At 34.6% G+C, this 57,671-nt stretch carries 44 protein-coding genes and 1 riboswitch (2 of these 45 only partly in view); of the genes, 34 read left to right on the forward strand and 10 right to left on the reverse strand.

The features are described from left to right. The 3 genes in view from DFQ09_RS02000 to DFQ09_RS02010 are tightly spaced (at most 26 nt apart) and all read left to right on the forward strand, a layout consistent with a single transcriptional unit that may run on beyond the window. On the forward strand, positions 1 to 9 hold the end of the coding sequence (locus DFQ09_RS02000) for an outer membrane beta-barrel protein (protein WP_115807914.1). 1,029 nt of this gene lie to the left of the window's left edge; only the last 9 of its 1,038 coding nucleotides appear in the window; its start codon lies beyond the left edge, outside the window; the stop codon is at positions 7 to 9. Positions 10 to 35: 26 nt separating this feature from the next. Further along, positions 36 to 374, forward strand: a complete 339-nt coding sequence (locus DFQ09_RS02005; RefSeq protein ID WP_115807915.1) for a P-II family nitrogen regulator — start codon at positions 36 to 38, stop codon at positions 372 to 374. A 6-nt stretch (positions 375 to 380) separates the two neighbouring features. Further along, positions 381 to 1,613 carry an ammonium transporter gene (locus DFQ09_RS02010; protein WP_115807916.1) on the forward strand — a complete coding sequence of 411 codons (1,233 nt, stop codon included), beginning with the start codon at positions 381 to 383 and terminating at the stop codon, positions 1,611 to 1,613. Between the two features lie 161 nt (positions 1,614 to 1,774). Here the strand turns inward: DFQ09_RS02010 and DFQ09_RS02015 are convergent, their stop codons facing one another. The 5 genes from DFQ09_RS02015 to DFQ09_RS02035 form a co-directional block, all read right to left on the reverse strand. Continuing rightward, positions 1,775 to 4,354: a phosphoenolpyruvate carboxylase gene (locus DFQ09_RS02015; protein WP_115807917.1), complete on the reverse strand. Its 2,580-nt coding sequence runs from the start codon at positions 4,352 to 4,354 to the stop codon at positions 1,775 to 1,777. A gap of 9 nt (positions 4,355 to 4,363) precedes the next feature. Further along, positions 4,364 to 5,482: a 3-isopropylmalate dehydrogenase gene (gene leuB, locus DFQ09_RS02020; protein ID WP_115807918.1), complete on the reverse strand. Its 1,119-nt coding sequence runs from the start codon at positions 5,480 to 5,482 to the stop codon at positions 4,364 to 4,366. Between the two features lie 47 nt (positions 5,483 to 5,529). Continuing rightward, a complete protein-coding gene (leuD, locus tag DFQ09_RS02025; protein ID WP_115807919.1) occupies positions 5,530 to 6,120 on the reverse strand; it encodes a 3-isopropylmalate dehydratase small subunit in 591 nt (196 codons plus the stop codon). Positions 6,121 to 6,201: 81 nt separating this feature from the next. After that, complete coding sequence (leuC, locus tag DFQ09_RS02030; RefSeq protein ID WP_115807920.1) at positions 6,202 to 7,584, reverse strand: 3-isopropylmalate dehydratase large subunit; 1,383 nt, start codon at positions 7,582 to 7,584, stop codon at positions 6,202 to 6,204. 5 nt (positions 7,585 to 7,589) lie between these two features. Further along, positions 7,590 to 8,765: a 2-isopropylmalate synthase gene (locus DFQ09_RS02035; RefSeq protein WP_115807921.1), complete on the reverse strand. Its 1,176-nt coding sequence runs from the start codon at positions 8,763 to 8,765 to the stop codon at positions 7,590 to 7,592. A gap of 148 nt (positions 8,766 to 8,913) precedes the next feature. Between DFQ09_RS02035 and DFQ09_RS02040 the strand changes: the two genes are divergently transcribed. The 12 genes from DFQ09_RS02040 (at position 8,914) to DFQ09_RS02095 (ending at position 30,030) form a co-directional block, all read left to right on the forward strand. Next, complete coding sequence (locus tag DFQ09_RS02040; RefSeq protein ID WP_115808399.1) at positions 8,914 to 10,461, forward strand: hypothetical protein; 1,548 nt, start codon at positions 8,914 to 8,916, stop codon at positions 10,459 to 10,461. 102 nt (positions 10,462 to 10,563) lie between these two features. Then, positions 10,564 to 10,687: riboswitch (SAM riboswitch) on the forward strand. Between the two features lie 144 nt (positions 10,688 to 10,831). Further along, the gene (locus DFQ09_RS02045; RefSeq protein WP_115807922.1) at positions 10,832 to 12,130 is read left to right on the forward strand and encodes an O-acetylhomoserine aminocarboxypropyltransferase/cysteine synthase family protein; all 1,299 of its coding nucleotides are present in this window, start codon (positions 10,832 to 10,834) and stop codon (positions 12,128 to 12,130) included. A gap of 81 nt (positions 12,131 to 12,211) precedes the next feature. Beyond that, positions 12,212 to 12,664, forward strand: a complete 453-nt coding sequence (locus DFQ09_RS02050; protein ID WP_115807923.1) for an OsmC family protein — start codon at positions 12,212 to 12,214, stop codon at positions 12,662 to 12,664. Positions 12,665 to 12,673: 9 nt separating this feature from the next. Beyond that, complete coding sequence (locus DFQ09_RS02055) at positions 12,674 to 13,681, forward strand: alpha/beta fold hydrolase (protein ID WP_115807924.1); 1,008 nt, start codon at positions 12,674 to 12,676, stop codon at positions 13,679 to 13,681. Between the two features lie 380 nt (positions 13,682 to 14,061). Continuing rightward, positions 14,062 to 15,780 carry a DUF885 domain-containing protein gene (locus DFQ09_RS02060; protein ID WP_115807925.1) on the forward strand — a complete coding sequence of 573 codons (1,719 nt, stop codon included), beginning with the start codon at positions 14,062 to 14,064 and terminating at the stop codon, positions 15,778 to 15,780. Between the two features lie 90 nt (positions 15,781 to 15,870). Beyond that, positions 15,871 to 17,325: a membrane dipeptidase gene (locus DFQ09_RS02065; protein ID WP_115807926.1), complete on the forward strand. Its 1,455-nt coding sequence runs from the start codon at positions 15,871 to 15,873 to the stop codon at positions 17,323 to 17,325. Between the two features lie 95 nt (positions 17,326 to 17,420). Then, a complete protein-coding gene (locus DFQ09_RS02070; protein ID WP_115807927.1) occupies positions 17,421 to 22,517 on the forward strand; it encodes a translocation/assembly module TamB domain-containing protein in 5,097 nt (1,698 codons plus the stop codon). 2 nt (positions 22,518 to 22,519) lie between these two features. Then, positions 22,520 to 24,811, forward strand: coding sequence for a translocation and assembly module lipoprotein TamL (tamL, locus tag DFQ09_RS02075; protein WP_449489480.1), 2,292 nt, complete (start codon positions 22,520 to 22,522; stop codon positions 24,809 to 24,811). 230 nt (positions 24,812 to 25,041) lie between these two features. Further along, complete coding sequence (locus DFQ09_RS02080) at positions 25,042 to 25,515, forward strand: nucleoside deaminase (protein ID WP_115807929.1); 474 nt, start codon at positions 25,042 to 25,044, stop codon at positions 25,513 to 25,515. 191 nt (positions 25,516 to 25,706) lie between these two features. Beyond that, the gene (locus tag DFQ09_RS02085; protein ID WP_115807930.1) at positions 25,707 to 27,116 is read left to right on the forward strand and encodes an FAD binding domain-containing protein; all 1,410 of its coding nucleotides are present in this window, start codon (positions 25,707 to 25,709) and stop codon (positions 27,114 to 27,116) included. Beyond that, complete coding sequence (locus tag DFQ09_RS02090) at positions 27,109 to 29,439, forward strand: xanthine dehydrogenase molybdopterin binding subunit (RefSeq protein WP_115807931.1); 2,331 nt, start codon at positions 27,109 to 27,111, stop codon at positions 29,437 to 29,439. Before DFQ09_RS02085 ends, DFQ09_RS02090 begins: the two co-directional genes overlap by 8 nt. A 216-nt stretch (positions 29,440 to 29,655) precedes the next feature. Further along, entirely contained in the window at positions 29,656 to 30,030 is a 375-nt protein-coding gene (locus DFQ09_RS02095) for a hypothetical protein (RefSeq protein WP_220347449.1), read from the forward strand. A 751-nt stretch (positions 30,031 to 30,781) separates the two neighbouring features. On the opposite strand, the gene DFQ09_RS02105 is transcribed toward DFQ09_RS02095, so the two are convergent. The 3 genes from DFQ09_RS02105 to xdhC form a co-directional block, all read right to left on the reverse strand. Next, positions 30,782 to 31,264: a nucleoside-triphosphatase gene (locus DFQ09_RS02105; RefSeq protein ID WP_115807934.1), complete on the reverse strand. Its 483-nt coding sequence runs from the start codon at positions 31,262 to 31,264 to the stop codon at positions 30,782 to 30,784. Further along, entirely contained in the window at positions 31,261 to 32,268 is a 1,008-nt protein-coding gene (locus tag DFQ09_RS02110; RefSeq protein ID WP_115807935.1) for a hypothetical protein, read from the reverse strand. The genes DFQ09_RS02105 and DFQ09_RS02110 overlap by 4 nt, the downstream gene beginning before the upstream one ends. 96 nt (positions 32,269 to 32,364) lie before the next feature. Further along, entirely contained in the window at positions 32,365 to 33,147 is a 783-nt protein-coding gene (xdhC, locus tag DFQ09_RS02115; protein ID WP_147298308.1) for a xanthine dehydrogenase accessory protein XdhC, read from the reverse strand. Between the two features lie 178 nt (positions 33,148 to 33,325). Between xdhC and DFQ09_RS02120 the strand changes: the two genes are divergently transcribed. From DFQ09_RS02120 to DFQ09_RS02180, 13 genes are all read left to right on the forward strand, one after another. Further along, the gene (locus DFQ09_RS02120; protein ID WP_115807937.1) at positions 33,326 to 33,661 is read left to right on the forward strand and encodes an arsenosugar biosynthesis-associated peroxidase-like protein; all 336 of its coding nucleotides are present in this window, start codon (positions 33,326 to 33,328) and stop codon (positions 33,659 to 33,661) included. 55 nt (positions 33,662 to 33,716) lie between these two features. Next, positions 33,717 to 34,772, forward strand: a complete 1,056-nt coding sequence (arsS, locus tag DFQ09_RS02125) for an arsenosugar biosynthesis radical SAM (seleno)protein ArsS (protein WP_115807938.1) — start codon at positions 33,717 to 33,719, stop codon at positions 34,770 to 34,772. A 70-nt stretch (positions 34,773 to 34,842) separates the two neighbouring features. Further along, a complete protein-coding gene (locus tag DFQ09_RS02130) occupies positions 34,843 to 35,523 on the forward strand; it encodes a TIGR04282 family arsenosugar biosynthesis glycosyltransferase (protein WP_115807939.1) in 681 nt (226 codons plus the stop codon). Positions 35,524 to 35,613: 90 nt separating this feature from the next. Next, complete coding sequence (locus tag DFQ09_RS02135) at positions 35,614 to 38,808, forward strand: SusC/RagA family TonB-linked outer membrane protein (RefSeq protein ID WP_115807940.1); 3,195 nt, start codon at positions 35,614 to 35,616, stop codon at positions 38,806 to 38,808. 83 nt (positions 38,809 to 38,891) lie between these two features. Further along, positions 38,892 to 40,334: a SusD/RagB family nutrient-binding outer membrane lipoprotein gene (locus tag DFQ09_RS02140; RefSeq protein ID WP_115808400.1), complete on the forward strand. Its 1,443-nt coding sequence runs from the start codon at positions 38,892 to 38,894 to the stop codon at positions 40,332 to 40,334. Positions 40,335 to 40,340: 6 nt separating this feature from the next. Then, a complete protein-coding gene (locus DFQ09_RS02145; protein ID WP_115807941.1) occupies positions 40,341 to 41,681 on the forward strand; it encodes a sodium:solute symporter family transporter in 1,341 nt (446 codons plus the stop codon). Between the two features lie 25 nt (positions 41,682 to 41,706). Then, complete coding sequence (locus DFQ09_RS02150; protein ID WP_115808401.1) at positions 41,707 to 42,534, forward strand: metallophosphoesterase family protein; 828 nt, start codon at positions 41,707 to 41,709, stop codon at positions 42,532 to 42,534. 30 nt (positions 42,535 to 42,564) lie between these two features. Then, positions 42,565 to 43,059, forward strand: a complete 495-nt coding sequence (locus DFQ09_RS02155; protein ID WP_115807942.1) for a rhodanese-like domain-containing protein — start codon at positions 42,565 to 42,567, stop codon at positions 43,057 to 43,059. Then, entirely contained in the window at positions 43,052 to 43,681 is a 630-nt protein-coding gene (locus DFQ09_RS02160) for a TIGR04282 family arsenosugar biosynthesis glycosyltransferase (RefSeq protein ID WP_115807943.1), read from the forward strand. Before DFQ09_RS02155 ends, DFQ09_RS02160 begins: the two co-directional genes overlap by 8 nt. Continuing rightward, complete coding sequence (locus tag DFQ09_RS02165) at positions 43,674 to 44,486, forward strand: purine-nucleoside phosphorylase (RefSeq protein ID WP_115807944.1); 813 nt, start codon at positions 43,674 to 43,676, stop codon at positions 44,484 to 44,486. Before DFQ09_RS02160 ends, DFQ09_RS02165 begins: the two co-directional genes overlap by 8 nt. A 119-nt stretch (positions 44,487 to 44,605) precedes the next feature. Beyond that, entirely contained in the window at positions 44,606 to 45,514 is a 909-nt protein-coding gene (locus DFQ09_RS02170) for a sterol desaturase family protein (protein ID WP_115807945.1), read from the forward strand. A gap of 27 nt (positions 45,515 to 45,541) precedes the next feature. Then, positions 45,542 to 46,402 (forward strand): DUF547 domain-containing protein, encoded by an 861-nt coding sequence (locus DFQ09_RS02175; RefSeq protein WP_115807946.1) that lies wholly within the window; start codon positions 45,542 to 45,544, stop codon positions 46,400 to 46,402. A gap of 33 nt (positions 46,403 to 46,435) precedes the next feature. Further along, complete coding sequence (locus DFQ09_RS02180; RefSeq protein ID WP_115807947.1) at positions 46,436 to 47,269, forward strand: TIGR04283 family arsenosugar biosynthesis glycosyltransferase; 834 nt, start codon at positions 46,436 to 46,438, stop codon at positions 47,267 to 47,269. 133 nt (positions 47,270 to 47,402) lie between these two features. Here the strand turns inward: DFQ09_RS02180 and DFQ09_RS02185 are convergent, their stop codons facing one another. Then, a complete protein-coding gene (locus tag DFQ09_RS02185) occupies positions 47,403 to 48,134 on the reverse strand; it encodes a metallophosphoesterase family protein (protein WP_115807948.1) in 732 nt (243 codons plus the stop codon). A gap of 181 nt (positions 48,135 to 48,315) precedes the next feature. On the opposite strand from DFQ09_RS02185, the gene DFQ09_RS02190 reads away from it, so the two are divergent. Next, entirely contained in the window at positions 48,316 to 49,845 is a 1,530-nt protein-coding gene (locus DFQ09_RS02190) for a carboxypeptidase-like regulatory domain-containing protein (RefSeq protein WP_115807949.1), read from the forward strand. A gap of 18 nt (positions 49,846 to 49,863) precedes the next feature. Here the strand turns inward: DFQ09_RS02190 and DFQ09_RS02195 are convergent, their stop codons facing one another. Beyond that, a complete protein-coding gene (locus DFQ09_RS02195) occupies positions 49,864 to 50,871 on the reverse strand; it encodes a glycoside hydrolase family 113 (protein WP_115807950.1) in 1,008 nt (335 codons plus the stop codon). A gap of 96 nt (positions 50,872 to 50,967) precedes the next feature. On the opposite strand from DFQ09_RS02195, the gene DFQ09_RS02200 reads away from it, so the two are divergent. The 5 genes from DFQ09_RS02200 to DFQ09_RS02220 all read left to right on the forward strand — a co-directional run. Next, positions 50,968 to 52,272 (forward strand): NAD(P)/FAD-dependent oxidoreductase, encoded by a 1,305-nt coding sequence (locus tag DFQ09_RS02200; RefSeq protein WP_115807951.1) that lies wholly within the window; start codon positions 50,968 to 50,970, stop codon positions 52,270 to 52,272. A gap of 2 nt (positions 52,273 to 52,274) precedes the next feature. Beyond that, complete coding sequence (locus DFQ09_RS02205; protein WP_115807952.1) at positions 52,275 to 53,864, forward strand: 4Fe-4S binding protein; 1,590 nt, start codon at positions 52,275 to 52,277, stop codon at positions 53,862 to 53,864. Positions 53,865 to 54,134: 270 nt separating this feature from the next. Beyond that, a complete protein-coding gene (locus DFQ09_RS02210; protein ID WP_115807953.1) occupies positions 54,135 to 54,827 on the forward strand; it encodes a glycosyltransferase family 2 protein in 693 nt (230 codons plus the stop codon). Next, positions 54,824 to 56,314 (forward strand): cellulose synthase family protein, encoded by a 1,491-nt coding sequence (locus tag DFQ09_RS02215; protein WP_115807954.1) that lies wholly within the window; start codon positions 54,824 to 54,826, stop codon positions 56,312 to 56,314. Before DFQ09_RS02210 ends, DFQ09_RS02215 begins: the two co-directional genes overlap by 4 nt. Further along, on the forward strand, positions 56,314 to 57,671 hold the 5' portion of the coding sequence (locus DFQ09_RS02220) for a mannosyltransferase (protein WP_394347262.1). The gene runs 7 nt beyond the window's last position; only the first 1,358 of its 1,365 coding nucleotides appear in the window; it begins with the start codon at positions 56,314 to 56,316; its stop codon lies off the right edge, out of view. Before DFQ09_RS02215 ends, DFQ09_RS02220 begins: the two co-directional genes overlap by 1 nt.

Consider the following 57,671-nt stretch of genomic DNA (forward strand, 5'->3'; position numbering starts at 1 on the left):
TCGTTCTAAACCCACACTAACTAACACAAAAAACAATGAAAAAAATTGAAGCAATTATTAGAAAATCAAAATTTTCTAACGTTAAAGATGCACTTCATGAAGTAGGTGTAAACTTCTTCTCTTATTGGGATGTTACTGGACTTGGTAACGAGCAAGAAGGACATGTATATAGAGGTGTATCTTATAGTACAAGCGATATACAAAGACGCTATTTATCTATAGTCGTTAACGACGATTTTGAAGCTATAGCAATCAAGGCTATTATAGACTCTGCCTCTACTGGAGAAGTAGGAGATGGTAAAATCTTTGTCTCACATATTGATGAAGTTTACAGAATACGAACTGGAGAAAAAGGAGGAAACACTTTAAAATAAAAAAACATGGAATTACTTACAATAAATAATGTATGGATGATGATCTGTACAGCACTCGTTTTCTTTATGCATTTAGGATTTGCATTTTTAGAAATCGGACTAACACGTCAAAAAAATACGCTTAATATTTTATTTAAAAACATATTTATCATTACCGTTGGGTTGTTACTTTATGCATTAGTAGGGTTTAATTTAATGTATCCAGGTGAATTTAATGGATTTTTAGGATTCGCAGGTTTTGGATTGGATTCACCATTAACAGCAGAAGGAACTTTAGACTTAGCTTATAGTGAAGGCTATACATATTGGACAGATTTCTTATTTCAAGGAATGTTTGCAGCTACTGCAGCAACAATTGTATCTGGAGCCGTAGCAGAACGTATGAAAATTGGACCATTTATGATTTTCACAATTATTTATGTCGGGATAATCTACCCGATTGCAGGTTCATGGAAATGGGGAGGTGGATTTTTACAAACGCTAGAGACACCATTTTATGATTTTGCAGGATCTACACTAGTTCACTCAGTTGGTGGATGGGGAGCATTAGTTGCCGTTGCTCTTTTAGGAGCAAGAATTGGTAAATTTAAAAATGGAAAACCTCAGGCTATCCCTGGACATAATATTCCATTAGCAACTGCTGGTGTTATCATTTTATGGTTAGGTTGGTTTGGATTTAATGGAGGTTCTGTATTATCTGCTGATCCTGCATTAACATCATTAACTTTAGTAACAACATGTTTAGCTGCAGCAGCTGGTGGAGTTGTTGCCGCCTTAGTTTCTACCCTACGATATAAAAATTTAGATTTAACAATGTTTCTTAATGGTATATTAGGTGGTCTTGTTGGTATCACTGCTGGCGCAGACCAAATGAGTCCAACCGATGCCATTCTAATTGGTGCAATTGCAGGTGCAATTATTGTATTTGCCGTATCATTAATTGACAAACTTAAATTAGATGATCCAGTTGGAGCTATCGCTGTTCACTTAGCATGTGGTATTTGGGGAACTTTAGCTGTTGGTATCTTTGGCGCATTAGCTAGTGGAGCACAATTTGTAAGCCAACTAATTGGTGTTGCTTCTTATGCTGGTATGTGCATTATATCTTCATTCATTATCATATTTGCACTGAAGAAAATAGTAGGAATAAGAGTTTCTGAAAAAGAAGAATTAGAAGGTCTTGATGCCCATGAACACGGAATGGATGCATATCCGGATTTTAGATTAAATGAACACTAAGTTTTAAATTGATTATTTAGCTAATTTAGTTATTAAAAGAAAACCTTCGAAGCCTAACCTTCGAGGGTTTTTGCTTTACTACAGTTTAATATAATTACATAAAAAAAATCCTCAGAAGTTTAAAACTCCTGAGGATTTATAATATTACAAACTATTTGTTTTTATGCTGAATTACGACTCGCGTTTATATTTCCAAATAAAGAACGTGTCACCATCTTTTCAAAGATTTTAATCTGCTCTTCATCTCGTACCTCAGCTTTTTCAAGCTCTTGAATTTTCTTTAAGGCATATTGCTGAATCGTTAATAACGGTAATACAATAGATTCTCTTACAGCAATTGATGCTTTTCCAGAAGGCTCTTCTTCCATCAATTCTTTATAACCCGTAAGTTTTAAAATTAGACGTTTTGAAGTTTCATATTCTTTGTAAATCACATTCCAAAATTCACCGTATTCTTCATCTTCAGACATATAACGTGTTAAGTCGAAAAAAGACTTAGACAGAGACATCATACTGTTTTCAATTAAAGTTTTGAAGAACGCTGATGTTTTAAATAAATGCTGTGCTTTCTCAAACTCACCAATATCTTCATAATGTTTCAATGCTGTACCTACTCCAAAAAAGCCTGGTACATTTTGTTTCAATTGACTCCAAGACCCTACGAAAGGAATCGCTCTTAAATCTTCAAAAACCAAACCTTCCGATTTACCTCTTTTAGACGGACGACTACCAATATTTGTTTTCGCATAATATTTAAGCGTACTCATATGTTCTAAATACGAGATAAATTTTGGATGCGCTTTGAAATTCACATACGCCTCATAACTACGATTCGCCAAGTCAGTCATAACCTCCCGGTTTTCTGGCTGCATGCTTAAATCCGCATCGCTTAAACTGTTACCAATACCAGAACTAATCAATTGTTCTAAGTTATATTGTGAGGATTCTAAAGTTCCGAAATTAGAACTTATCGTCTGACCTTGTATTGTTAATTGTACTTCTTCATCTTCTATTGTTGGCCCTAAAGACGCATAGAAATTATGTGTTTTTCCACCACCTCGTGCAGGTGGTCCGCCACGTCCATCAAAGAAAATCACTTTCACTCCATGCTCTCTAGACACTCTGGTTAAGTTTTCCTTAGCTTGGTAAATCGCCCAGTTTGCCATTAAATAACCACCATCTTTAGTACCATCACTAAAACCAAGCATTATGGTTTGCCTGTTTCCTCGTGCTTCTAAATGTTTTGCGTAATCAGGATTAGCATATAACTCCTCCATCACTTTTGGCGCATTCTCTAAATCGGTAATGGTTTCAAATAATGGTCCAATATCGACAGTTAAATCCTCTTGAAATGCGACTAATTTTAACATTGCAAACAATTGCATCACATGCAAAGTCGATTGATTATTACTAATAATATAACGGTTTGCAGCTTGCTCACCATTTGTTTCTTGAATGGTTTTTATCGCCTTAATCGTTTCTAAAGCCATTAAGGTTTCTTCATCTTTTATTAAAGATAAATCTACAGAACCTTCAACTTTAGATAAAATTTTAATTTGCTCACGTTCTGGTAAGTCGTGATAATTTTCTGGAAATATAGCACTACCACTCTCAAGCAACGCATTTACCATATCATTAAAAAACTGCTCGTGTTTACGACTGTCTTGTCTGATATCTAAATTCGCAAAATGAAATCCGAATAAATGTGTTTTGTTAATCAAACTATTCAATTCATCAACATATAAAGATTGATGCTTGTCAATAATAATTTGCTTTACCGCTTTTAATTCTGAAACGAAATACTCTAAAGTTAAGTCAGACGATTCATTAGTTATGATGCTATAAAGCTCACGCTCTAAATTACCCATACGATCTTCGACACCTTGAAACGTTAACTTTCGTTTTAATTGTCTTACGTTTCTATAATAATTTTTAATAATTGAAAGTCGTAATCTTCCCGCAACCTTCAACGTAATTTCTGGTGTTACAAAAGGGTTTCCATCTCTATCACCTCCTGGCCAGAAACCAATATTAATAATATCGTTACTAATTGGTTTTCCATCAAATATATTCTGCTGAATATAATCGTATATACCTCCAAAAGATTTATAGAATACGTTTTCTAGATACCATATTAAACTCACAGCTTCATCAAAAGGCGATGGCTTTTCGTGTTTAAAAAATGGTGTTTTTCCTAATTGCGCTAATAAATCATTAATTCTTAATAGATCGTTCTCGCGAATCGCTTCCGTTAAATCCGTAATAATTCCTAAAACGGAACCTGGATAAAACTGTGTTGGGTGTGCTGTTAAAACAATTCTTACTTTAAATTCTTCTAAATATTTCTGAAGTGTCTCTAGCTTATTTTCAGCAGAAACAGTTTCTTTCAAACTTCGCAACGTTCCGATACCATCCATATTATTTACAATAGGAAAAGCGGCATCCTCAATCGCATCGAATAGAACGACTTGTCTTTCGATATACTGAATAAATCGAAATAACAAATTCACCTGACTTTCAGAAGAACGTCTGGCTTGGTATTTCTTAAAAAACGTATTAACGATTGTTGTAGGATCTTCTTTATTTTCAAATCCTTTATGGCAAGTTTCGTGAAACAAAGGCAAAAGCGCTCCTGTTTTTGTAACAGCATCAAAAGGCAATGTCATAAATATACTATTGTATATCTGGTATTTAGACAAAACATTTTGATTAAATCGTGTTAATTTTGGTTGTGTGGGCATTATCTTAAATTATATTATTGTTGACTGCCCTAAGTGGATATTCTTAAAATTGAGATTAGTATCTTTTGGATTGTAAATAAAATCTTCAATAAAGTCACCAACATTAGAGGTCGTCACCGTATTTACCACCGAATTTATATCTGGTGTTGTGATGTTTAATTTTAACGATTTTTCTACAGCTAACCTAATTAATTCGGCTTCATTATGTAACTCGAAATGACTCAACAACATAGCAGCCGATAAAATTGACGCAATCGGATTTGCAATACCTTTATCAGCCGCTTGAGGGTATGAACCATGAATAGGCTCGAACATTGCATACTTATCTCCAACTGAAGCAGACGCTAACAATCCAATAGAACCACCGATAACACTAGCTTCGTCACTAATAATATCTCCAAACATATTCTCGGTTAAAATCACATCGAACTGTTTTGGGTTTAAAATCATTTGCATCGCTGCATTATCTACAAATAAAAAGTCGAGTGTTACATCAGGATATTGCTCTGCAACTTCTTTCACTACCTTTCTCCAAAGTCGAGATGTCTCTAACACATTAGCCTTATCCACCAAAGTCACTTTATGACTTCTATTTTCAGCAGCAACAAATGCCAAATGTGCAATACGCTCTATTTCTTCGCGAGAATACCCACATAAATCCGAAGCGTAATTACCATCCTCTGATGTATGTTTTTCACCAAAATAAATACCACCAGTTAATTCTCTATAAATAGAAATATCTGTACCCTGAATGATATGTTTCTTTAATGGCGATTTATCTAATAAGGTTTTATAAGCTTTTACAGGTCTAATATTAGCATACAAACCCAACTCTTTACGCAATTTAAGTAAGCCTTGCTCTGGACGCACTTTTGCAGAAGGATCATTATCATATTTAGGATCACCAATGGCTCCAAATAAGATGGCATCACTTTTTTTACAAAGTTCTAATGTTTTCTCTGGTAAAGCATCATTATGCTTATCTATGGCAACGGCTCCAACATCTGCCGTTGTAAATTTAAAATTATGATTAAATTCCGAAGCAATTGCTTTCAAAGCTTTTATAGCTTGATTTGTAACTTCTGGACCAATACCATCACCTGGTAAAATTGCTATGTTTAATTTCATCGAAGAAAAATCAATTCCCGAATTAACGAAAATCTTACGTTTAATTATTAGTATATTTTTTGAGCTTCAAAAGCTTCAATTTGTTCTTTATTATTTATCAGATAGTCGATATCATCATAACCATTGATCATACATGTTTTTTTGTAGGCATCAATTTCAAAATTTTCGGACAACTCTGAATCTTTTACTGAAATGGTTTGTTTTTCGAGATCAACCACTAATTCTATCTCTGGATTGGACACAATTTTCTGCATTAAGTCACTTAAAAATGCTGGCGAAACCTGTACTGGTAACAATCCATTATTTAAGGCATTTCCTTTAAATATATCCGCAAAAAAACTAGACACCACCACTTTAAATCCAAAATCGGTTATAGCCCAAGCGGCATGTTCTCTACTCGATCCGCAGCCAAAATTATCTCCTGCTACTAATATCTTTCCTGAATATCTTGAATCATTAAGCGCAAAATCGGTATTAACTGTTCCGTCTTTGTGATATCTCCAATCTCTAAATACATTGTTTCCAAACCCTTCTCTATCCGTCGCTTTTAAAAAACGAGCAGGTATAATTTGATCCGTATCTACATTCTCAATATGTAATGGAATGGCTCTCGATTGTAATGTTGTAAACTTTTCCATAGTAATGCCCACGAAAGTGGGTATCTTCTTTTTAATTCATTTTAAATACCTACAAGGTTTTTGAAACCTTGCAGGATAATATCAATTCAATTGCTTTGAAATATCTATAATTTTACCTTCTACAGCAGTTGCTGCAGCAACTAAAGGGCTTGCTAAAATCGTTCTTGAACCTTGTCCTTGGCGACCTTCGAAATTCCTATTTGAGGTTGATACACAATATTCTCCCTGAGGAATCTTATCATCGTTCATCGCTAAACACGCTGAACAACCTGGTTGACGCAATTCAAAACCTGCATCATCAAAAATAGATTTTAGACCTTCTTCTATTATTTGAGTTTCTACTTGCTTACTTCCTGGCACTAACCAAGCCGTAACATTAGCTGCTTTTTTCTTGCCTTTTATATAATTGGCTGCGACTCTAAAATCTTCAATTCTAGAATTGGTACAACTCCCTATAAAGACAAAATTGATGGGCTTATTTATTAAACTTTCTCCAGCTTCAAAATTCATATAAGCTAAAGATTTTTTAAACGATGGATTTTCATCCACAGGAATCGTTTCAGAAATTTTAATTCCCATTCCTGGATTCGTTCCATACGTAATCATGGGCGCTATATCTTCTGCATCAAAGCTGTATTCTTTATCAAATTTAGCATCGCTGTCTGTTGGTAAGGTTTTCCAATAGGCCACTTTCTTATCAAACGCTTCACCTTTTGGTGCGAATTCTCTACCTTTTACGTATTCAAAAGTGGTTTCATCTGGTGCAATCATGCCTCCTCTTGCTCCCATTTCGATACTCATGTTACAGACCGTCATACGACCTTCCATACTCATGTCTTCAAACACATTTCCTGCATACTCACAGAAATAGCCCGTACCAGAATTGGTTCCTAATTTTGAAATGATATACAAAATCACATCCTTTGGTAAAACACCATTTTTCAACTTACCATTAACGGTAACTCTTAAACTTTTTGGTTTTGTAAGCAACAAGCACTGGCTCGCAAATACTTGCGCCACCTGACTTGTTCCGATACCAAAAGCAATGGCTCCAAACGCACCATGTGTTGAAGTGTGACTGTCTCCGCAGACCATGGTCAAGCCTGGTTGTGTCACCCCTAACTCTGGAGCCATTACATGCACAATACCGTTATATTTATGCCCTAATTCGTATAGGGTTATATTATTTTTTTTACAATTTTCAGATAATTGCTCCAATTGCTTTCTAGACAACTCATCTTTTATGGGTTGATCCTGATTCAAAGTCGGAGTATTATGATCTGCTGTAGCCACAATTTGATTGGGTCTAAAAACAGGAATGCCACGATCTTCTAACTCATTAAAAGCCTGTGGACTTGTTACTTCATGTATTAAATGTTTATCTATATATAATATTTGTGGCCCATTCTCTATAGTACTGACCACATGCGAATCCCAAACTTTATCAAATAATGTTTTACCCATCTATCTTATGCTGAAATTATTTGTTGATATACATTACTCGTCTCTATAATTTGATGAATATCGTTATCATTGATTTCTTTCTTTCGATCTGCAAAACTCAAAAAGTTAGCATACACATCATCTAACTGCAACTTCGTAAGTTCATAACCTACATTTTTCGCTCTGTAAGCTAAGGCTGCTCTTCCACTTCTTGCGGTTAACACAATAGCCGACTCCGTAACACCGACATCTCTAGGGTCGATAATTTCGTAAGTTGCTCTATTCTTTATCACACCATCTTGGTGAATTCCAGAACTATGCGCAAAAGCATTTGCTCCAACAATCGCCTTGTTTGGTTGTGTATAAATCCCCATACTATCGCTAACCAACTGGCTCATTCCGAATAGCATTGATGTATTAATATTTGTATCTAAATTAAGATAAGGATGCTGCTTTAACACCATCACCACTTCTTCTAAAGCCGTGTTTCCTGCACGCTCACCAATACCATTGATCGTACATTCAATTTGACGTGCTCCGTTAATCACACCCTCTATAGAATTAGCGGTTGCTAAGCCTAAATCATTATGGCAATGACAAGACAAAATAGCCTTTTCAATACCTTTTACATTTTCTTTTAAATATTTGATTTTTGCACCATATTCACTTGGCAAACAATACCCTGTTGTATCAGGAATATTCAATACTGTTGCACCAGCTCTAATGGCAGCTTCACAAACTCTTGCTAAATATTCATTATCTGTTCGTCCGGCATCTTCAGCATAAAACTCAACATCTTCAACAAATGACTTTGCATATTTCACCGCTTCAAAAGCACGCTCAATAATCGCCTCTCTATTAGATTTGAATTTATGAAGAATATGCGAATCTGAAGTCCCAATTCCCGTATGGATTCTAGGCTTCTTAGCATACTTTAAAGATTCGGCAGCTACTTTTATATCATTTTCTACAGCTCTTGTTAAACCACAAACCGTAGCATTTTTAACAATTTTTGAAATCGCTTCTACCGATTTGAAATCACCTGGACTAGAGACCGGAAATCCTGCTTCAATGACATCAACTCCAAGCTGATCTAACTGCTCTGCAATAATCACTTTTTGTTCTGAGTTAAGTTTACAACCCGGAACTTGCTCTCCATCGCGAAGTGTTGTATCGAAGATTTGTATGTTGTTATTTGACATATATCAAAATATATTTTATAGTATTGTCTAACGAATGTATGTTTTGATTTAGATTTAAACATTATTGATATAGTTAGTTTACGATGTTCAGTCGCCAAAATATACTTTAAACAACTGATTTACAGATTTATAAATCTATTTTCTATTGATAACTAAAGACCAAAAAGATAATTTATTCTCACTTGTAAAGTCCTTAACAAAATCCGAAAAACGGCAATTTAAACTTTACGTAGGGAGACTTGGGGTAAATTCAGATTCTAAATTCTTGAATTTATTCAATCTTTTGGACAAAGCTAAAACTTACAATGAAGCTTCTATTATAAAAAGTGGCATTGTAAAAAAACAACAACTTGCCAATGTAAAGGCGCACTTATACAAACAAATTTTAATTAGTCTTAAGCTCAATCCATCCCATCAAAATGTGCGTTCACAAATTAGAGAACAACTCGATTTTGCTTCCATTTTGTATCATAAAGGCCTATATAAGCAAAGCTTAAAAATTTTAGATAAAGCCAAAGAGTTGGCGATTATTAACGAAGAAAAAAATTCAGCTTTCGAGATTGTTGAGCTCGAAAAAGTAATTGAGTCACAATATATTACACGAAGCATTAGCACCAGAGCAGATGAATTGGCTGTACAAGCCAAGGAACTGAGTTCTCTTAATGTTATTGCCAGTAAACTCTCCAATTTATCACTTCAACTTTATAGTACTATTCTAAAAACAGGCTATATAAGAAATGAAAAAGAAGCCAACATGGTTATTGATTATTTTAATAATCATGTTCCAAAAGTTGACATTGAAAAATTAGGATTTAGAGAAAAATTATGGCTTTATAAAGCTAATTTATGGCAAAGCTTTTTGCTTCAAGATTTTTTAAATTGTTACAAATACGCTTCAAAATGGGTGGATTTATTTTATCAAAACCCAAGCATGATTAACCTGAACCCTGTATTCTTTTTAAAAGGCAACAACTACCTTTTAGAAGCGCTTGTTTTCATCGGCAACAAACAAAAATTCTTAGAAAAGTTTTCAGAATTTGAAGCTACTGTTCAAAAATCTAATTTTCCACAAGATGAAAATGTGGCGACTTTAGTTTTTCTCTACACCAATTTCCACAGTATTAATCAACACTTTATTGACGGGAGTTTTGAGGAAGGTTTAGATTTAATTCCTAAAATTGAAAAAGCACTAATTCCATTTAGCAATAGAATAGATCCGCATCACAAAATGATATTTTATTACAAGTTTGCGAGTTTACAATTTGGAGCTGGCAACAATAAAGCTTGTATAAAATATTTAGATAAAATCATCTCTAACAAAACACTTTCGATGCGTGAAGATTTACTCTGTTTCTCAAGAGTTTTAAATCTTGTAGCCCATTATGAAGCTGGTTTAGATTATCATTTAGAAACTCTTTTACGAAGCACGTACAAGTTTTTAATTAAGATGAATGACCTGCATGAGGTACAAAAAGAGATGATAAAATTCATTAGAGGACTTCAGGATATTTATCCACACGATCTTAAAAATGCGTTCATAGAATTACACAAAACGCTGAAGACTTTTGAAGATCATCCGTACGAACGACGTGCGTTTTTATATCTCGATATTATTTCTTGGCTAGAGAGTAAAATTCAGAACAAACCTGTGAGCGAAATTATTCAAACTAAGTATTTAGCAAAGAAAAGTTCATAATTCTACGAATTTCACAAAAAACTCATAAAATTGACAAATTATTTGGATTTGTAGTTTTTGTATTGCAATATTTGTGCTCACAAAGTTCAAACACTTACTGAAATGTTATCAAGAAAGGCGGAGGGAATGACCCTATGAAGCCTTAGCAACCCTTAGATTTACTAAGAAGGTGCTAAATTCTACTTAATTATTTGATTCATTAATCGAAAAATTGGATAGATAACTCAAGACTAATTACTCATCTGTAATTAGCATTTTCTTTTTAATATTTTTCTATTAAGTACGCTTCTTCCTTCGACTACGCTCAAGGAACAAAAGAGGCTTATTTGGCTTTTGGTTTAATCATTTATTAACTCAAAAACTTAGAAAAATGAGTACACAAAAATTCGCAACACAAGCGTTGCACGCAGGTCACGACACCAATCTAACTTCAGGAACAAGAGCTGTTCCTATTTACCAAACATCATCGTATGTTTTTAAAGATTCAGATGAAGCCGCTGGACGATTTAATCTTTCTGTTCCCGGGTACATTTACACACGTTTAAACAATCCAACAAACGATATTTTAGAGCAGCGATTAGCAGCACTAGAAGGTGGAATTGCAGCGGTTGCAACAGCTTCTGGAACCTCAGCAATTGCAACAACCTTACTAACACTTTTAAGAGCAGGAGACCATATTGTTGCATCGAGCAGTTTGTATGGAGGCACCTACAATTTATTGAGCGTTACCTTACCAAGACACGGCATTACGACGACATTTGTTGATGGGTCTAACCCGGAAGAATTTGAAAAAGCAGCACAAGAAAACACCAGAGCCTTTTTTGTAGAATCTTTAGGGAATCCGAAATTAGATGTTTTAGATCTTGAAGCGATTTCAAAAGGAGCTAAAGCGCACAAAGTGCCCTTAATTGTAGATAATACAGTAGCCACACCTTATTTATTAAATCCGATAGAATACGGTGCAAACATCGTTATTCATTCGTTAACTAAATATATCACCGGAAATGGAACTTCATTAGGAGGCATCATTATCGATGCTGGTACTTTTGACTGGACTAACGGAAAATTTCCAGAGTTCACAGAACCTTCTGCAGGTTACCATGGTTTAGTCTATAGCGAAGCCATAGGAGCAGCAGCATTTATAGCAAAAATTAGAATTGAAGGTTTACGAGATTATGGTGGAGCGCTGAGTCCGTTTAACGCGTTTCAAATTATTCAAGGTTTAGAAACTTTAGAATTACGTATTCTAAAACATAGTAAAAATGCCCTTGAATTAGCCACATGGTTAGAATCTCAACCTGAAGTTAAATGGGTGAATTACCCAGGATTAAAATCTAGCAAGTATAATGCGTTAGCTAAAAAGTATTTACCAAAAGGCCAAAGTGGCGTCGTCACTTTTGGAGTGGATGGTGGTTACGAAGCTGCAAAAACCATTGCTGATACGACCAAATTATTCTCATTGTTAGCCAATATTGGAGACACAAAATCGCTTATCATTCATCCTGCAAGTACAACGCATCAACAATTAAGTGATGACGCGCAAGAAACCACAGGTGTTACTAAAGATTTAATTCGTTTGTCTGTAGGTATTGAAAATATAGAAGATTTAAAAGACGATTTAAAAGAGGCTTTTGCTGTTGTTAAACAGAAAAAAGCCCTTCAAAATTAAATTTAAGTTGTGACGTAGAACGGATGTTTTTTATTATAAAGGCATCTGTTTTATAATATTCAATACTAAAAAGACAAAAACATGAGTGATTTAAAATTCTCCGTTGTAGGAGACAGTGCTTCTGCAACCCAATTTATAGGAAAAACAAGACAATTTACTTTAGTTGTAGATGAACCAGAAGCTTTAGGAGGCACCGATGAAGATGCCAATCCCGTAGAATACATTTTAGCAGGCTTTGCTGGTTGTGCCAATGTTGTTGGACATCTTGTCGCAAAGGAATTAGGTTTCACAATTAAAAATTTAAAGATTGAAGTGACGGGCGAATTAAATCCTGATCGGTTTCTAGGGACATCTACCAAAGAACGCGCAGGCTTTAAAACCATTAATCTCAATCTTATTCCAGAGACTGACGCTAGTATCGAAGTCTTAACACAATGGCTTCAGATTGTTGAAGAACGTTGTCCTGTAAAAGATAATTTACAGAATAAAACACCTTTAAAAATTTCCGTAGAAAAAGAATATACAGCTATATAAAAATTTGCCATGGCACATTTACACTACACAACCCTAACTAATTATGTTACTGAAAGCGGTAAGACAATAACCCCTAAATTGTCTTACCAAACTTTTGGTAAAGCATTACATACTGCACCCATAATTTTAGTCAACCACGCCCTTACCGGAAACTCAAATGTAGTTGGAGAAGACGGTTGGTGGAATGATATTATTGGCGACGACAAATGTATTGACACTAATGATTATACGATTTTAGCGTTTAACATTCTTGGCAATGGCTACGATAATATTGCAGAAAACTGCATTAAAAATTACAAAGACTTTACAGCAAGAGATATTGCAAAACTGTTTGCTTTAGCTATAGAGCAATTAGAAATTGAAAATTTATTTGCCGTAATTGGCGGCTCTGTTGGTGGTGGAATTGCATGGGAATTAGCAGCACTAAAACCACGCTTAATTCAGCATTTGATTCCTATTGCGACCGACTGGAAATCCACGGATTGGGTCATTGCGAATTGCCATATTCAAGATGCGATATTGAATAACTCGTCACAACCTTTAGTCGATGCTAGAATGCACGCCATGACCTTGTATCGTACACCAGAATCGTTGACTCAAAAATTTGAACGCACTAGGAAAAACGATACCCTTTACAACATTGAATCTTGGTTGAGTTACCATGGCACAGCTCTAGACAATCGTTTTCAGGTTGCTGCTTATAAACTGATGAATCAGATTTTGCGTACTATAGATATTACGAGAAATAGAACTGATTTTTTAGAAGTCGCTTCAAAAATTGAAAGTGATATTCATATCATCACCATTAATTCTGATTTGTTTTTTAAAGCGGATGAAAACTGGAATACTTATGTGGACTTAAAAGCAGTGAAAGACAACGTGCATATTCATGAAATTAAATCCGTGCATGGCCATGATGCTTTTTTAATAGAATTTGATCAATTAGCACGTTTTTTGAAGCCTATTTTTAAGGTGGAAGCCAAAGTTTGTGAAAATCGTAAGAAGTGTGTGGCTTAAATTCCAAACCCACTTGAAGTATTATTTTTCCATTGTATAAATAATTTACATAAATTATTTTAGTCATTTTTAAAACGTTAGCAATTTGCTCTAACGTGACTTTGCTCGCAAAATATCGAAATAAATGGTTAGTTTAAACCTATTATTTCAGTACAAAAAAACCATTGAATTTCCTTCTATTCTTCCCAATCAAAAAATATTTCCAAATTATTATTTCTTCATAAATTAAGGTCTCGATTACGAGACTATAAGAATTCCAATCTATCTCGTATATTTATGACGCTAATAGACTCATAATTAATATTGAAAGAGAGAATAAAGGCTCCCTACCTTCTGTTTTATTAATTTATGAATCTGCAAATAACCTTTAGAAATCTTATATGAATAACTTCAAGACTCTAGTCATAATTCTCTGTTTAGGATTATTATCCGTTCAATCCCTTTCAAATTCTGATAAATTAAATGCCATTATTGTAAAATATGAAGCCCAAAGAGATTATGAATTTAAACCTAATGAATCTGTTGAAAATACCATTAAATATCATAATGCTGAAGCTGATTTCGCAGAGCGTTTAAAGAAAGAACTAGCACAAATTTCAGAGGAGGGATTGTCTGAATCCGAAAAAATTTCAAAAGAATTATTAGCCTTCGTCTTACAAGATAAAATTGACACAAACACATATAAAACTTATTTAAACACAATTACAAATGAGTATGCTTTTCATTTGGAATTAAGTCGAATGGGAAACACAACCTTCGACACAAAAGAACAGGCAAACAACTATTTAAAACGTCTTGATGATCTACCAAAATGGGTTGATTATAATATCGACATCATGAGATCCGCCATAAAAGAGGGCATGGGACAACCAATGGCTGTTTTTAATAATTATGAAGATACCTATGACAAGCACATCGTTTCAGACGTTACTACAAGTCAATTTTACAAACCATTTCTTAATTTACCAGAATCTTTTCCGACAACATTAAGAGATTCCATCATTACAGTTGCAAAAACGAGTGTTCAAAAAAACGCCATTGATCAGTATAAAAAAATCAAACACTTTTTTGAAGATGACTACTTTCCAAATACCAGAAAAGAATTGGGTGTTTCAAGCATTCCGAATGGTGAAGCGTTTTATCAAAATAGAATTAATTATTTCACGACGAGTAATGAATATACAGCGGATGACATTCACAAAATTGGACTAACTGAAGTTGCAAGAATTAAAGCAGAAATGCAACAGATTATTGCTGATTTAGGATTTGAGGGCAGTTTTGCAGATTTCATAGAATTTCTTAGAACTGACGAACAATTTCGCCCGAAAACAGCAAAGGAACTAATGATGTTTGCCAGAGATATTGCAAAGCGCATCGATGCAGAATTACCAAAGTTCTTTAAAACATTACCTAGAAACACCTATGGAGTTGTTCCTGTTCCAGAAGAGATTGCACCAAATTATACAGCAGGACGATATTCACATTCTTATAACGACGAAACAGCTGGGTTTTATTGGGTAAACACCTATAATTTATCGAGCAGAACCCTATACACAATTCCGGCTTTAACAGCGCACGAAGCTGTTCCTGGGCATCATTTACAAATCTCACTGAATAATGAATTACCCAAAACAATTCCTCGTTTTAGAAGGAACTTATATTTATCGGCTTATGGCGAAGGCTGGGGATTATATTCAGAATATTTAGTTGATGAAATGAATATTTACACGACTCCTTATGAGAAATTTGGTCAGTTAACTTACGAAATGTGGAGAGCGTGCCGACTAGTGGTAGACACAGGTGTACATGCCAAAGGTTGGACAAGACAGCAAATGATTGATTATATGTCTGAAAACACAGCTTTATCCATACACGAAGTCACTACCGAAACCGACCGTTACATTTCTTGGCCAGGACAAGCGATTTCCTATAAAATTGGAGAACTTAAAATAAGAGCGTTACGACAAAAAGCAGAAACTGAATTAGGTGCAAAATTTAATATTCGCGACTTTCATGAAATTATTTTAGAACAAGGCACAGTCACTTTGTCAATTCTTGAAAGACGCGTGAACACTTACATTGAAAACGTAAAGCAATAAAAAAAGCAATGATCCGAAAACAATATTACCGACAACACCTCTTAGGTTCTTATAAAAAACCTCCATTTTCAATGTCCTAATCAATTAAAAATGAACAAGTCTTATATAGATATTCACTGTCACCCTTCCTTAAAACCTTACGGGAAGAGTTTTAAATATCAACCACAAAAACAAAACCGTCTTAATACTGGTAGAAAAAATTCTATTTGGCATTATAGTCCTCCGAATTTTCTTGAAAGACACGTAAACTTATTACTTACCCTCACAAAATTCACACAAACCGACCTTACAGCTTTAGCGAAAACAGATTGTAATATTGTTATTATTTCTTTATACCCTTTTGAAAAACACTTTTTAAAAGATAGGATGTTAGGTTTTAAATTTATTCCAGATTTATTAGTCAATTTAGCAGCAGGAGTAAGTCAAAAACGGATCGATAATTTAAGGAACCATTCTAGTTATTTTCAAGATTTAAATGATGAGTACAACTATTATATGCAATTGCATAATATGGCTCAAATTATAGATGACGTTACATTTACATACCGACTTGTGAGCAGCTATTCTGAAATCACCAACAATATAAAAACCTCAACAGCTAAAAGAAAAATCATTAGTCTTGTACCAAGTATTGAAGGAGCTCACGCTTTTGAAACTGGCTTAGACAAGGACAAAGACACCGCAGATGAAGCCACTGTTTTACAACATATAGAAACTGTAAAAAAGTGGGACCACAAACCATTCTTTGTTACGTTGGCCCATCACTTTTATAATGAAATTTGTGGTCACGCGAGAAGTATTAGCATAGGCTTAATTGAAAAAGAACAAAATAGAGGCCTTAACACAGACATTACAGAATTAGGATTTAAGGTTATTGATAAACTTTTAGATAACTCTGACAACAAACGCATACTCATCGATGTAAAACACATGAGTACCGCCGCTCGAAAAACGTACTATAAATTATTAGAAACCAAATACATTAATGAGAATATTCCAATTATTGTAAGTCATGGAGCCCTAAATGGCAAACGCTCCATTGAAGAATGGAAAATATCTGACTCAAAACTCAGCGAGAATTTTAGTGATGTTGACATTAACTTTTATGATTCGGAAATTGTACGTATTGCAAAATCTAAAGGGCTTTTTGGATTGCAATTAGACGAACGCCGCATTGGCAGCAAAAAAGCAATTAGAAGCTCGCGCGTTTATTGGCCAAATACGAAGAGACGTTATGAGAATAAATCTCAATTAATATGGAACCAAATTCAACGTATAGGCGAAATTCTAGACGAAAACGGATTATTTTGCTGGGAAACTGTTGCAATTGGCTCTGATTTTGATGGCATCATAAACCCAATCAAAGGACTTTGGACTGCCGAAAACATAAAAGACATAAAACCTTATCTTATCAAAAACGCTGAAAATTATCTTAAATCTAATGCTTCAAAATTACAAACACAGAATCAAATTTCAGCAGAAGAAATTATTGACCGATTACTATTTATTAATGCTGATGCCTTTTTAAAACGAAACTTCAATTAATCAACTTTTAATTTTAGTTAAAAATTAATGTGAGAGCGTTAATATTATTAGCATTAAAGACAATAGTTATACTTTTACACGTATATATTTGACTATTGAATAAGATCGAAAACACAGAGCCTCAAGCACCAAAAAAACGACAATATCGTTGGTTTCGCAGAACCTTACGCGTACTGCTAGGCATTCTTGTGTTCTTTTTTCTAGTCGTTCTTTTTGTTCGTAGCCCTTGGGGACAAGGTATTATTGTGGATAAAGCGGTCAGTTACGTCTCTGATAAAACCGGAACTAAAGTCTCCATAGAAAAACTTTTTATTACGTTTGATGGTGATATACAACTCGATGGTCTCTATCTCGAAGATAAAAAAGGAGATACTCTAGTTTATTCAAAATCATTGGAGGCTAACATGCCACTAATTAAAATCATAAGAGGTAATGGTATCGGGGTCGATGCTTTAGATTGGGATGGTTTGCGCGCTAACGTGATTAGAAAAGATAGTATTGAAGGTTATAACTTTCAATTTCTAATTGATGCTTTTGCTTCAACGGATACGACAACCGTTGCAACAAACACCACTTCCACTCCACTTAATCTAGTTTTAGGCAACTTAAATTTCAACAATTTCGATATTGTTTTTGATGATGCGGTTGCAGGCATCGATTCTAGATTTAGAATTGGCAAGTTGAAGGCTAATATGAATACTACCAATATTGAAGACATGATTTTTGATGCTTCAACGATTGAACTTAACGATGCCAATATTAAGTTTATTCAAAAACCAGTAGCGATTGACACCACAACTTCAGAGACTCCTTTACCAAAATTATCTTTTGAAACTATTGCATTAAACAATGTGGTTGCTTATTACGAATCGCAACCCGATCGTTTGATTGCAGATGTTGACATTTCGGAATTCTCAACAGAATCACCACTCATAAATTTAGCGGCTAGTGATTTCAATCTTAAAAAAATCACGCTTAAAAATTCTAAAATCAGCTTAACCACAGACGCTGAAATTAATGGCTTAACACAAAAAATTGAAGACGTTACAAACGAAGTCAATACGGACATCACGTCATTTGAATGGCCGCAACTAAAAATTAATATTGCTGCTATTGATTTTGAAAACAATCACATAAATTATAGTGTGGGTAACGCAAAACCTACAAAGGATATTTTCAACCCGAATGCGATCGCACTTTCAAATTTTACGCTTCAAGCGAAAGACATTTCTTTAAAGGATCAAGAAGCGACACTAGACTTAGAACAACTAAATTTTAATGAATATTCAGGGTTAAACCTTAATCAATTGGCTGTTAATTTTAACGCAACAGATCAAAATATGCGTTTGGATGATTTAAAATTCAAATTAAATAACAATTCAATTTCAGGCTATGCACATTTAGAGTATCAGTCACTTTCAAAATTAATAGAAACGCCTGAAACCACTAAAGTCAACTTAAATCTCCCATCGTTTCAGTTATCATTGACAGAGATTTTCAAATTTCAACCTGATTTAAAAAATAACGAATACCTCAATAAATTAAGCAAAAAACTAGTTTTAGGAAATCTAAATGCTTCCGGAACTTTAGCATCGATTAATTTAAATAAAGCAGAACTGAATTGGGGAAGTTCAACAAAAATTTCTACTAAAGGAACGCTTCAAAACGTCACCAATCCTGAGATACTTCAATTTAATATTCCACAGTTTTCAGCAGTTACAAAACGATCTGATTTAATTCAGTTTGTAAATGAGGAAGACTTAGGAATTAGCTTTCCAATTGATGTGAAATTTGTCGCACAATTTAAAGGAAACCTTGAAGACATTTCAACTAAAGCAAAACTCACCACCTCACAAGGCCAGGCATCAGTAGATGGTAATTTTAAAAATACCGATAACATTTCTTATGACGCGCTGTTAACTATTGAAGAATACAAGGTGAACGAATTACTTAACAATCCTCAACTTGGTGCTTTAAGTCTTACGTTAAAATCTAAAGGATCTGGCAGCACTATCAATACCTTAAATGCGGATTTAGAGGCTACTATTTCGGAATTTCAGCTTAATAACTATGCTATAAAAGATCTTAATATTAATGGTGACATAAAAGACGGATCCGGAACTATTAATTCAAAATACAAAGACGACAACCTAAATGCTAATCTAGAGGCCTTTGTTGTTTTAGACTCAATTTCTCCTGAAGCCAATGTAACATTAGATGTTATTGGCGCGAATTTACAAGCACTTGGTTTAATGAATCGCAATGTTAAAACAGCTATGCACTTAACTGCCGATTTTAAAGGTAATGGAGAACGTTACGATGCTAGTGCAACACTAGACAAAGGTGTTGTGGTTTATGACAATCGAAGTTATTTAATAGGAGATCTAAATGCAGTCGCACATGTAGAAAAAGACACGACTTCGGTTACGATAAAAAATAAAATTATAGATCTCGATTTGCAATCAAATACAGATCCACAAACCTTTAGTAAGGCTTTAAAAAGACATGTGCTTAGCTATTTCTATAGAGAAACGGATAGGCCTGATTCTATTTCTGATTTTGTGAATTTAAATCTTAAAGGTAAAATTGCACAATCACCTTTACTTAACGATGTCTTTTTAGTTAACGCAAGAGATTTAGACACTATAAATATTGCTGTAGATTTCAATGAAAGAAGGCGTAAACTAAAAGCAAATATTACGGCGCCACATATTAATTATAGTGGTAACACATTAGATAGTCTTGCATTTTCAATAGATACAGATAAAGAGAATTTTAATTTTAATCTTGGCTTTAATAATGTGAATGCTGGTCCTTTAGATATTCCGAAAACCATCATAAAAGGAAAACAATCTGACCATGAATTATCACTAGACTTTTTAGGCTATCATGACGGTGAGAAATTAATGAATGTAAATACTAAACTCACAGGAGATCGTGAACGTTTAGTTTTTACTGTAAGTCCGGATAGTTTAATTCTGAATAAAGAAAAATGGACTATTCCTCAAAGTAATGAGATGGTTCTAACCGACAAAAATCTTGAGTTTAACGACTTCAAAATCACAAAGAACAATCAGTCCATAGAGCTTACTGATAAGTTAAATAACATCTCAAAAAAACATATTGCTATAGCTTTTGAAAATTTTGATATCAATGAAGTATTCAACTATTTAAACCCTACAACAGAATTAGCAAGCGGCAAATTAAATGGTGATTTTATTCTCGAAGATCCTTTTGAAAACACAGGAATCATTGCCGATTTAAACATTGAAGAATTCAACGCCCTTAAAACAGATTTAGGTACATTAAGTATTAACGGTAAGTCGCTTGGAGCAGGCAGTTATGCGTTTAATGCAGGATTAAAAGGTGGTGATATTGATTTTGATCTCGTTGGCGATTATACGGTTACCAACACCGTTGCTAATTTAGATCTCGATTTTGATATCAATGAATTTAAAATGAAAGCACTCAACACGCTTTCTTTGGGAGAAATCAAAGAAACAGATGGTAGTTTTTCTGGTAATTTTAAAGTTACAGGCACCACTTCAGATCCGCAATACGACGGTTCTTTAACATTCAATAATGCAAGTTTTAATATTGCCAAGCTCAACTCAAAATTTAGTATGGCTAATGAAAAACTGAACATTAACAATGCAGGACTTTCAATGACTGACTTCACCATTCGCGATGAAAATAATAATGCACTAGTACTTTCAGGGAATGTTGGCACTAAAAACTTTATTAATCCTACATTCGATTTAAGTGTTAAGGCCACAAATTTTCAGGTATTAAATGCTACAAAAGAAGATAATGAAGAATTTTACGGCAACGTTAGTTTCGATGCTAGCGCTAAATTAACTGGCGATTTACAAATTCCTAAACTAGACGCCAAATTAACCTTAGGCTCCGATACAGATTTAACGTATGTAATGCCGTCTTCTGTTGCGAGTATTGAAGAACGTGATGGTGTGGTGATTTTTGTAAATCGTGAAAATCCTGATGCGATTCTAACCCAAACAGAAGAACAAACTGCAACGATTAAAGGTTTCGATATTTCTGCATTACTCAAAATTGGCAAAAATGCAGCTGTTACTATTATCATAGATGAAGAAACTGGCGACAATTTTAAAGCCTCAGGAGAAGGGGATTTTGTCTTTACGATGAATCCAAACGGTCGTATTACACTCACAGGTGCATATGAAATTCTAGATGGCCATTACGAGCTAAATTTATATAACTTAGTCAATAGAAAGTTCTTAATTGCAAGCGGAAGTCGCGTAACGTGGTCTGGAGATCCATTGGATGCCAAATTAGACGTGCGTGCGATTTACAATTTAGAAACCTCTGCTTCTGGATTAATGGCATCACAAATTTCTGGATCAGACCCTTCAGTAAAAAGTAAATACAAGCAAGTTTTACCATTTAATGTGTATCTTAATATTGATGGAGAGTTGTTACAGCCTAAGATTTCCTTTGGTTTAGATATGCCAGAAGAAGACCAAGGTGCCATTGGCGGACAGGTTTACGGTAGAGTTCAACAAGTTAACCAGCAAGAAGGAGAACTTAATCGCCAGGTATTTTCACTTTTAGTGCTAAATCGTTTTTATCCAGATGCCGGCAGCGATGGTAGTGATGGTGGTTTTGCGACCATTGCAAGAGACAATTTAAACGATGCTGTTTCGGATCAGCTGAACGCGTTTTCAGATAAATTATTAGGGAAATCTGGTATTGAGCTCGACTTTGGACTTAACAGCTATACCGACTATCAAGGAGATGCTCCCACAGACCGAACGCAATTAGATATTGCCGCTCAGAAAAAACTATTTAACGATCGTTTAACCGTTAGAGTTGGTAGCGAAGTCGATATTCAAGGCAGTAGCAGTACAGGTGAAGAAACGCCAATAATTGGTAACGTAAGTTTAGAATATACGCTTACAGAAGATGGCAGGTATCGCTTAAAAGGTTTTAGAAAAAGTGAATTTGAAAATGTTATAGACGGACAAACCATCGTCAGTGGTATCGGCTTAATTTTTACACAAGAATTTAACCAATTTAGCGAACTTTGGGATGCGATATTACGTTCCAAAAAAGAGGAAGATGAAACGAATGACGCAAAAAAAGAAGCGGCAAAGAAGGAACTTGAAGCTAAAGCAGAAACCACAGAAAAAAGCTTAGAACAGAAAAAGAATTGAATTTGAAACGGATTTTAAAACATAGTATCTACTTTATAGTCTTCGGAATGATTTTATACTCTTGCAGTATCACAAAATACATCCCTGAAGGAGAAAAATTATACACTGGTGCTAAAATTGAAATTGAGGCCGATTCTGCTGTTGAAAATATTAAAGCATTAAAATCAGATTTAGAAACCGTACTACGACCTGAACCTAATTCAAAATTTTTAGGAATGCGCTTAGGCTTATATTACTATTACAAATCTCAAAAAGACAACCCAGGTTTCATCAACAGATGGTTAAATAAAAAAATAGGAGAAAAACCTATTTATCAATCGGATATAAAAACATTTGAAATCGAAGATGTATTGATAAACCGGTTAGAAAACAAAGGTTTTTTTTATAGCTCAGCAGCATCTTCTATAGAAGAAAAAGAAACGGAAGCCTTTGTAAATTACAAAGTACAGGTTACAAAACCCTATACCGTAGCCAATTTCCAACTCGATTCTATGCCCTCACCAATATACGAGGACGTCAAAAATGTGACTCAAGATTCCCCTATTTATAAAAATATGCGTTTCGATTTATCTAACATGAAATTAGAGCGTCAGCGTATCGATGTAGAATTAAAGAAAAGAGGTTACTATAATCTCAACCCTGATTTTTTCATTTTTGAAGCAGATACCAATCAGTACGATAATAAACGTTTCGATTTATTCTTAAAACTAAAGGCTGAAGTTCCTCAAAAGGCAACCATTCCCTACCAAATTAAACAGCTTAACATATACCCAAACTACGATTTACAAGATTCTACCTATAGTGAAAAGCAGCGTTTCAAAGAAAAAAACTATTACCAAGACTCGCTTTTTATAAAGCCAAAATATCTCGATAAATATATTACGCTAAAAGAAGGAGATTTTTACGATCCGCAATCCTCAAAAAATACTGCAAGGCGCTTATCGACTATTGGCGCTTATAAATATGTAAATATTCAATATAAAGAAATAGACTCCTTACAAACCGATAGTTTAGGTACTCTCGAAGCTAATATTTACTTATCACCTTTAACTAAACGCGCAGTGCGAGCTGAGCTACAAGCCGTAACAAAATCTAACAATTTCACAGGGCCAAACTTAGCCTTAACGTATAGTAACCGAAATCTATTTAAAGGAGGAGAGACTTTAAACATTAGTACCAATGTTGGTTATGAAACGCAGTTTGCGAGTGGTGACAATTCGGGTTTAAGCAGTTTAGAGCTGGGTTTAAAAGGTGAAATAATTTTTCCTCGCGTGATATTCCCGATAACATTCAACGAAAATTTCTTTGAATATTCCATTCCGAAAACAAAAACAAGTCTCGGTGTTAATTATTTAAGTCGAAGTAAATTATACACGTTATTATCTGGTAGTGCGCTTTTTGGATATTCATGGAATGCTAACAAATACATCACCTACGAGTTTAATCCTATTTCGGTTAACTACACACAACTCACAAAAACATCAACGGAATTTGAAGAGATATTAGACGACAATCCGTTTTTACAACAAAGTTTCGATCAGCAATTTATTTCCGGATTAACCTTTTCCTTCACCTATAACGAAATGGTAGATTCTAATGATCCGCATCAGTTTTACTTAAATACAACCTTAGATGTCGCAGGAAACTCCATTAGTTTATTTGGTAAAGATGGAGAACCAGATGAGCCTAAAACATTCCTTGGTCTGCAATATGCGCAATATGCAAAAGCGGACATGGATTTACGATTTCATCTCAACTTCGGAAAAAATAAGTCTCAAACTATAGCAACCCGATTCTTCGCTGGCTACGGCTTACCTTATGGTAATTCTGATGTGATTCCTTACGTGAAGCAATATTTCTCAGGCGGACCGTATAGCGTCAGAGCGTTTAGAATTCGTTCCTTAGGTCCAGGAACGTATAGCGCAGAAGCTGATGAAGACAATAACAGCAGCACTTACTTTGACCAAACCGGAAACATTAGATTAGAAGCCAATGTGGAGTACCGTTTTCCAATATTTTCATTTTTTAAAGGAGCTATTTTCGCTGACGCTGGAAATGTTTGGAACTCAAAATCGAACCCATCTTTTGATAATGAAGAAGACAAATTCACATCCGACTTCATCAATCAATTGGGTATGGGAACAGGGATTGGTCTTCATATAGATGTGCAAGGATTTGTCATTCGTTTCGATTTGGCAGCACCATTTCACGACCCTTCTCTACCAGAAGGTCAACGATGGGACTTTAAAGTCGATGAACCTGTGCTAAATTTCGCCATTGGGTATTCATTTTAAATGAAGTTGTAGCTGAAGTTGAACTCGAAATTGAAACTGAAACTAAAATTTTAAATTCACAGCTCATCTTGACTCACAACTCACAACTCACAACTCTTGGCTCTTGGCTCTTGGCTCTTGGCTCTTGGCTCTTGGCTCTTGGCTCTTGGCTCTTAAAATAAATCCGTTTTCATTCTATTATCAAAATTTTAATACCTTTATTCAAAACTAAAAATAGACACAAATTATATATGAACAATAAAGAACAATTCATGAAAGAAGCTGTAAACGCAGCGCTAAAAGGAATGAACAACAATGAAGGCGGACCATTTGGCTGTGTCGTTGTTAAAGACGGAAAAATTGTAGGACGTGGAAATAACAAAGTTACCTCTACCAACGACCCAACAGCACATGCTGAAGTTACAGCGATTAGAGATGCTTGTAAAAACCTAGATTCTTTTCAACTAGATGGTTGCGAAATTTACACCTCTTGCGAGCCTTGCCCTATGTGTTTAGGTGCTATTTATTGGGCGAGACCAGACAAAGTATATTATGGAAGTAACCAAGTAGATGCTGCAAATATTGGCTTTGATGATGAATTTATTTACAAAGAAATTCCATTACCATACTCAGAACGCAGCATTCCTTTTGAGCAATTAGCTCGTGAGGTTGCATTAGAACCATTTCAAGAATGGACTAAGAAAATGGATAAGACTGAGTATTAGTTTTTTTTTATAGACGGAAGACGGATAAAGAAAACTAAAACGCTTTGTTTTATATGAAGTATAAAAAACAACATTGAATTTAACTTTGTTTATCAATTAGTTAGAATTCAGTCTTTGTTCTTGACTCTATCAGCGCAGCGGTCTTTCGGCTTTTATGAGACAACAATGATTGATTACAGAAAACACAGTATATGATCACCTTCATCCTAAATAACAAAACCATTAAAACATCGGAGCATTCCGGAACCACTTTATTGGATTTTGTACGTTACCAACAACGCTTAACAGGCACCAAAATTGGTTGTCGTGAAGGCGATTGTGGTGCTTGCACACTTTTGATCGGTACACTAAACGACGATACGATGGAGTACCAAAGTATCACCTCATGTATTTCACCTTTAGGAAACGCACATGGCAAACATATTGTAACGGTTGAAGGCACCAATCTAAAAGACAAACTCACCACAGCTCAAGAAGCCATGAAAGCAAATTACGCGACCCAATGCGGATTTTGCACACCTGGTTTTGTGGTAGCCTTAACTGGTTTTGCATTATCGAATTCTGAAAACAATTACAGCAATGCCATTGACGCTATTAGTGGAAACATTTGTAGATGTACAGGTTATAAAGCCATTGAAAAAGCGGCACATCAAGTGGTTGAAAAACTAGAGCATCAAGAAAAAAATTCTTTTAAATGGTTAATTGACAATGGATTTATTCCAGAATATTTCGAAAGCATTCCACAACGTTTAAAAGATATTGAAGGAAAGTATATAAATCAACCCAAAGGAAAATATGTTTCTGGCGGAACGGACTTATACGTCCAGAAAGCAGATCATTTAGCAGATAACGACGTACACCTAATTGCTGAGAAAGATTATTTAAAAGGCATTTCAATTGAAAACGGAATTTGCACCATCGGAACCAACTCTACCGTTTCTGATTTATGGAATCACACAGCGTTAAATAGCATTTTACCCAATTTAAGAAAACATTTAAAATTGGTCTCTTCAGAACAAATTAGAAACATGGCTTCTTTGGGTGGAAACATAGCCAATGCTTCGCCTATTGGAGATATGACTATATTTTTCTTAGCACTCAATAGTGATCTTACGATCACCAATGAAAAAGACGAAGAGCGTAGTGTTGCACTAAATAACTTTTATCAAGGGTATAAAACTTACGACTTAAACGATCGTGAACTTTTAAAAACAATAAGCTTTAAATTACCAACAGCGCAGTCCTTTTTCAATTTTGAAAAAGTTTGTAAACGCACCCATTTGGATATTGCAAGTGTCAATTCTGCTATACATTTATTAGTTGAAAACGAAATCATTTCAGAAGCGCATGTGTCTCTTGGTGGTGTTGCTGCAATTCCGAAATATTTACACGATACTTCAGCATTCTTAACAGGAAAGCCCTTGACTTCAAAAACGATATTAGAAGCTAACGAGATACTTCAAAAGGAAATCAGTCCAATTAGTGATGTTCGCGGAACTAGTGATTATAAACGTTTGCTCGCAAGACAATTGTTTTTCGCGCATTTTACGGAGTTGTTCCCCAATCATTTCACCTTAAACGATTTTGTTCAACATGCATAAAAACAAATCAAATAAAGTCTTAGACACTAAATTAGACGCCGTTTCTCTGTCATTAAAGCAAAGCATTAAAAACTTAGATTCATATACGCATGTTCGTGGTGAATCCTTGTATGTTGATGATGTTAATATTAGACAAGGTACATTTCACGCCGTGGTTTTTGACTCACCAAAAGCACACGGAAAAATAAAACATATCGATTATTCTAAGGCGGAAGCTCTGGAAGGTGTCGAACGTATTTTCACCTACAAAGATGTTCCTGGCGAAAATGAAATTGGTGGTATCATTGCAGACGAACCTCTATTTGCAGAAGACGAAGTCCACTTTTGGGGCATGCCAATTGCTTTAATTGTTGCCGAATCAGAATTTATTGCACGAAAAGCGAGAGGTTTAATCGAGATTGAAATTGAAGATTTACCAGTCATCACCACAGCAAAAGAAGCCAAAGCAAAAGGTAGTTTTATTAACGCACCACGCTCTTTTAGTTTAGGTGATACCGAAAAAGTATTTGCAGAATGTGATTATGTTTTTGAAGGTGAAACCTTTTCCAACGGTCAAGAACATTTATACATTGAAGCACAAGGCGCTTACGCCGAACCAATGGAAAATGGCAATATAAAAATCACTTCATCTACGCAAGGTCCAACGGCTGTACAAAAAACGATTGCAAAAGTTTTAGGCATTGCAATGCATAAAATTGAAGTCGATGTGACACGTCTTGGTGGTGGATTTGGTGGAAAAGAAGATCAAGCCACACCTTGGGCAGTTATGGTTGCTTTGGCAACGCATCACCTAAATCAATCGGTAAAATTAATACTGAATCGTCATGATGATTTACGCATGACAGGAAAGCGTCATCCTTATGAAAGCAGTTATAAAATTGGATTATCTAAGGATTTAAAAATTCTAGCATATCAAACGGAATTTTTACAAAATTCTGGTGCAGCAGCAGATTTATCTCCTGCGATTGCTGAGCGTACCTTATTTCATGCCACCAACAGTTATTACGTACCAAACGTCACCACAAAAGTGTTGAGTTGCAAAACCAATTTACCACCAAACACGGCCTTTAGAGGTTTTGGTGGACCACAAGGTATGTTTGTGATTGAGTCTGCTATTGCCAAAGCAGCTTCTGAAATTGGGGTTTCAGCTATAAAAATTCAAGAAGCTAATTTGTTAGATGAAAATGACACATTTTCGTACGGACAAATTGCTAAAAAAGTAGAAGCCAAAAACACATGGCATTCTGCTAAAAGCATATTTAGCAGTGACGCCTTAGAACAAGAAGTTGCTGATTTCAACAAAAACAATACAGCCTTCAAGAAAGGGCTTTCGTTTATGCCAATTACCTTTGGTATATCGTTTACCAACACACCAATGAATCATGCACGTGCTTTGGTTCATATTTATTTAGATGGCAGTGTTGGCATAAGCACAGCGGCTGTAGAAATGGGTCAAGGTGTGAATACCAAAATGATGCAGATTGCTGCGGATGTATTTTCGATTCCTATTGATAAAATCAAAATAGAAACCACCAATACTACGCGTGTGGCTAATACGTCGCCTTCTGCTGCGAGTTCTACGGCAGATTTAAATGGAAAAGCAACTCTAATGGCTTGTAATGCTTTAGTAGAACGCCTAAAACTAGTGGCTTCAGAAGATTTAAATGTGTCAGAAAAAGACATTACTTTAAAGGATGAATCTGTCTTTATAAATGATAAACCATCCGAATTATCTTGGACAGACCTCATCAGTAGTGCCATGCTTAAACGTGTTGCTTTAACTGAAAATGCCCATTACGCCACACCAGAAATTCACTTTGATAAAACCAAAGAAAAAGGACATCCTTTTGCCTATCACGTTTACGGAACAGCGATTACAACAGTGACTGTAGATTGTACGCGTGGCACTTACGAATTTGACTCCGTTAAAATCGTACACGATTACGGAAAAAGTATGAGTGAAGGTATTGATTTAGGCCAGGTAGAAGGTGCTTTAATACAAGGTATCGGCTGGATGACTTTGGAGGAAATTGCCTATAATGATGATGGTAAATTATTATCTAATGCATTATCCACTTATAAAATACCTGATATATTTTCTGTACCAAAACGTGTGGAAGTGATTCCAGTAGAAACCGAAGGCAATGACATGGCGATTTTAAAATCTAAAGCCGTTGGTGAGCCACCATTAATGTATGGTATTGGTGCATATTTTGCGCTTCAAAATGCCATAAAAGCGTTTAATTCTAATTATGATTTAGAATTTCATGCACCGATGACACCTGAGAAGGTTTTGATGGGATTGTATGAAAATAAAAAATGAACAAAGAACACCCCTAAAGTCCCCTCAAGAGGACATTCCAAAAAATAAACATTGGTACTATTGTCCCCTTGAGGGGACTTTAGGGGTGTAAATAAACGCCTTATCGCACTACATTACAAAAAACAAAACATCCTTAAAGGCTCACTTATTTACAGTGCAGGCGACTCTATTGCTGCTCTTTTGTTAGATGAATTTTTATGGTATCGCTTACTAAGCATGATGTGTATTGGCGCTACATTCTACGCTTTTGAAATCCCAAATTATTTTGATTGGATAGTAAAAACAACACAGTTTCGAAAAGGCGCTAAAGCCACATTAAGTAAAACTATTTTAGCAATAGCCTATTTTAATCCCTTATGGATTGCCAGGCATTTACTGTTTATTAAATTATTTTCAGGTCAGTTTGAAGCGATTGGTTTTTACCTTTTAGAGATTGCTTTTTGGTCATTTTTGGTGAATATCCCTATTTCTTTTATGGCAAATTATATTATTCAAAATCGATTCCAACTCAAATGGAGGTTTCTTGGATCTGCTGTTTTTTCTGCTTTAATGGCGATTTATTATGCTTTGAGTGAGACTATTTTTAGTTAACCAAATTCCTGCAAACGCAGGAATCTCATTAATGAGAAGAAAATTATTATCGTACACATCCCGTAAGGTTCTCAAAACCTGACAGATATGAAAGTTAATTAACAGCAGCAATTTTTTTCTTGCAAGGTTTCATTTTAACCTTGTAGGTATATCTCATCTTTTCATACCCACAAGGTTTTGAAAACCTTGCAGGATTATAATTGAGAAATATATTTTACATTCTTATTTCACCAGACCTGCTAGGTTTGAAAAACCTGTTAGGTCTTACTACTAATTCATTTTAATTTTTGGAATAAAGACACACACCACAATAACAAATAAGATGGTGTGATGTGGAATTAAAAAAGAGTATTAAACATGTTTTAAGCCTAACATTACGTTGCGCCAACAAAACACCTAAAATATTAATAGTTAGTCTTTTACATTGTATTTAAATTTATTTCAATTCAAAAAAATTTGAATATTTTAGGTTTTTTTTTTAGGAAACCTAGAACGGTTTCACGTGGTAAAAGGTACGGTAAAATCCCACCTGGAAACAAGTAAGGGAATATCCCATCTGGGAATATCCAAGAAAAAAATTCACCTAGGAATAGGTAAGGAAAAAGCTCTAATATCTGGTGTAAAGTTTCGATATTCAAATATACTATATTAATTATAACTTACTACAAATGAATCATTAACATATTAAAAGTTATTAACTAATTAAATCATTTAAAACAACTGTAATTTTGGGATACCTAGAAACAAAAGCCTATAAATTTTCAAAATCTTTCTTTTCAAGAATTTCATATTCAACAATAGAATAATGCGTCAAAACAGCATCCAACAAATAATTACGAACCACTAAAATTAAATGCCGTCCTTCCTCAGACTTATAATTCGAAATTAATTTTTCAGCAGAAGCATGCAAACCTTCCTTCTTCAATTCCAACTTCCCTAATTCATCAATAATAAGATACTGCGATTCGTTTTTTGAAGCGACAGCTAGTAAATAATCATTCGCCTTTTCAAAACCCGATTCTAAAAATTTAAAGTTTCCAATTTCAATGATGGCTTCAGTTTCGAATTCAGTTTCAAATTCAAATTCATTTTTAGATTTTACTTCCAGAAAATAGCGCTTTCCTTCGGCATTATCCGGACACAATAATCCATCAACATCATCACGGTTTTTACACCACTCTAATAAAGCCGTTGTTTTCCCTGTTCGTACAGCACCTGTCAGGATATATATCATTCTGAAGGCACTTTAAAATGAATACAATTAGAAATGCTATTCGCCATAAAACACTGGAATCGCGTGTAGCCTTTTAAGTGTATTGTGTCTTTCCATGTGAATGCAATAATTTGACGGAAATATGGAAACAAGTCCATCGCATTCGCAATATCCTCTTGATATTTAGATTCTTTTTTTCGAAGATATTTCTGAACGACTTTCAACAAAAAAGGACCAATTACTAGATACCAAAGCATTAAAATCAAGAAACTTCTCAATACAATATAAATGGCTTTTTGCCACCCCAAAAGCGGACCTCCAAATATTGAAAAGGCCAAAACCATAACCGCAACTGTGCCTAGCCACACCCAAATGACTTTCGTTCTAAAAGCTACTTTTTTGGTTTTCTTATCAAGTTTATCCGTTTCAAGATGAAGATAAAAATCAGTTTCTTTTTTATTCGAAATAATCTTAATCGTGTTTTTAATAAAAATCCCAGCTAAAATTCCGCAAATCCCATATACCAAAAGATAGGTGGTGACTAAAACTGATGTTGTAGAGGTTTCTGAAACAAAATCTAATTTTTTCTGAACCCAAGCTCCATAAATATCAATGGCTTCCCAGAGATTTGTTCCGTAAACAATGGTTAGTATTAATAATTTTTGAAGGGCCGATTCTAAAAAGGTCACCATTCCTAAAACCATTATCGTAGCTCCTTTCCATGAGAAATTAGAAAATAAAATCGCTCCTAAAACTGCTTGAAAACTCACAGCAACATAAGCTCCAAAAGGTGAATATGGACTCACTGCCATTTTTATAATCAAGACAATCACTAACGCTTTTAAGATGGCTTGCCATTTATTTTCGGCATAATAGGCAATTAAACTAATGAGTAAAATGGACACTCCACCAACAATCAATCCTGTAAATGGTGAGTTAAATACATGCAAAAAACCGCCTAAACCCGACTCGTTTAGAGCCCAAAGTGCTGTTAGTTTTTCTATGATGGACTTGTTGTTTTTCATGCTACTTCCCGTGAAAACGGGAATCTTTTTAAGTTTTTCATTATTCAAAAACACCCCTAAAGTCCCCTCAAGGGGACAATCTTATTCAAATAACATTTATTTTTCGATGGTACATTTATAATGCACTTGAAGTAATTGGGCGACCACACTAATCGCGATTTCTTTTGGCGTATCTCCTCCGATATCTAATCCTATTGGACAAACCACATTTGTCATCCCTTCAGGAATATTCATTTCTTTAATTAGCATATTATTGAACCGTACTTTTTTTGTTTTGCTTCCTATTAGGCCTAAAAATTTAGTTTCATTTTTTAAAGCCATAGTTATCAAATCAAAATCGATGGCGTGATTATGTGTCAACACTAAAACATAACAGTTAGGCCCCCATTTCATAGCATCTTTAAACGATTTAAAATCGGTTTCATTGGCTTGATGTGTCGTTACACTGCTGTCTAATTCTAAATTAGAAAACCAATCGTCACGCGAATCTATTAAGGTCACCTTAAAAGGTGTGTCGACTAAAAGTTTGCAGATTTCAACACCAATATGTCCTGCTCCAAATAAAAATAATTCTGGTGATTGATTCATGGGTTCTATGATAAATTCTACTTTCCCTCCGCAACATTGCTCAAATTCCGGACCTAAAGTATACGTGGATTCAATAATTCTATTCTCTTTTAAAGCAACGATAGCTTCGTCTATGGCTTTAAATTCAAGCTTCCCTCCGCCTATGGTTCCGTGAATATCTTTGTTCTCCGTCACAAGCATACGCGACCCCACCACACAAGGTGTTGACCCTAAACACTTCGTTACCGTTATAAAGGCAACAGGTATTTGCTTTTGTTTAAATTCAGAAAGTAATTTAATCCAGTTTTGCATTTCTAATAAAAAAAAAGAGAATTTAAAAGTAAGGTTTTTTGATTGAATTGATCTTCTATTTTTAAAACTAGCGTCAAACCTTTTAATAGAAATCAATCTTTTAAAATTTTCTGTAATCTTTAAGATTAAACTTCGACTTAATCATTATATTGATTTTTCTAAATCAAAAAATAATTTTATGTCAAAACCATATTACGATGCTGCGGATTTACGCAAATTTGGAAAAATCACGGAATGGAGTGAAGAATTAGGAACTAAATTCTTTGACTATTACGGAAAAGTATTTGAAGAAGGCGCTTTAACAGCGCGTGAAAAATCACTCATAGCTTTAGCTGTAGCGCACACGGAACAATGTCCGTATTGTATAGATGCTTATACAAAAGATACTTTGCAACGTGGCGTTACCAAAGAGCAAATGATGGAAGCTATACATGTTGGAGCAGCGATAAAAAGCGGTGCCACTTTAGTGCATGGTGTACAAATGATGAATAAAGTAAACAAATTAGACGGTTAGGATAAAACCTCAACCGCATTAATTTCGTAAGAATTACAAACAAGAATCCCAATTAATGGCAACAAAGTCCCTACAAAAATTAGGAAGCGATTTAGCTCAAAGCAATAAACAAATAGAAATACTCTCTAATGGTATCTTTAAAACTGGTGAATTGCCAACCTTTAAAGATAAGATTTCAGAAACGAGTCAATTTCCTATAAAAGCAAAAAAACTAGAAATTCTACAGATTAATGTTGGTTACATGTGTAACCAAGTTTGTGATCATTGCCACGTAGATGCTGGTCCGGATCGAAAAGAAATTATGACGAGAGACACCATGAGACAATGTCTTGAGGTGATCAAAAATTCTGGAGCACACACGCTAGATTTAACTGGTGGAGCACCAGAAATGAATCCTGATTTTAGATGGTTTGTAGAGGAAGCAGCCAAAGTTGGTATTACGGATTTTATAGTACGTTCTAATTTAACCATTATTAGAGCCAATAAAAAATACTACGATTTACCAGAATTCTTTAAAAAGCACAATGTACACGTGGTAAGTTCTATGCCACACTGGACGCGTGGAAAAACGGACAAACAACGTGGAGATGGTGTTTTTGATAAATCTATAAAAGCCTTACAAGAATTAAATGCTGTGGGTTATGGTATGCCAGGAAGTGACCTAAGATTAGATTTGGTTTACAATCCGTCTGGTGCCTTTTTACCAGGTGATCAAGTTGCAATGGAAAAGGATTTCAAAAAGGCATTGATGGACGATTTCGGAATTGAATTTCATAATCTATTTGCCATTACAAATTTACCTATCGCACGATTCTTAGATTATTTAATTGCTTCAGAAAATTACGAAGATTATATGTATTCTTTAGTGGAAGTTTATAATCCGGCTGCTGTAGAAAATGTGATGTGTACCAATACCTTATCGATTAGTTGGGATGGTTATTTATTTGATTGTGATTTTAATCAGATGTTAGAATTACCCGTTAATAGTAAGTCGAGACACATATCAGAATTTAACGAAGAATTATTAGAAGGACGAAACATTGTGATTTCGCAGCATTGTTACGGCTGTACTGCTGGCGCAGGAAGTAGCTGTCAGGGTGTTGTAGCATAACAAAATTCCTGCGAAGGCAGGAATCTCAGATTTAAACCAATTAAGGTTTCTGCCTTCGCAGGAATAAATAATGAAGAACAAAACCGCCATATTAATCTTTGCAAATTCTGCAGAAAAAGAATTGACTTCAAAATCAATTTCTTCTTCTGACTTCTTTAATTTGCTTGATTCTGATACTGTAAAAACAGTTCAGAAAACGAATTTACCTTATTTTCATTTTTCTGAAAAAGAGCAAATAGGTAGTTCATTTGGCGAGCGCTTTACTAATGCCATTGAAGCAGTTTTTAATAAAGGCTTTGAACATGTTATTTCTCTCGGAAACGACATACCTCATCTTAGAGCCAATCATATTCTAAAGGCAACTCAGAACTTAGCAACTTCAGACTATGTTTTAGGACCTTCAACCGATGGTGGTTTTTATTTAATGGGTTTCAAAAAAGCACATTTTAATAAAACTAGTTTTCAGAATTTACCTTGGCAAACGGCTAAATTAAGACAGCGTTTAAATACCGAATTACAATATCAAAACGAAAGTGTTTCTTATTTAGAAATGCTAACAGATATTGATAATGTTTCAGATATCGACTCCGTTTTAGAAAGTTTCAAAACTTTAGATTTTAAGATAAAACGATTACTACTATTACTTCGAAAAACAACAAAGACCATTGTAACGTCTGCTTCTGTTTTTCAATATGTCACAGTCTTTAAATCACCATACAACAAAGGCTCACCAATTTTACTTCATATATAAAAGAGGGATTTTAATTCGATTAAAGTCCAAGAATTTTTACGCCTAAATATTCTCACATCTTAAAAAATCGCCACGTTTTGTGGTCGTGATATGAAGTACATTTACTCATGCTTGCTGCTATGCTTATGTCTATTTGGCAATGCGCAAATTACAATTACTGGAACCGTCACCGATGCTGTTTCAAACACACCTTTGCCGTTTGTAAACATTACATCTAGTAATGGCAATGGAACAACGACAGACGAGCAAGGCACATATAGTATTGTCGTTAATTCAAAATCAGAACAACTTACCTTTTCCTTTTTAGGCTTTAAAACCCAAACCATTAGTGTTGGTAATACAACTATAATCAACATTGCACTTGAAGAAGACTCGGCTGCTTTAGACGAAGTGGTCATTACTGCCTTAGGTTTAGAACGCGATTCCAGAGAATTGGGTTATGCTGTTCAAGCCATTTCGTCTAAAAAATTAACGGAAGTAAAAACGGTGAACTTTCTAGACAACCTGCAAGGCAAATTAGCCGGAGTTACCGTAACGCAAGGCGCCACAGGTGTTGGTTCTTCTTCTAAAATTACGATTAGAGGTGAAGCTTCCTTTTCTAACAACAATCCTTTATTTGTAGTTGATGGTGTACCGATAAATAATGAAACGGTTTTTAATTTCACAAATGAAGCTGCTGCCGGATTTCAAGAAATTGATTTTGGTAATGGTGCCATGGAAGTCAACCCTGATGATATTGGTTCTGTTACCGTTTTAAAAGGACCAAGTGCTGCTGCATTATATGGCACAAGAGCATCGAATGGTGTTATTGTTATTGAAACCAAAAACGGCAAAAACAAAAGAGGTTTAGGTATTAGTTTTAATTCCTCTCTTTTTGTAGACACTGCTTTTAAATTACCCGATTTTCAAAATTCTTACGGTCAAGGAAATTCGGGTCAGTTTGAATATAGTGATGGCCTTGGCGGCGGCATTAACGACAACATCACCTATTCTTGGGGGCCACGATTAGACACGGGTTTGTTAATTCCGCAATTTGATAGTCCTGTGCAATTACCAAATGGCACTTTTGTTAGAGGTGGAGATACTGCGCTTTACGATGGTTTAGAAATCACAGCAACACCTTTTAAATCGAATCCGGATAACTTGAAGGATTTTTATGAAACTGGTGTTACAACCATTAATAATATTTCAGTGTCCAATGGATTTGATTCTGGTAATTATAGATTATCTTTTACCGACTTGAGAAGTGAATCGATTATTCCTGGCGTTAATTTAGACCGCCAAACCATTGCGGCCAAATTAAACTTTAAGCCAAGTGATAATACCGAAATCAATTCATCTTTTAGCTACATAAATTCTAGTAGCGACAATAGACCATCCAATGGTTACGGAAGTGAAAACGCAAATTACTCGTTAGTAGCTTGGGGACCACGTTCATTAAATATTGAAAATCTTAAAAATTATTGGCAACCTGGTTTAGAAGGCACGCAACAATATTCTTTTAACTACACGTTTTTTGACAATCCGTATTTCATCTTAAATGAGAATACCAATTCCTTTAATCGCGATCGTATTTTTGGAAATCTATCCATTACCCAAGAGCTGACTAAAAACTTAAGCATATCCTTAAGGACAGGAATGGATTATAGTACTGAAAAGCGTGAATTACGCAGAGCTTATAGCAGTAATCGTTTCAGTAATGGTGCTTATGCTGAGCATGACGTGATGTTTAGAGAGATTAATACTGATGTTCTCATCAACTACAAAAATCAGTTTGAAGACTTTTCACTTGATGTTTTTTTAGGTGGAAATAGATTGAATCAAACCGCATCAACCAAGCAATCGCAAACGGTTAATTTAGCACAACCCGGAATTTACAATTTAAACAATGCAGCATCACCAATTGAAGTGTTTCAGTTTGAAAGTGAAAAGCGTATCAACTCATTTTATGGCATCGCAAAACTGGGTTATAAAGATTATCTATTCTTAGATATTACAGGAAGAAACGATTGGTCTAGCGCTTTAGCGACACCTTTTTCTGTGGACGGCACTTCGTTCTTCTACCCTTCTGTGTCATCGAGTTTTATTTTATCTAATATTACGGAATTACCAGACGTATTTTCGTTTGTAAAACTTAGAGCAAGTGTGGCACAAGTCGGAAATGACACTAGCGCCTATCAAACTTCTGGTGCTTTTGTATCGCAAACCCCTTATAATAGTCAACCCACATTTAGCGACCAAAATTTTATCCCGAATGCCAATTTAAAACCAGAACGCACCACCTCTTATGAATTTGGTACAGACTTACGTTTTTTTGAAAATAAATTGCGATTAGACGTTACCTATTACAACGCAAATACCGAAGACCAAATTATCTCATTACCCGTGGCTATTTCTTCAGGCTACAATCAGCAAGTGGTTAATGGCGGAAAAGTAAATACTCAAGGTGTGGAAATTATTTTAGGGATTACACCTATTCAAACCGATCATTTTAATTGGAATAGCACTTTTAACTTCGCAACGAATCGTTCTGTAATTAAAGATTTACCGCAAGCCGATGGCAGATTAACACTTGCCTACAGTAGAATTTATGATAGTGCGAATCAAACCGTTTGGTTTCAAGTGGAAGAAGGAGGACGTGTTGGTGATTTCTATGGAACAGGCTATGAAAAAAACGACAATGGTGAATTTTTAATTGATGATGAAGGTCGATTTATCGCAGATAATGATTTAAAAAAATTAGGGAATTACAATCCTGATTTCACTTTAGGCTGGAGTAACAATTTCAATTATAAAAATTGGAATTTGAGTTTTTTATTCGATTGGAGACAAGGAGGCGAAGTCGTTTCTAGAACACGTGCTTTAGGAAATGTTGGTGGTCAATTAGCCGAAACCAGTTACCGACCAAATGCTGGTATTGTAGCGCAAGGTGTTAATGTAAATACAGGACAAGCCAATACTGTAGCTGTTTCTGCAGAAAGTTATTACCGACAATTTTACGATAGAAATCACGAAGAGAATAACGTTTACGATGCTTCCTTTTTAAAGCTACGTCAATTTTCCATTGGCTATACGTTCAATATAAAAGATGGCTTTTTAGGATTAAAAGAAGGTGCTGATTTAAGCCTTTCGTTAGTTGGAAATAATCTATTTGCCATTACTGAGAATCCGCATTTTGACCCAGAACAATTAGCCGTTCAAGGGAATGGATTTGTAAGTGGTGTGGAAGACATGAGTTATGCGACCACCCGAAGTATTGGTTTTAAAGCCGGATTTAACTTCTAGTTCTCACAACAATGGGAATCTCAAGAAGTGAAAATAAAAATAATAAGCTTCCCTTTTTTAAGGGAATGAAAATAAAATTTTCAATGAAAAAAATTATATATATCGTTTCGGTTTTAAGCTTGATTTTTACCACAAGCTGTACCAAAGATTTTGAAGACATCAATACCAATCCAAATGCACCAAGTTCTGTTCAACCCAGCTTATTACTGCGACAAGTGATTTATGATTTTGGAGAAAATATGAGCTACGAAGGTTTTGTTGCAGGTGACTTATTAGCGCAACACAGAACCGCTTTAGATTTTAATTTGTTTGATAGACATGCGCTAAAATCACCACAATTAGGTGGTAATCCTTGGCCTGTTTTTTATACCAATTTAAGAGATAATGAAATTATTCTCAACCAAGCCAGAACCACAGAAACCTTTGCTGTTTACGAAGGTCCTGCTTTAATTCTTAAGGCTTATATGGCTGCTGGGTTGACGGATTTATTTGGAGACGTTCCTTATTTTGAAGCTTTTAATGGCGTTAACGGCACAGTAACACCAGCATATGATTTGCAAGAAGAGATTTACCTCAATGAAAACGGCATTTTAGACAACTTAGATAAAGGCATTGCGGCTATTGAAGCCTATACTGATGTGATTCCGTTAGAAGGTGATATTTTGTTTAATGGCGATTTAGATGCTTGGATAAAATTCGCAAATGCCTTAAAAATTAAACATTTGGTGCGTATTTCGGATAAAATTGATGTTTCTAATGATTTACAATCCCTTTTTGATGAAGGTAATTATATCACTTCCAACAGTGAGAATGCCATTTTCAATTTTACAAATACAGACCCAAACAGTTTTAGGTTAGCTCAATTACGCATTGGTGATTTCAACAATTTTGTGTTGTCCGAAACAATGGAAACGATTTTAGTCGGTTTAAATGACACGCGACTTTCAAGTTTATTCCGACCGTTTTCTAATTCAACTTCCAATGAATTCAATGGCTTGCTAAATGGTATTGACGCATCCTCAACGTCTATTGCTTTAGCTAATTATTCTTTAGCAAGTACTGCTTTTCGAGAAGACACCTCAACCTTAGACGCTAATTTTATTACCGCTTGGGAAGTGCAATTTGCCTTAGCCGAAGCCGCTGCCAAAGGTTTTATCAATGCAGATGCACAAACGCTTTATAATTCCGGAGTCACTTTAGCTTTTGAATATTGGAACACAGCATTACCGGCAGATTACCTCACTGGTCCTGCAGCTTATGATGCTATTGGTACAAATCCGATGGAACAAATTTCAACACAAAAATGGATAGCTAATGTCATTAATGGTTATGAAGGTTGGATAGAATACAGAAGAACAGGTTTCCCGGAACTGCAAACTATTTCGGCAAGTTTAAACAATGATTTAATTCCGATTAGAATGCCTTATCCTGCCGAAGAAGCAGCTTTAAATTTTGAAAATTACAGTGTTGCTGCAACCGCAACCGATAACAATAGTATAAACGTACCGGTTTGGTGGAACGAATAAACACACATGAATATAATTAACTGGCAATGGACCTTAATAATCGTATCGAGTTTACTACTCTTTCTATTATCACCATTAGCGAAAACTACAGACGAATTTTTTAAGGCGGTTCATAAAAAGAAAGCACCTAACAGCTTAGTGCTTACTGGAAGTCTTATCATTTCTTGGATTTTTGCCAAGAGCATTACCAATGCCGCAAATCTAGGTTTGGATTTTGGTATTGTTGGTGGCGTTGCGTATGCTGGTTATTATGTATCCTTTGCTGTCGCTGGTTTATTGATTTACAAAATGCGCGTTGTTGGTGGATTTAAAAGTATTCATCAGTTTCTTACCACCAAATTCGGAAAAGGAGCCATGGCTTTATTTTCTATATTGATTGCCATCAGGTTGTTTAATGAAGTCTGGAGTAACACGATGGTTATTGGCAGTTATTTTGGCGAAACAGGAAGTTCCAATTATTATTGGGCCATTATCGTTTTCACCGTTTTCACTCTAGCGTATGCGATAAAAGGAGGCTTAAGTAGTTCAATTTTTACAGATGTCATTCAAATGGTATTGTTTAGTGTTCTACTCATGGTAATTTTATGGAATATCTTTTCTATAGAAACCTTTAGCGTTACTGATGTCGTGACCTCTGGAACTTGGAGCTTTGAGTTGGGTTTAAATTTATTTTTTGCAGCCATTATTCAATCGTTTAGTTATCCGTTTCACGATCCCGTTTTAACCGATAGAGCCTTTATTAGTTCACCTAAAGTTACCCGTAAAAGCTTTTTATGGGCAAGTTTATTAGGTGCTATTTGTATTATACTATTTAGTGTTATTGGCGTCTATGCCCAAACACAAGGTTTTAAAGGTCAAGCCGCCGTAGAAGTCGGCAAAGCCTTTGGAGTGGTTATTTTATTAGTCATTAATTTTATAATGATTACCTCAGCCGCTTCAACATTAGACTCAACGTTTTCATCATTTTCAAAATTATTAGCAATTGATTTAGGTATGGTTAACGATTTAACCTTTGGAAGAGCATCCATGGCAGCCATTGCTATTTTAGGTACACTGCCTGTTTTTCTTGAAGCCGAAATTTTATCCGCAACCACCATATCAGGAACCATGGTTATTGGTTTAACACCCATCTTTCTTTTTTGGAACATTAAAGTACCCAAAATGAGTTTCTATTTGAGTGTTATTACCGGATTAGTATTTGGATTTACCTTGGTTTTTAATGTGTTTCCGGAAGCCTTAATTTTTACAGAAGGCAAGTATGCGGATTTACTTTGGGTTAATATTTGGGGAATTTTAAGTTGTAATATTTTATATTTCATACCGAAATGGTTGAGATCAAATAAATAAGATGTCCACTTGCGTGGAAAATGTTATGGATAAAAACATAGTTGACATAGGAAAAATTTCAGGTAAAGTACTACTCTTTGGTGGTGTTTACAGTAATCTTCAAGCACTTGAAGCATTAATTGCTGTGGCAGAATCTGAAGGTATTGCCCCTGAAAATTGTATTTGCACTGGCGATATTATTGGTTATTGCGCACAACCTGAAGAAACCATTCAGACATTTAAAAACTGGAATGCTAGAAGTATTGTTGGTAATGTAGAAATACAATTACGTGATGATGAAGACGATTGTGGTTGCGATTTTAGAGAAGGTTCGCGATGCGATGGTTTTTCACAACAATGGTATCCTTATGCGAAGAGTAAATTGTCTAAAGATTCTCTTGACTATCTTGAAACGATTCCAGAACATATACAATTCACACTTGGAAATCAAAAAGTGACAGTAGTTCATGGTTCGTATTTTAATGTTTCAGAATTTATTTTTAAATCGACACCTTGGACTACTAAGCACTCTAATTTTGAAGCTACTGAAAGTGACATCATTATTGCTGGTCATTGTGGGTTACCTTTCGAAGATAAAAACAGCGATAAACTTTGGATAAATCCTGGTGTCATTGGTATGCCTGCTAATAATGGAAAACCCAATGTTTGGTTTGCTATTTTGGATGATTCGGTAAAACCCTTACATGTGAATTTTCGTATGTTAGACTATAACCATACGCTCACTAACAAATTAATGCTAAATGGATTGCTTCCAGAATCTTATGCAAAAACGATCGTTTCAGGGATTTGGGACAACATGGAAATTTTACCTGAGGCCGAAAAACAGCAGCAAGGAAAACCACTAGAACTGTAAGGTTAACCAAATTATTTATACTAATTAGAAATGCGAAACCTCTTTATCATATTTTTTTTACTCTTAAGTTGCTTTGGAAATAGCCAAGAAACCCTTCAAGAGTTATTAAAAACTCATAATACAGAGCGTGTTCCTTATATTTCTGTTCAAGAATTGGCGATGCCAAAAACGGACGCTATCTTACTGGATGCTAGAGAACTTAAAGAATATAACGTAAGTCACATCCCTAACTCAACTTATGTTGGTTATGATGATTTCGATTTAGATACCGTTGTAAAATCAATTCCAGATACTTCAAAAACTATTGTAATCTATTGTTCTGTTGGTATACGGTCTGAAGATATTGCAGAACAACTCAAAAAGAAAGGCTACACCAATGTTTACAATTTATTTGGTGGTATTTTTGAATGGAAGAACAACAATTTTCCTCTAATAAATCCAGAAGGAAATGAAACAGATTATATACACGCTTACTCTAAGGATTGGAGTAAATGGTTATTAAAAGGCACTAAAATCTATGAATAAATCACTTGTTATTGTGTTTGTCAAAAACATAAAATTAGGAACTGTAAAAACAAGACTCGCTAAAACTATTGGCGATTTTGGTGCGTTTGAAGTGTACACCGAATTGGTTAAAATCACAGAAAAAGCAACTCAGAAATTAGACATAGATAAACGCATTTATTTTTCTAATGCTATTGTAGATGATCAATGGAAAGGTGAATTTAAAGCGGTCCAACATGGAGCTGATTTAGGTGAGCGCATGTTTAATGCTTTTAAAGATGGCTTTGATGCTGGCTATGACAACATCGTTTTAGTTGGTTCTGATTTACCAGATATAGATGTCGCTCACATAAAAAACGGTTTAGAGGCCTTAAACACTAATGAAGTGGTTTTTGGACCAGCAGAAGATGGTGGCTATTATTTAGTAGGTATGTCTAAATTGAATACCAAAATTTTCACCAATAAACCATGGAGTCAACCCAATTTATTAGAATTAACGTTACAAGAGTTACAGAGTAATCAAATTTCAGTTGGTACCTTAGACACTTTAAACGATATTGACACCTATGAAGACTTAATTGCTTCAGACTTTTATAAATCGAACAATAAATTACAAGAAAAAATACAGCAACTCAATGATTAACCAAATAACAGAAAGCACAGAATATTTACAAGGCAAAGGCTTTGATCAACCCGAAATCGGCATAATTTTAGGTACAGGTTTAGGACAATTAGTTGATGAAATTGAAATCATAGCCGAAGCAAGTTATAATCAAATTCCAAACTTTCCTACAGCAACCGTAGAGTTTCATAAAGGCAAACTTATTTACGGCATTTTAGAAGGTAAAAAGGTGGTTGTTATGCAAGGTCGTTTTCATGTTTATGAAGGTTATTCTTTACAAGATGTAACGTTTCCGGTGAGAATTATGGAGAAATTAGGTATAACAACCTTATTGGTTTCTAATGCTTCTGGTGCCATTAATCTCGATTATAAAAAAGGAGAATTAATGCTTATTGACGATCATATTAATCTTCAAGGAGGTTCACCTTTAGCTTTTAAAGGCGTTTCAGAATTAGGAGAACGTTTTACTGATATGAGCGCTCCTTATGATGCAAACATTAATTCTAAATTTGAAAGCATTGCCAAAGCACACAATATAACGTTACACAAAGGTGTTTACGCTAGTGTGGTTGGGCCTCAACTCGAAACACGTGCCGAATATCGTATGTTAAAAATTATTGGATCTGATGCTGTTGGTATGAGTACGGTTCCTGAAATTATTGTGGCAAATCACTTGAATTTAAAGGTTGCTGCCGTTTCTGTGTTAACAGATGAATGTGATCCAGAAAATTTAAAACCTGTTGATATTTCTGAAATCATTGCTATGGCCGGAAAAGCAGAACCGAATATGATTACACTTTTTAAAGAGCTGATTAAGACCTTATAAAAAAGACCTGCAAAGATTTAAAAACCTTGTTGATTCTAAAAATACTAGAATAATACCTACAAGGTTTTAAAAACCTTGCAGGATAACAAAAGACATTCCTGCCTACTCAGGAAGCACCTATGGAAAAATACTTAGACCTTATTAAAAATTCCTATTCAGGATACTGGAATTACCTCAAATACGAACTCATTGACCTCAATCATTGGGACAACTTTTTTTATGGTCTTATCCTTATTTCTGTTTTAGTTTGGATTCTTGAAATTGCATTTCCTTGGAGAAAAGAGCAGGCCTTATTCCGAAAAGATTTTTGGCTAGATACGTTTTACATGTTTTTCAATTTCTTTTTATTGAATCTTATTGTTTTTATTGCCTTATCTAATACGGTTTCAGAACTATTTAATGATGTTTTAGGAGTTGTTGGACTGTCTGTTTCAAGCTTTCAACTTTTTGATGTCGATGAACTTCCTAAATGGTTCGGTTTATTTATCTTTTTTATTGTTTCAGACTTTGTACAATGGAATACACATCGGCTTTTACACCGTTTTGAATGGCTTTGGAATTTCCACAAAGTGCACCATTCTGTAAAAGAAATGGGCTTTGCCGCACACTTACGTTACCATTGGATGGAACCTGTAGTTTATAAATCTATACTGTACATTCCTATCGCTATTATTGGCGGTTTTGATGCACAAGATGTTGCTATTGTTTATTTCTTCAGCATTGCTATTGGTCATCTTAACCATGCTAATTTGGGTTGGGATTATGGTGTTTTAAAATACATTTTTAATAATCCAAAAATGCATATCTGGCATCATGTAAAAGAATTACCCAAAGATGTAAGGTTTGGTGTCAACTTTGGACTGACTTTAAGTCTATGGGATTACATTTTTAAAACTGATTATATACCACACGATGGTAGAGATATTGAACTCGGTTTTGAAGGTGATGAAAATTTTCCTAAAGATTTTTTAAAGCAAGAATTGTATCCTGCGTTTTCAAAAAAACAGGACATCAAGAGTTCAGAATAGTAAATCTAACACCTAAAAACACTATACATGAAATATTTATCAGCCTTAATTGTCACTTTAATATTTACGTTATCGTGTAGTGGATTGCAACAAACAACTCAAGATAAAGCTGTCGGAACAAATGCTTCTGATGTTGTTTTTACAGAACAAAAAAAAGACAATAATTCTACTAAAGTAAGCTTAGGGGAAGATGGTACCATAAGTGATGATGGTATTTCAGTAACTACAGAGCTTATTTATACGGAAGCTTTTGATCATGCTATTCTTAATGCATTGTTAAAAGAATACGTTTCAGAAGATGGAAACGTAAATTATAAAGGTCTTAAAACTGAATCAAAAACTTTACAGCGTTATATTGATTTATTGAAATTACATCAACCTAATGATGATTGGACTAAGAACGACAAACTCGCTTATTGGATTAACGCATACAACGCATTAACCATCGATCTAATCCTCAGAAATTACCCAACAAAAAGTATTAAAGACATTAAAGACCCTTGGGATCAGCGTCTTTGGAAATTGGGTGATACTTGGCAAAATTTAAATGATATAGAGCATGAAATACTCAGAAAAATGAATGAACCAAGAATTCATTTTGCTATTGTTTGTGCTTCTGTATCGTGTCCTAAACTTCAGAATACGGCATTTACAGCCTCAAACTTAGACGCACAATTAACCAATGCTACAAAAGAATTTTTAGCGGATACGTCTAAAAATGAATTGTCTAAAGACAACATTAAGATTTCAAAAATATTCAGATGGTTTAAAAATGACTTTGAACAAAACGGAAGTTTAATTGATTTCTTAAATCAATATTCAGACATTAGCATTTCAGAGTCTGCTAAAAAAAGCTACACCGATTATAATTGGGATTTAAATGATTAAAACTAAGACTTCAAGTTTTTCGTAGATACCTATATGATTAGTATTATTATTCCTGTTTTAAATGAAGTTGATAGTATAGGTCGATTGTTAACGCATTTAATTGAGAATTCGTCGTCTAAGCATATTTCTGAAATCATTGTGGTTGATGGAGGTAGTACAGATGGTACTTTGGACATACTTAGACCTATTCGATTTTTGAAACCTGACAGGTCTGTAGACCACCATAAGACGTCCAATGTTCTCGACACAAAATTCCAAAAAAAGAATTTCACTCGAACTGACGTACTAGATAACGCTAAAAGAGATCCTGAATCAAGTTCAGGATTGGAAAATAAATCAAATATTCTTTTGATTGATTCGCCAAAAGGAAGAGCAAAACAAATGAATACCGGAGCAAAACATGCTAAAGGAGACATTTTGTACTTCCTTCATGCCGATTCTTTTCCTCCTAAAGATTTTGATCAACTTATTATAAATGAAGTCCAAAAAGGGAACCAAGCAGGTTGTTTTAGAATGCAGTTTGACAGTAACCATTGGTGGTTACGTTTAGCCAGTTGGCTTACCCAATTTTCTTGGCGTGCTAGTAGAGGTGGCGACCAAAGTCAGTTTATAACTAAAACACTATTTAACGACATTGGTGGTTATAATGAGAACTATATTATCTACGAAGACAATATTTTGATTAATGAATTGTACGCTCGAAATGAATTTACAGTTATCAATAAAAAATTAATAACCTCAGCACGACTCTATCGTAAACACGGTGTTTGGAAATTACAATACCACTTCTGGACGATTTATGTAAAGAAATGGTTTGGTGCTTCTGCAGATGAATTGTTGGCTTATTATAAGAAGTATGTTTGTTAGTTTGCTTTCCTGCAAGGTTTCAAGAACCTTGTAGGTATGAGACTATTTGTTGAAAGTCTTATTCATTTTGCTCAAATCAATAAAACCTACAAGGAGTCCTCGTTCCTCGGAAACACCTTGCAGGTTATTAGAGCTATCTTTTGTTCCGTCCTAATTCATCAGGATACAAATCCATAACTTTATCACTCTGAAAAATTGCTTTGGTATCAATATCTATAGCAGATAATTTTCCTGTAAAGGTTGCTCCTGTGTCGACATTCCAAATATTACCACAATTCATCGGTTGGTCTTCACCAAAATTAGTGGTAGGTGTATGACCAATATAAATTTCAGAATAATGCTTTAAACGATTTGGGTAAAGGACTGAATCTTGTTCAATATTTTTATCCATGGTTAATGCCATTTCCCAAAGCGTTCTATCAAAATAGAAGTTTTCTTTATGTAATTCGCTTTCTACTCCTTTCATAGACGTAAAACCAGCATGCACAAATAATCTATTTTTGGTATCGAGATGATACAACGGCATACCCTCAAAAAAATCGAGATGCATTAATTTTTGGTCTTTAGAAAACGTAGCATAACTTTCAATGGTTTCCTTTCCACCATGCTTAAACCACACATCATTTATAATACCTGAGGCCAACCATTGTTCGCACCAAACATCGTGATTTCCTTTCATAAAAACACAAGAGTTGGTTTTAGACAATTCTATTAAATACTGAATCACTTGTGCGGAGTCACTCCAACCATCAACATAATCTCCTAAGAAAATCAAAGCATCCTCAGAGTTCACATTTGCTCTATCTATAATTTGAGTTAAACCTCTTAATCCACCATGAATATCCCCTATCGCTAATGTTCTCATCTTAATTCTTTTTTTCAAAGCTAAAGCTTAATTTCTAATAAAGACATTCTTAAAATGAATTCTTAATTTTTCTTAAAGTTGTTAAACTTAAGATAAATCTTACTTAACAAAAGTCTAAATTTACTTTCCAAACTCTGATAATCATATACTTTGGCAGTAATCAACCAACCAATCCATCATCATGAAAATCAATCAAATCATCGTTGCTATAGCATTATTTGCTGCGGTAACCTCGTACGGACAGCAAACATTTACTTCAAAACTCTTAGATCAAAGCACAGACAAACCCATTCCTTTCGCAACCATTCAGTTCAACTCAAAAGCAGGAGTCATCAGTAATGATAATGGAGAATTCAACATCACCATAAAACGTGCTGTAGTAGAAACCGACTCACTAATGATTAGTTGTTTGGGTTATGAGGAAAAACGAATTCCACTTTTAAGTTTTAACGATTCGCCTATCTACTTAAAATCGAAATCTGTGGATTTATCAGAAGTATTAGTCACCAATAAAAACTACACCATAGACGAAATTTTAGACAAAATAAAGGAAGGCTTAACGGTTAATTATGATTACAGCTACAACAAGCGTAAACTCTTTTATAGAACATCTTATTATTCTGAAATGGATAAATATAATGTGAAGTTAGAAAAGTCAACCATACCAGAATTCAACCAGCAATTCATAGATAGTCTGCTTCATATAATGCCTAAAAACAATAGTAACCATACTGAGGTCCTAGGAGAAATCTACGGTAAAATTGACCCTAAAGCGTCTCAAAAAATGGAGATTCTAAAAGCTTGCCGATTGTACGATAAGTCTAAAGACATCAATTTAGATAATTATGAAAAACGCTTCAATGAGATATTTAAAAAGTATGTAAAACGCGATTCGTATTTTAAAATAAAATCGGGTTGGTTTAGTGTAAAAGAGGAAATGGATTCGTCTTTATTTGGAGATACAAATGAAAAAGATGAAGTCGCTACAAATGCCTTACTTGCCGAACAGAAGAAAAGAGATTCGATTCGTAAAATTGGTTTTTTACATTGGCGAAAAATGCAGATTCATAATTTTGAAAACAATAATTTTATTGACGACGACAATGACCTCAATTTCATTCATAAATCTAGACGATACGAATTTGAAATCGCTGATTATGCGTATATGAATGATATGTTTGTATATGTAATTCCATTTAAACCCAAACGAAGTGAAGACTTTTCTGGTACCATGTATGTGAACACTGAAGACTTTGCGGTTGTAAGAGTTGATTATAAAAATGTACAACCCCTTAGTAAGTTTTCTCTTCTTGGTATTTCAATGAAAAAATATTTAAAAGAAGGGACTATCATCTTTCAAAAAAACGACAATGAAAAATACACGTTAAAATACCGAGATGAGTCTTTAGGAGAACGAGTTGGTATTAAACGACCTTTTAAAATTGTTGAAAAGAACAAAAATGTAAAAGGAAGGCGCAAACAAAATGAATTAAAAGGAGACATTCATTTTATCGTTAGAAATATTGAAAAAACAGAACTTGTCGTTTTTGAAACTGATGCCATATCTGAATCAGATTTTAAAAATTTTAAAGAAAAATCACTTGTTACTCCTTCGCAATTAAACCAATACGATCCCGAATTTTGGAAAGGTTATAATATTATTGAACCTAATAAAGCCATAAAAGAATTTAAGGTCCTTGATGATAAATAAGCGACTAATACACAACAACTATTTTTTATAGTAGTGCGCTTTTATAATTTGCTCCACAGGCTTATTTTGTGGAGTAAATTGATTGTCTTCCAAACCACCAACTTTATGGTGATCTATAAACCATTTCCACAAGTAACCCCCAGCAAACCAATCTTCTTGCCATACCGCATCGAACAGAGCTTGTGTGGCATTATTTTGTGCCGTAAGATTCACAGACGTCATAGAGCGATCGTAACGCCAAGGTTCTTTTCCTGAATAATCAACGCTTCTGTAACCAAACTCTGTAAACAGAATCGGCCGATCTAATTTTTCAGAAAAACGCTTTAAACCCGGTTTATGTTTTTCCCAACCTTTTATACAATCTTCAATCGTTGGTGTTTGCATGTCACTCACCGGAAAATAAGCATCAATACCAACATAATCTAATTCCGACCAAAAAGGTGTGGTCCAAAATTCATCCCAATTGGCCGCGTAGGTTAGATTACCCGTGTAGACCTTTCTGATTTCTTTTATTAGTTGATGCCAATACGCTGGTCTATTTTTTATAAATTCTTCAAGTTCGGTTCCTATACAAAATACTTCAACATTTAATTCCTCAGCCAATTCAGCATATTCCATAACAAAGTCGGTATACGACGTTTCTAACAATAGCCAATCGGCCTCCGAGGACGCCTTTAAAAACCCTGTGAATTCTCCATGAGAAATCCATAATTGCGGCTTCACCATCACATTAATACCTTCCTTGTGAAGTGCCTCAATATACTGTCCGGCACCAGATCGTGTTTCACCAAACCACTGACGTTCGGTATTATGAATTATTTCAGGATGATTAAGATCCGCAATAAAACCAAAAGGCATAACAGCAGCTGCATTGGCATTAATATTCACTATTGGTTTAACGTGTGACGAATCTACAATGCCTCTAGAAGCAACAAAACTAACTCCATTGATTTTAGAAGGTTGATGCGGAATCGCAGCACAACTTATAAAAAGGATACTTAAAAGGAAATAAAAAACATATCGCATACTGCAAAATTATGTCTAAATTTAAAAAAAATCGACTAATAGATTAAGGTTTTAACAAAAGCTTCGACCTATAGTCCATATCAACAATCTAATTATATGGAACACATCGTTATTATTGGCAACGGCATATCTGGAGTTACGCTTGCGAGACACATCAGAAAGTTATCCGACAAAAAAATAACTATCGTCTCAGCCGAAGCCGATTATTTCTTCTCTCGTACCGCATTAATGTACGTTTACATGGGACATATGAAATTTGAACACACACAACCTTACGAAAACTGGTTCTGGAAAAAAAACAGAATTGAGCTAAAGAAAGGCTATGTAAAACAGGTTGAAACAGAAACTAAAACACTTCATTTTGCTGAAGGTGACACACTTCAATACGATAAATTAATCATTGCAACAGGAAGTAAACCCAATAAATTTGGTTGGCCAGGACAAGATTTAAACGGTGTAATGGGCATGTACCACAAACAAGATTTAGAAACGCTTGAAGCACATGCACCTAATAATGACGTGTGTAAACGTGCCGTGATTGTTGGTGGCGGATTAATAGGTATTGAATTGGCTGAAATGTTGAATAGCCGAAGTATACCAGTAACATTTCTAGTTAGAGAAGACAGCTTTTGGAATGGTGTTTTGCCTCAAGGTGAAAGCGAAATGATTAACAGACATATTAAGAATCATCATATCGATTTACGACTTTCCACAAATCTGAAAGCCATTAACTCGGACGAGAACGGCAATGTAAAATCTGTTATTATTGAAGAAACAGGTGAAGAATTAGAATGTAATGTTGTTGGTTTAACTGCTGGAGTGACACCAAATATAGATTTTATAAAAGATTCCGGTATTGAAATTGGTCGTGGTGTTAAAGTGAATCGATTTTTAGAAACCAACATACCAGATGTATACGCCATTGGTGATTGTGCAGAACAACATGAAGCTATTGGAAACAGAAGACCAATTGAGGCTGTTTGGTACACTGGTCGTATGATGGGTGAAGTTTTAGCGCAAACCATCTGTGGTAATAAAATGGAGTATAAACCAGGTCATTGGTTTAATTCGGCTAAATTCTTAGATATCGAATATCAAACCTATGGTTGGGTGTTTGGAAAAAATGGACGTCCGGATTATGAACAACATTTTCATTGGAAACATGAAGACGATACGAAATGTATAACAGTCGCTTACGATAAAAACACCAATCAATTTTTAGGTATTAACACATTCGGTATAAGAATGCGCCATGAAGTTTTTGACAAATGGCTTACCGAAAAACGGGATGTTGATTACGTAATGAAGAACCTCTCTGAAGCCAATTTTGAGCCTGAATTTTATTCAAGATTTGAAAATGAAATTTTACAAGCATACACTAACCAATTACAAACTGCATAAAAATGAGCAATAAATTAAATCATAGTATGTCTTTGGCAAAACCAGATGCTTTAGATATTTCAAACAAACAAAAAGTAGCACTTTCTGCAGGAGTCATTGGGTTATTTATTTTAGCCTTAGCGCTTTTTAATACTAATTTCCCAAACAAAGCCCTGTTTTTAACGCTTTCATTAGGCTTAATAATTGGTGGTATCGTTGTCTATTCTAGAGAGGCCTATTTATCTAAATTAGAAGGTATAAAAAATGATGGTGTTTGGTTTAAATCTATTTCCTCGCGTGGAGTTTGGGGTTGGATTGTTGGTGTTATCTTAACCACATTCTATATCGTTCTTTACTTCTTTCCTAAATATTTAGGTTTAGGTGTTGATGGTGCTGAAAACACAGGTTTAATTAGTTTATTCGACCCATTAAGTCACTTATTAAGTGGCAGAAACGCCAGCCAATGGTTTGTGTACGGAACGCTTTATACCGTTGCTATTTTAGCCTTTGGATATAAATTTATATTAAAATATAGACATAATCGTTACCAACAATTGCGTACCGTTTCAGTCATGTTTTTTCAGTTAGGTTTTGCCTTCTTGATTCCTGAATTTATGTACGTTATGAACAACGATTTACCATACTACGATCTTAAAAGTATATGGCCCCTTAATTATTACATTTTTGACGAATGGTCTGTAAACGGCTTTTTATCTAATGGAAATATTGGTATCGCCTTACTCATATTTGGTATCCTATCCATATTTGTGTTTACACCTATTTTAACCTATAAATACGGCAAACGTTGGTATTGTTCTTGGGTTTGTGGTTGTGGTGGATTAGCAGAAACTGCTGGTGATTCGTTTAGACAATTATCGTCTAAAAAGATGTCAGCCTGGAAACTAGAACGTTGGTTAATCCATACCGTTTTAGTGTTTTCTATTGTAATGACAGCTGCGATGGTTTATTCTTACTTAGGTTACGATAAAAATGATTTTTGGCTAACTAGAGGTGTTTTTATAAGCTTAGTCATTGGCTTTTTGACCATAGTTTTTGCGGCAGTAATGTTATTTAAAAGACATGAATTAGGAAAAGATGCAAAATACGGAGCTATAGGATTTTTCATTGTGATTGCTCTTTTACTGATTATGCATTATACAGGCACAACCGATCACCTATTCTATATTAAAGCCGGAGCCTTAAGGTCTGCTTATGGTATTTACATTGGTTCTATTTTTTCTGGAGTGATTGGAACTGGATTTTACCCCATTTTAGGAAATCGTTCTTGGTGTCGTTTTGGTTGTCCTATGGCAGCGATTCTTGGATTTCAACAACGTATGTTTTCAAAATTTAGAATTACTACTAATGGTGGCCAATGTATTTCTTGTGGTAACTGTTCTAACAGTTGCGAAATGGGTATCGATGTAAGACACTATGCTCAAAAAGGTGAAAACATTGTGCGTTCTAGCTGTGTCGGTTGTGGTATTTGTTCTGCAGTGTGCCCAAGAGGTGTTTTAAAATTAGAAAATGACACTATGAAAGGACGTATCAATCCAACAGAAATCCTTTTAGGAAACGATGTTGATTTAATGGATTTAGTAAATCAGAAATAGTTCTCAGATGCAGTCTCAGTAAAAAAAATAAGTAAAAATTGATATAGTTTTACCTATTCCATGGATTCTAATTATTGTAAAAATATTTAAAAATTCATGGAGTTTACATAGAGAAACTCAGAGAAAAAGATAAACATTAAATTTTATTAAAAATTTCGAATCGTTTTTGTCATAAAAAATATTAAAAGAATTGTATTGTATCACTGCACCTCTACAGCTTTGCGACTGTGCGCGATTTAATTCTTACTTTTGCACCTTCAAACCAACTCAATGCCCAATATAAAAGTTATTATTCCTGCTTATAACGAAGAAGAATCTATTCCTCTTGTGGTTAGAGACATACCTTCAATTGTCAGTGAAATTATTGTGGTGAGTAATAACTCAACGGATAACACTGAAATTAATGCCAAAAATGCTGGTGCAACAGTTTTAATTGAAAATAGAAAAGGCTATGGTTATGCGTGCTTAAAAGGCATGGATTATGTTTCTAAACTTGAAATAAAACCAGATATAATAGTTTTCTTAGATGGAGATTATAGTGATTATCCCGAAGAATTAACAAAAATAGTTCAACCTATTTTAGAAGATAATGTTAATTTTGTCATTGGTGCTCGCGACAAAGACTTACGAGAAGAAGGTTCTATGACGTCGCCTCAAATTTTCGGTAACTGGCTAGCAACAAGCCTTATGTCGCTATTTTTTCGTTCAACTTTTACAGACTTAGGTCCGTTTAGAGCTATTAAATACAATACGCTTTTAGGTTTAAACATGGAAGACAAAACCTATGGTTGGACGGTAGAGATGCAGCTCAAAGTATTAAAGCAAAAATTAAGCTATAGAGAGATCCCTGTAAATTATAGGAATAGAATAGGTGTCTCAAAAGTTTCAGGAACGATAAAAGGTGCTATCTTTGCAGGCATAAAAATCCTAGGTTGGATTTTTAAATATAGTTTTAAAAAATGATTCTCGAATCGATTATTATTGTCATTTACACCATTGCCATTGTACTGATCTTCATGTATGCTTTGGCGCAACTCAATCTACTTTACAATTATTTGTCTTCAAAAAAGAAGCGGCAAGATTGTGAAACCTTTGATTTTTCAAATTCTGAAGAAATCCCGATTGTTACCATTCAACTTCCTGTATTTAACGAGATGTATGTAATGGAGCGTCTGTTAACCAATATTGCGCTTTTAGAATATCCTAAAGACAAATTAGAAATTCAGGTTTTAGATGATTCTACAGATGAAACTGTTGCAACAACAAAAGCACATGTAGAACAATTGGCTAAAACAGGTTTAGACATCATACATATTACCAGAACAGACCGAAGTGGTTTTAAGGCTGGTGCGCTTAAAGAAGGTTTAAAAATTGCAAAAGGTGAATATATTGCCATTTTTGATGCCGATTTTCTACCACAACCGAATTGGTTAAAACGTACCATTCCTTATTTTAAAAATGAAAAAATAGGAGTTGTTCAGACACGTTGGGGACATATTAATCGCGATTATTCTTTACTAACTAAAATCCAAGCCTTCGCTTTAGATGCCCATTTTACTTTAGAGCAAGTGGGTAGAAATAGTAAAGGTCACTTTATTAATTTTAATGGTACAGCTGGTGTATGGCGTAAAACCTGTATTATCGACGCTGGTAATTGGGAAGGAGATACACTTACCGAAGATTTAGATTTAAGTTATAGAGCACAGTTAAGAAATTGGGAATTTAAATATCTTGAAGATGTTGAAACTCCAGCAGAATTACCTGTGGTGATTAGCGCAGCACGTTCACAACAATTCCGTTGGAACAAAGGTGGTGCAGAAAACTTTAGAAAAATGCTTTGGCGCGTTTTAAAGTCTGATAATATTTCTACTAAAACAAAAGTTCACGGATTACTTCATTTATTGAACAGCACAATGTTCTTAAGCATATTTACGGTTGCTATTTTGAGTATTCCGATGTTGTATATAAAGAACGAATACGAACATTTAAGAAACTACTTTTATGTGATGAGTTTCTTTGTAATGAGTACCATTATTTTCTTTGTATGTTATTGGTTTATGTACCGTAGTATTTATGGAAGTGGTTTTAAAAAGTTCTTTAATTATATAGGAATGTTTTTTACATTTTTCTCTATAGCGATGGGCTTTTCGCTTCATAATTCTATTGCTGTTATTGAAGGGCATATTGGTAAACGAAGTGAGTTTGTAAGAACACCTAAATTCAATATCAGTACCATTAGAGATTCTTGGAAAGGCAATAAATACATCATAAAAAAGGTGTCACCTCACGTGATTATAGAAGGTATTTTAATGCTTTATTTTGCTTTTGGCATGTATAGTGCTTTTGTGGTTGGAGACCAAGGTGGTGACTTCGGATTATTTCCTTTTCACTTAATGCTATTTATTGGCTTTGGATATGTGTTTTTTAAATCCCTTAGCTCTAAGGTGTGATCGCTATTTGGAAATATCACAAAATTCCATTTCTATTTTTTGTTGCTAGTTGCATCTTTTATATAGGGTTTGCTTACCATATAACTCGCACGGACACCGCACAACTGTTGCTCCTATATATTGCATTATTTCTTTTTGCCTATAAAATCATTAAGACGTCTGGGTTTAACTTTAAACTTTTAGTGTTATTTGCAATTGCTTTTAGAGTTTTATTTCTTTTCGCGATTCCGAATTTATCACAAGATTTCTATCGCTTTATTTGGGATGGACGCTTAATTCTCGAAGGCTTTAACCCATATCTCTACACACCAGATTCTTTTATTAATGGTGGAAAATTCCCTGTAGATAGCGCTCAGGAATTGTACAATGGCATGGGCAGCTTAAGCTCCTCACACTTTTCTAATTACCCTCCTTTAAATCAATTGTGCTTTGTTATTGCCAATCTATTTCCTGGTCAAAGTATCTTAAGCTCTGTAATGGGTCTAAGACTCGTTATTATAGCCGCAGACATTGGAACGCTATACTTTGGAAAGAAACTTTTAGAACGTTTAAAATTACCTTCCAGTAGAATCTTTTGGTATATTTTAAATCCATTTATTATAATTGAATTAACAGGTAATCTTCACTTTGAAGGTGTTATGATTTTTTTCTTAATCTGGTCATTATATTTATTACACACTCGTAAATGGCAATGGGCAGCAGTAATTTTGGCTTGTTCTATTTCTGTGAAATTAATCCCATTAATGTTGTTGCCTTTGTTTTTTCTGTGGTTTACTTCTAATAAATTGAAAGGGCAAACTGAGAAATTAGGATTCTTAAAACTTATCCTGTTTTACACCATCGTAATCGCCACAACCTTACTATTATTCTTACCATTTTTCTCAATGGAATTTGTAACCAACTATTCTAAAACAGTTGGTCTTTGGTTTGGTAATTTTGAATTTAATGCCAGCATTTATTATCTCGTAAGAGCAATTGGATATGCCATAACCGGCTATAATGAAATTGCTATAATAGGTAAAATTCTACCTCTAATTTCCGTCGTTATCATCCTAGGTTTTTCATTCCTAAAACAGAACAATAGTTTACCTAAACTAGCAACGTCAATGTTGTTAGCGCTAACCTGCTATTTGTTTTTAAGCACAACAGTGCATCCATGGTATATTGCAACTTTAGTTATACTAAGTATATTTACTAATTACAAGTTCCCTTTAGTTTGGTCGTTAGCGATTGTACTGAGTTATTTAGCGTACTCTAATACGACTTATTCTGAAAACCTTTGGATTATTGGCTTAGAATATGCCTTAGTATTTTCCATTTTTGTTTGGGAAGTTTTCATAAAAAAAAGACCACTAGT

Origin of the sequence: Winogradskyella pacifica (genome assembly GCF_003386275.1) — a bacterium.
GTDB classification, from domain to species: Bacteria; Bacteroidota; Bacteroidia; order Flavobacteriales; family Flavobacteriaceae; genus Winogradskyella; species Winogradskyella pacifica.

Bases quoted from the DNA above. Each gene is read 5' to 3' on its own strand.
- DFQ09_RS02190 (WP_115807949.1), top strand. From the start codon at position 48,316: ATGAAAATCAATCAAATCATCGTTGCTATAGCATTATTTGCTGCGGTA.
- DFQ09_RS02095 (WP_220347449.1), top strand. From the start codon at position 29,656: ATGATGTGTATTGGCGCTACATTCTACGCTTTTGAAATCCCAAATTAT.
- DFQ09_RS02130 (WP_115807939.1), top strand. From the start codon at position 34,843: ATGAAGAACAAAACCGCCATATTAATCTTTGCAAATTCTGCAGAAAAA.
- DFQ09_RS02160 (WP_115807943.1), top strand. From the start codon at position 43,052: ATGAATAAATCACTTGTTATTGTGTTTGTCAAAAACATAAAATTAGGA.
- DFQ09_RS02195 (WP_115807950.1), bottom strand. From the start codon at position 50,871: ATGCGATATGTTTTTTATTTCCTTTTAAGTATCCTTTTTATAAGTTGT.
- DFQ09_RS02050 (WP_115807923.1), top strand. From the start codon at position 12,212: ATGAGTGATTTAAAATTCTCCGTTGTAGGAGACAGTGCTTCTGCAACC.
- DFQ09_RS02065 (WP_115807926.1), top strand. From the start codon at position 15,871: ATGAACAAGTCTTATATAGATATTCACTGTCACCCTTCCTTAAAACCT.
- DFQ09_RS02200 (WP_115807951.1), top strand. From the start codon at position 50,968: ATGGAACACATCGTTATTATTGGCAACGGCATATCTGGAGTTACGCTT.
- DFQ09_RS02110 (WP_115807935.1), bottom strand. From the start codon at position 32,268: ATGAAAAACAACAAGTCCATCATAGAAAAACTAACAGCACTTTGGGCT.
- DFQ09_RS02135 (WP_115807940.1), top strand. From the start codon at position 35,614: ATGAAGTACATTTACTCATGCTTGCTGCTATGCTTATGTCTATTTGGC.
- DFQ09_RS02120 (WP_115807937.1), top strand. From the start codon at position 33,326: ATGTCAAAACCATATTACGATGCTGCGGATTTACGCAAATTTGGAAAA.
- DFQ09_RS02150 (WP_115808401.1), top strand. From the start codon at position 41,707: ATGGATAAAAACATAGTTGACATAGGAAAAATTTCAGGTAAAGTACTA.
- DFQ09_RS02010 (WP_115807916.1), top strand. From the start codon at position 381: ATGGAATTACTTACAATAAATAATGTATGGATGATGATCTGTACAGCA.
- xdhC (WP_147298308.1), bottom strand. From the start codon at position 33,147: ATGCAAAACTGGATTAAATTACTTTCTGAATTTAAACAAAAGCAAATA.
- DFQ09_RS02105 (WP_115807934.1), bottom strand. From the start codon at position 31,264: ATGATATATATCCTGACAGGTGCTGTACGAACAGGGAAAACAACGGCT.
- DFQ09_RS02165 (WP_115807944.1), top strand. From the start codon at position 43,674: ATGATTAACCAAATAACAGAAAGCACAGAATATTTACAAGGCAAAGGC.
- leuB (WP_115807918.1), bottom strand. From the start codon at position 5,482: ATGAAATTAAACATAGCAATTTTACCAGGTGATGGTATTGGTCCAGAA.
- DFQ09_RS02080 (WP_115807929.1), top strand. From the start codon at position 25,042: ATGAACAATAAAGAACAATTCATGAAAGAAGCTGTAAACGCAGCGCTA.
- DFQ09_RS02205 (WP_115807952.1), top strand. From the start codon at position 52,275: ATGAGCAATAAATTAAATCATAGTATGTCTTTGGCAAAACCAGATGCT.
- DFQ09_RS02035 (WP_115807921.1), bottom strand. From the start codon at position 8,765: ATGTCAAATAACAACATACAAATCTTCGATACAACACTTCGCGATGGA.
- DFQ09_RS02055 (WP_115807924.1), top strand. From the start codon at position 12,674: ATGGCACATTTACACTACACAACCCTAACTAATTATGTTACTGAAAGC.
- DFQ09_RS02215 (WP_115807954.1), top strand. From the start codon at position 54,824: ATGATTCTCGAATCGATTATTATTGTCATTTACACCATTGCCATTGTA.
- DFQ09_RS02015 (WP_115807917.1), bottom strand. From the start codon at position 4,354: ATGCCCACACAACCAAAATTAACACGATTTAATCAAAATGTTTTGTCT.
- leuD (WP_115807919.1), bottom strand. From the start codon at position 6,120: ATGGAAAAGTTTACAACATTACAATCGAGAGCCATTCCATTACATATT.
- DFQ09_RS02210 (WP_115807953.1), top strand. From the start codon at position 54,135: ATGCCCAATATAAAAGTTATTATTCCTGCTTATAACGAAGAAGAATCT.
- arsS (WP_115807938.1), top strand. From the start codon at position 33,717: ATGGCAACAAAGTCCCTACAAAAATTAGGAAGCGATTTAGCTCAAAGC.
- DFQ09_RS02180 (WP_115807947.1), top strand. From the start codon at position 46,436: ATGATTAGTATTATTATTCCTGTTTTAAATGAAGTTGATAGTATAGGT.
- DFQ09_RS02060 (WP_115807925.1), top strand. From the start codon at position 14,062: ATGAATAACTTCAAGACTCTAGTCATAATTCTCTGTTTAGGATTATTA.
- DFQ09_RS02090 (WP_115807931.1), top strand. From the start codon at position 27,109: ATGCATAAAAACAAATCAAATAAAGTCTTAGACACTAAATTAGACGCC.
- leuC (WP_115807920.1), bottom strand. From the start codon at position 7,584: ATGGGTAAAACATTATTTGATAAAGTTTGGGATTCGCATGTGGTCAGT.
- DFQ09_RS02145 (WP_115807941.1), top strand. From the start codon at position 40,341: ATGAATATAATTAACTGGCAATGGACCTTAATAATCGTATCGAGTTTA.
- DFQ09_RS02045 (WP_115807922.1), top strand. From the start codon at position 10,832: ATGAGTACACAAAAATTCGCAACACAAGCGTTGCACGCAGGTCACGAC.
- DFQ09_RS02140 (WP_115808400.1), top strand. From the start codon at position 38,892: ATGAAAAAAATTATATATATCGTTTCGGTTTTAAGCTTGATTTTTACC.
- DFQ09_RS02155 (WP_115807942.1), top strand. From the start codon at position 42,565: ATGCGAAACCTCTTTATCATATTTTTTTTACTCTTAAGTTGCTTTGGA.
- DFQ09_RS02175 (WP_115807946.1), top strand. From the start codon at position 45,542: ATGAAATATTTATCAGCCTTAATTGTCACTTTAATATTTACGTTATCG.
- DFQ09_RS02170 (WP_115807945.1), top strand. From the start codon at position 44,606: ATGGAAAAATACTTAGACCTTATTAAAAATTCCTATTCAGGATACTGG.
- DFQ09_RS02005 (WP_115807915.1), top strand. From the start codon at position 36: ATGAAAAAAATTGAAGCAATTATTAGAAAATCAAAATTTTCTAACGTT.
- DFQ09_RS02085 (WP_115807930.1), top strand. From the start codon at position 25,707: ATGATCACCTTCATCCTAAATAACAAAACCATTAAAACATCGGAGCAT.
- DFQ09_RS02185 (WP_115807948.1), bottom strand. From the start codon at position 48,134: ATGAGAACATTAGCGATAGGGGATATTCATGGTGGATTAAGAGGTTTA.